We start from the raw sequence: 57671 nt of genomic DNA, 5'->3' as shown, positions 1-57671 counted from the left end.
TTCTCGAAGTCGCTTGCCAGCGTCAGCCCGAGGTTCCGCACGCCTTCCGTCGCCATCTGGACGGCCGCGATTCTTGCGGTCCTGTTCGTCTGGGGCGCTTCGCTCGTCACGATCGCCGGCTCTTCGGCCTACACCATCGTCGTGTCGTGCACCGTCATCTTCCTGTTCCTCTCCTTCACCGTGCCGATCGTCCTCGGCATCAAGGCGATCGGAACCGCGAAATGGCCGAAGATGGGGCCGTGGAACATGGGTATCGGCACCTATAAGCTGGTCTCGGTTCTGGTGATCATTGCTATGGCGATCATTTTCATCATCGGCGTGCAGCCGCCGAATGAATGGGCGCTCTACATCACAATCGGCTTCCTGGTACTGACCGCAATCATCTGGTTTGCCTTTGAAAAGCGCCGTTTCCAGGGGCCACCGATCGGGGACATGATTGCCAAGCGTCAGGCCGATATCGCCGCCGCCGAACGAGCTGTCGGCGAGGTGTGATCCTCATCCATCATCAATCCGGCAGGGGCCGCGGCCGCGGCCCCATCCAACTTGACGAGCGGCTCCGGTGATACATCCGGCCGTGCCGCTGGCCGACCCACTTCTATCTTTCAGGCGGACCAAATTATGAGCAGCAGCTATACGTTCGACGACCTCAAGCGAGATGTGGCCGAAGGGCGCATCGATACGGTTCTGGCATGTCAGGTCGACATGCAGGGCCGGTTGATGGGCAAGCGCTTCCAGGCGGAATTCTTCATCGAAAGCGCCTGGAAGGAAACGCATAGCTGCAACTACCTGCAGGCGACGGATATCGAGATGGAAACCGTCTCCGGCTACAAGTCGACGAGCTGGGAGAAGGGCTACGGCGACTATACGATGAAGCCGGATCTCGCCACGCTGCGCCGCATCCCCTGGCTGGAAGGCACGGCGCTCGTCCTCTGCGACGTGCTTGACCACCATACTCATGAGGAAGTCGCGCATTCGCCGCGCGCCATCCTCAAGAAGCAGGTGAAGCGGCTGGAAGCCATGGGGATGAAAGCCTACATGGCTTCGGAGCTCGAATTCTTCCTGTTCGACCAGAGCTACGACAGCGCCCGTGAATCCGGCTATCGCAATCTCAATCTCGTCAGCGGCTACAACGAGGATTACCACATCTTCCAGACCACGAAGGAAGAAGATGTGATGCGGGCGATCCGCAAGGGACTGCAGGGTGCCGAGATCCCCGTCGAAAACTCCAAGGGCGAGGCTTCGGCCGGCCAGGAGGAAATCAACGTCCGCTATGCCGATGCGCTGACCATGGCGGACCGTCACGCCATCATCAAGAACGGCTGCAAGGAGATTGCCTGGTCGAAGGGCAAGGCCATTACCTTCCTGGCCAAGTGGAATTACAGCGCTGCCGGCAGTTCATCCCATATCCATCAGTCGCTCTGGAGCGCGGACGGCAAGACGCCGCTGTTCTTCGACAAGGAAAAAGAACACGGCATGACGCCGATGATGAGGCATTACGTTGCCGGCCTTCTGACGCATGCCAGCGAGATCACCTATTTCCTGGCGCCCTATATCAACTCCTACAAACGCTTCGTTGCCGGCACCTTCGCCCCCACCAAGGCGATCTGGAGCACGGATAATCGCACGGCCGGCTATCGCCTGTGCGGTGCCGAGACCAAGAGCATCCGTATCGAGTGCCGTGTCGGCGGCTCCGACCTCAATCCTTATCTCGCATTTGCGGCCCTGATCGCTGCCGGCATCGACGGGATCGAGAACAAGCTTGAGCTGGAGGCGCCCTTCGTCGGCGACGCCTATGGCGCACGCGAAGTTCGCGAGATTCCGCGCACCCTGCGTGGCGCGACCGAGGCCCTGACCAATTCGAAGATGCTGCGTGCCGCCTTTGGCGACGATGTCATCGATCACTATACCCGCGCTGCCGAATGGGAGCAGGAGGAGTACGATCGTCGCATCACCGATTGGGAAGTGGCGCGCGGATTCGAAAGAGCGTAAGGCTTTTGCGATCTGCCTCTTGCCCGATTTTCGTTCTAGGGTCAGGCAGAGGCGCCGAGATGCCAGCACACCTGCCGTTTCCTTTTGAAGGCGGCCAAAGGTTGTGCAACATCCGGCAATCAATTGGATGACCAGGAAAACAGGAATTCGATCATGACCATGATCACATGCGTCTCCCCGGTGAACGGAGAGGTTTATGCCGAACGTCCGGCCTTGCCGCTGGATGCCGCCAAGGAAGTTGTGGCTCGCGCTCGCAAGGCACAGAAGGATTGGGCACGCCGCCCGCTGGAAGATCGTGTCCAGCTCGTGCTGAAGGGTGTCGCCCGGCTTAATGAGATGGCCGATGTGGTCGTGCCGGAGCTTGCCTGGCAGATGGGCCGCCCGATCAAATATGGCGGCGAGTATCGCGGCTTCAACGAGCGCTCCAACTACGTCGCATCGATCGCCGCTGATGCGCTGGCACCCTTGGTCGTCGAGGACAGCGCCAATTTTGCCCGCCGCATCGAGCGCGAGCCGCATGGCGTCGTCTTCGTCATCGCGCCCTGGAATTATCCTTATATGACGGCGATCAATACGGTCGCCCCGGCGCTGATGGCCGGCAATGCCGTCATTCTCAAACATGCAAGCCAGACGTTGCTCGTCGGCGAGCGGCTCGTGCAGGCCTTTGTCGAGGCCGGCGTTCCCGCCGATGTCTTCCAGAATGTCTTCCTCGATCACGAAACGACATCGGCGCTGATCGCAGCCGGCAGTTTCAACTTCGTCAATTTCACCGGCTCCGTCGAAGGCGGCCGGTCGATCGAGCGGGCGGCTGCGGGTACGTTCACCAGCCTCGGGCTCGAGCTTGGCGGCAAGGACCCGGGCTATGTCATGGAAGATGCGGATCTCGACGCTGCCGTCGATACGCTGATGGATGGCGCCACCTTCAATTCCGGCCAGTGCTGCTGCGGCATCGAGCGCATTTACGTGCATGAATCGCTCTACGACAGCTTCGTCGAAAAGTCCGTCGCCTGGGTTTCGAACTACAAGCTCGGCAATCCGCTTGACCCCGAGACGTCGCTCGGGCCGATGGCGCACAAGCGCTTTGCCAAGGTGGTGCGTGAGCAGATCGCCGATGTGGTTGCCAAGGGTGCGAAGGCGCTGGTCGACCCGAAGCTGTTCCCGGCCGACGACGGTGGCGCCTATCTCGCGCCGCAGATCCTCGTCAACGTCGATCATTCGATGGCTTTCATGCGCGAGGAGACTTTCGGTCCGGCCGTCGGTATCATGAAGGTGAAGAGCGATGCGCAAGCGCTGGAGCTGATGAATGACAGCCCCTACGGCCTGACGGCTTCGCTCTGGACGAAGGATGTCGAGCGCGCCTCGCGGATCGGCCGCGAGATCGAAACCGGCACCGTCTTCATGAACCGCGCCGACTATCTCGATCCGGCACTGTGCTGGACCGGCGTCAAGGAAACCGGCCGCGGCGGCTCGCTGTCGATCATCGGTTTCCACAATCTGACGCGCCCGAAATCCTATCACCTGAAGAAAGTAACAGCATGAGCAACATCTCAGCCAATTGGAGCTATCCGAACGCCTTCAAGCTCGGCCGCGGCCGGATCAAGGAACTGGCGGACGCCTGCAAGAGCCTGGGCATGAAGAAGCCGCTCCTGGTCACCGACCGCGGCCTTGCCTCGATGGCGATCACCAAGACGGCCCTGGATATCCTGGAAGATGCGGGTCTGGGCCGGGCGCTTTTTGCCGATGTCGATCCGAACCCGAACGAGAAGAACCTCGAAGCCGGCGTGAAGGCCTTCAAGGATGGCGGTCACGATGGCGTCGTCGCCTTCGGCGGCGGTTCAGGCCTGGATCTTGGCAAGTGCGTCGCCTTCATGGCTGGCCAGACACGGCCGGTTTGGGATTTCGAAGATATTGGTGACTGGTGGACCCGCGCCAACGTCGAAGGCATCGCGCCGATCGTCGCCGTGCCGACGACGGCAGGCACCGGTTCGGAAGTCGGCCGTGCCAGCGTCATCACCAATTCCGCGACGCATGTGAAGAAGATCATTTTCCATCCGAAATTCCTGCCCGGCGTCGTCATCGCCGATCCGGAACTGACCGTTGGCATGCCGAAGATCATTACGGCGGGTACGGGCATGGATGCGTTTGCCCATTGCCTGGAAGCCTATTCCTCGCCCTTCTATCATCCGATGTCGGCCGGTATCGCGCTGGAAGGCATGCGGCTCGTCAAGGAATTCCTGCCGCGCGCCTATCGCGAAGGAACCGATCTCGAAGCTCGCGCCAACATGATGAGTGCTGCCGCCATGGGCGCCGTCGCTTTCCAGAAGGGCCTTGGCGCCATCCACGCGCTCTCCCATCCGATTGGCGCCGTCTACAACACGCATCACGGCATGACCAATGCCGTCGTCATGCCGGCCGTCCTGCGTTTCAACCGCAAGGCCATCGAAGACAAGATCGCACGTGCCGCAGCCTATCTCGGCATTTCGGGCGGTTTTGACGGCTTCTATGACTATGTGCTGCAGTTGCGTGCGGAACTCGGCGTACCGGAAAGCCTCTCGGCCATGGGGATCGCCCCTGACCGGATTGACGAGCTCTCCGCCATGGCAATCGAAGATCCAAGCGCCGGCGGCAATCCGGTGGCGATGACCTTGGAAAACACCAAGGCTCTGTTCCGCGACTGCTTCTGAGATTCAGTTCTCGGTTGAATATTGATTATGCCACGCGATCCCGCGTGGCATTTTTCGTTTGAGGGCTACTCGCCTTGGTTTTGTTTTTGGTCTGCGGAACCCAGCGATGCGAGCAGCTTCAAGATGATCTGGCGCGGCGTGGGGAGAGGGCGATGGAAACGGCTGGTGTCTCGGATAGTCTACCGATAGCAATCATTATTGCCGGTGCGATCGGTGCGGCTTGCGGTGGCATGCTTGGAGCCCGATTGGCGCGTGCCAGTTTCTGGAAAGGACCCATCGGCCTGGATCATCAGCAGCATCATCGTTTCCCTGCTGGCAGCAGGACTATCTATATCGGATATCGTTGCCAGCATTATCGGGACGCTGAGCTTCATCATCGTCGCAGGAATATGCGGCCGGCTGTTGAAGATTGGCGCTCGTGTGACGGCCAACATCATTCTCGGCGGTTTTTTGGGCGCGATGCTGTTTTCGGTCGTTCTGGTCTATGCGATCCGTTGGGTCTGAGGCACGACAATCCGCCTCTCTTCAACCCTCATGAAATGAAAGCGCCGCCGGACAGTTCATCCGGCGGCGCTTCTTGTCGTTCAAAGTCGGTTTAGTCGACGAACTCAACGACGACGCCCGGCTTGACCATCTTGGCAAGTTCGGTCGCATCCCAATTGGTGAGGCGAACGCATCCATGGCTCTGGGTCTTGCCGATACGCGAGGGATCGGGTGTCCCGTGAATACCGTAGGTTGGCTTCGACAGGGCCATCCACACAGTTCCAACCGGGCCGTTCGGGCCTGGCGGAATGTTGAGAACCTTGTCGTTTCCGGCTTGTTGGAAGTTGATCTTCGGATTGTAGGTATAGCCCGGATTGAAGGCGACGCGCTCGACAGTCACTGTGCCGGACGGCGAAGGCGTGTCGGCGGAGCCGATGCTGGCCGGGTAGGCCGCAATCAGGGTACCGTTGGCGTCATAGGCGAAAACCTGCTTGCGGCCCTTGTCCGCCAGGATCTTGGCAACCGTGCCCGTCTTGCCGGGGCCGGTATTGACGACCTTGATCGTACTGCCCGGAACAGTGAAATCGACGCCGGGGTTGAGCGCCTTCAGGTAGCTCTCATCCATATGAAAGCGTTCCGCCAGCATTTCCGTCGTCGAGGTATAGCCGAGCGAAGGCATTTGTGACTTTGCCGCATAGTCCTCGGGGATCGAGGCGACATAAGGGCCGGCCGCATCGGCTGCCGTGATCGTATAGTTGACGATCGGCATGCCGCCGGACATGCGCAGCTGTTCGAGAATCGCGTCGGTATTGTTCGGATCGAGCGTCTGGCCAGTCATCTGCTGATAGGCATAGATCGCCTTGGTGACGTTTGCCCCCATGCGTCCGTCGATCGCACCAGGCGAAATACCCTGCCGCGCGAGGAAGACCTCCAGCGCGGTGATCTCCATCTTCGACTTGCCCTTGAGCGTGATGACGGGTTCGTCCGCCGGCTTGTTGACGATATCAGGCGTGCTCTGCTGCGGATCGATCGATGCGTAATCGCTGCCGTTCTGGTTCGTCTGGCCTTGGTTCTTGCCTGGCAATGGCTGATTGTCGAGCGGCTGGCGCTGGATATCGCCGTCACGCGGAATGCCGCCGGTGACTACGCCGCGATCCTGCTGATCGTAACCATTGTTAGGTGCACCGTCGTAGTTTCCGTAGCTGTCGGTACGATACTGACGATAATCCTGATAGTCGCCGTTGTTGGAAAGCTGCGTGTCGCCATAGCGGCCGCCATTATTGCCATAGGTATCGCGGGCAGGGGCGCGGGGATAATAGGTGCTTGCCTTCATCTCCGTGGCGACGACATTGCCATAGGCATCGACCAGAACCCGGCGCCCGCGTCCGTCGCGCGCCATGGAGTATCCACCGCCATAGGGATACTGATCGAGGATCCGGCCGTCAGGAGTGACGAGAACCGTGTTGCCATTGCCGCTACGGTAGTATTGTGCCTGCGCGTCCGTGAGCGCAAGCATGGACACGGTGGCAGTCATTGCCAGGGCAAAACTCAATTTTACGAACCGGTTCACGTCTGTCGAATCCTCGGGATAGTCGTTCGGCTGACACACACATGGCAATTTTGACGCCAGTATGGAGATTTAGATTATCATGCTGAATAAAATATAAAAATTTATGTGATCAAGGCTTCAAGTTAAGATTTGGTAAGCCAAATAACCGTTTATTTCAGCCGCGCGCCACCTTGGGACAATGTTCGCGCGCAGAGCTGATCAGGGAGGACTTTAGGGATGATGGATTTTTCTGCGGCCAAGGGGCCGAAATTGACGCTGGACGAGGGCTCTGTTCTGGATATCGGCGCCTGCATCATCGAGGGCAACAATCTTGCGCCCGGAAGTGCCGTTCCCGATGATGGTGATCCGCGTATCAGTCATTCCGTGGAAGGCTTCCTCTTCACCTGCGGGCCGGATCATATCCGCCATCCAGAGCCGATGTCCGGCGCATATGAGGGCAAGCGCTATCCGCTGCATGGCTCCTTCTCGTCTCATCCAGCCAAAATTCTCTGGACCAAATTCGAGAATGGCAATGCGGAATGCCGCGCCGATATCGATGTCATCACCGCCGAACGCCGCACCGCAAGGCTGGAACGTCTTTGGCAGATCGATGGCGCGACCGGCGAGGTCTCGCTTGCCGACCGTATCGTCAATACGAGTACGGAGGCGATGCCGGTCTTCCTGATGTACCACATGAACATCGGCGGCAAATGGTTCGACAACGGCACGCGCCTCGCCGGACAGATGCTGGAGAATGGTGGCTTTCCCTGGACCTTCGGCGAGGAGGGGGGCGATATCTTCTGCGTGCCGACGCAAGGCAAGGGGGAGGATTGGGCGGAGATCAGCCTTGGTCCCATCGCGGCCATCGGCGGCAAGACTTTGAGGGTGCGCTTCGGCACCGATACGCTGCCTTTCCTGCAGGTCTGGCGCAATCAGCGCGCGCCGGCGCATGTGCTGGGCATCGAGCCGGTTTCGCACCGTTGGGTCTCGCGCGCCGAGCTGGAAGAGGCGGGCGAATTCAATATTCTCCAGCCCGGCGAAGCCCGCAATTTCATGCTCAACTTTGCCTTCGTTTGAGGGTGTGCCGCGGTTGACGCTCGCCCTGTCGCGGCGTAGATCAAGGCCACGGTTTTAGAGAGGACATGAACCATGGATATCCGCCCGATCGACGATGAATACTCGGTCTCCGGCCAGATTGCCGTAGACGATCTCGATGAGATCAAGGCCCTGGGTTTCAAGTCCATCGTCTGCCATCGCCCCGATGGCGAGAGCCCGGATCAGACGCCGTTTGGTGTCATCGAAGCCCGTGCCAAGGAACTCGGCCTGGAGATCACCCATGTGCCCGTCGGCCCGATGGGCGTGACCGAAGAGGCTGTGCAGGGCATGGTCGATGCGCTGGACGAATTCCCGCGGCCGATGCTCGGCTATTGCCGTTCCGGCGCACGCTCGACGGCGATTTATCAGAAGACGCATCACATTCGCGGCTGAACGGCTGTTTCCTCGGCCCTTTAGATTGCAGGGCAGGCTATGGGCCTTGCCCTGTCTACTCGTCGAAAACAACATCAGGAGAAGACCATGAGCATCAAGCGTATCGACGTCGGCGCCCGCATGAGCGGCGCAGTTATCCACGGCAACACCGTTTATCTCGCCGGCCAGGTTGGCGAAGGCGAAAGCGTCACCGATCAGTGCAAGTCGGCGCTGGCTGAAGTCGATCGCCTGCTCGCTGCAGCCGGCTCCAACAAGTCGAAGATCCTGCAGACGCTCATCTACCTCTCCGACATTTCCTACTTCGCCGAAATGAACGCTGCCTGGGAAGCCTGGGTCGATCCGGCCAATACGCCGGCCCGCGCCACCAGCGAAGCCAAGCTCGCTGCGCCGAAGTACAAGGTTGAGTTCATCGTGACGGCGGCGCTCTAAGTCGCCCGATCAGTGTTTTGGAAAGGCCGGTGGGCTCGCGCTCACCGGCTTTTTGTTTGGGCAATTTCCGTCAGCGTGCGGGAGGGTGTGATCGCTTCCGGATCGAGCGCAATCTCGATGATTGTCGGCTTGCCGCTGGCGCGCGCCCGCTCGAAGGCCGGGCCAAACTCTTCCGTTGCCTTCACGGTCTCGCCATGGCCCCCATAGGCACGGGCAAGAGCCGCAAAATCCGGATTGTCGAGCGCCGTAGCGCTGACACGGCCGGGGTATTCCCGCTCCTGATGCATGCGGATGGTGCCGTACATACCATTATTGATAACCAAGGCTATGAGTGGCAGTTCATGCTGGACGGCGGTCGCAAATTCCTGCCCATGCATCATGAAACAACCGTCGCCGGCAAAGCAGATAACCTCGCGCTCAGGGAAGAGCTGTTTCGCGGCGACCGCTGCCGGCAGGCCGTAACCCATTGAGCCAGATGTCGGTGCGGACTGCGTGTTGAAGCGGCGGAAGCGATGGAAGCGGTGCAGCCAGGTCGCATAGTTGCCGGCGCCGTTGGTGAAGATCGTATCGTCAGCGGTGTTGGCTTCGATCCAATCCATGATGCGGCCCATGTGTACCGCGCCGGGGCTCTTTTCCGGTGTCGTCGACCAGGCAAGGTAGACCGCGTGCATGCGTTCCGTGCGCTCCGCCCAGGGCGCTTCGTGCGGTGGGGCCAAATCTGCGAGGGCAGCAACGAAGTCAGTCGGGCTCGCGCAAATGGCCAGATCTGGCCGGTAGACGCGACCAAGTTCGGAGGGATCGGGATGAATGTGGACGAGTTGCTGGCGCGGGTAGGGGATATCGACCAGCGTATAGCCGGAGGACGGCATTTCGGAGAGGCGGCCACCGAGAAGGATCAGCAGATCCGCTTCCTTGATCTCCTTTGCCAGCGCCGGGTTGATGCCGATGCCGACATCGCCGGCATAGTTTGGATGCAGGTGGTCGAACAGCATCTGCCGGCGGAAGGAGCAGCCGACCGGTAGCTTGAAACGCTCTGCGAACTGCCTGATGCCGGCAACCGCGTCTTCGTTCCAGCGCGTGCCGCCGAGAATGACCATCGGCCGTTCCGCAGTCGCGAGGCGCTTCCGGAGATCTGCAAGCTGGTTGCGGCCCGGATGAGCGGCAACGGGGACATAAGGCAGCGCTTCCGGCGCTTCGACCTCATCGCGCAGCATATCCTCAGGCAGGGTCAGCACGACGGGGCCGGGACGCCCAGACGTCGCGACCGCGAAGGCGCGGGTGACGAATTCCGGAATGCGGGCGGCATCATCGATCTCGCCGACCCATTTGGCGAATTCGGTAAAGGCGCGCCGGAATTCCACTTCCTGAAAGGCTTCGCGTTCGCGGGCATCACGCTGGACGTGGCCGATGAACAGGATCATCGGGATCGAATCCTGCCGCGCGATGTGGAGACCGGCAGACGCGTTGGTGGCGCCGGGACCACGGGTAACCATGCAGATGCCCGGCTCGCCGGTCAATCGGCCCCAGGTGTCCGCCATCATGGCCGCGCCGCCTTCCTGGCGACAGACGAGCACCTTGATATCGCTGTCATGCAGGGCATCGAGCACAGCGAGAAAGCTCTCGCCCGGCACGCAGGAAATGCGCTGCACGCCATTGGCCTTTAATGCCTCGACGATGAGTTGCCCGCCCGTTCGTTTCATGTGCTTGCCTTTCCCTCCAGTTCGGCCAATTCGGCCAGAACTTCCTCCTGATGTTCGCCGAGACGCGGGCTCGGCCGCGTATAGGTGAGCGGCGTTTCCGAGAGCACGATTGGCGTGCGCACGCTCGGAATGACGGTGCCGGCATTATCCTCGAGATCGATCCTCAAGCCACGCGCCACAATCTGCGGATCGGCGAACATATCCTCGATCGTGTTGATAGCGCCGGCCGGGACGGCATTGGCTTCGCAGGCTCGAAGCAGATCCGCCTTGTTCCATTTCAGCGTCTCAGTGGAGACAAAAGCGCGCACCTCGTTGCGATGGGCGACGCGGGCCTTGTTGGTGGCATAGCGTTCGTCGTCGGCATTGGCTTCCATGCCGAGAATGGCGCACAGGCGCCGGAACTGTCCGTCGTTGCCGACGGCAAGAATGAGATAACCGTCGGCCGTCGGCACGACTTCATAGGGCGAGATGTTGGGATGGGCGTTGCCGAGCCGCACCGGCGACTTGCCGGAGATCAGATAGTTCATGTTCTGATTGGCAAGCACGGCGGATTGAACGTCGAGCAGCGCCATGTCGATGAGCTGCCCTTCGCCCGTCTTCAGGGCATGGATCAGGGCCGCCTCGATCGCCGAAACCGCATAGATGCCGGTGAAGATGTCAGCGATCGCCACACCAGCTTTCATTGGCTGGCCACCCGGCTCACCTGTTATCGACATGAAGCCGGACATGCCCTGGACGATATAGTCGTAGCCCGCGAGGTTGGCATAGGGGCCGGTCTGCCCGAAGCCGGTAATCGAGCAATAGACGATACGTGGGTTGATCGTTTTCAGGCTTTCGTAATCCAGCCCGTATTTGACCAGACCGCCGAGCTTGAAATTCTCGATCACCACATCGGCCGTCTTCACCAGCCGGCGCACCAGTTCCTGACCTTCCTCTGTTCTGAGGTCGGCGGTGATGGAGCGCTTGCCGCGATTGGCGGAATGGTAATAGGCGGCGGAGAGATTTTCGCCATCCTTGCCTTCGACGAAGGGCGGTCCCCATTGACGCGTGTCGTCGCCGCCATCGGGATTTTCCACCTTGATGACATCGGCGCCGAGATCGGCGAGCATCTGCCCGGCCCAGGGACCGGCGAGCACGCGGGCAAGCTCGATGACACGAATACCGGAAAGCGGAGGTTTCTTGGTCTTTTGTTCTGTCATGTCTGTCCGCTCTGCCGCTTAGAGCAATTCCAGGAAAAGTGCGAAGCGGTTTTCCGTCCGGAATTGCGTCGAAACAAAATGATAGAGCGTTTTTGCGATTCGAAGAAAAGCGGAAAGGCTCTAGGGCGTGAATGCTGTTTCAGATGTATCGGATACGGGTCTGGAAGCAAAGCGCCGCTCACGCCAGAGGATGTAGAGCCCCGAGCCCATGATGATGAGGATGCCGAGCCATTTGATCGCGTCGGGGAAGTTGTCGAAGACGAGCCAGCCGAAGATCGTTGCCGAGACGATCTCGAAATATTGCAGCGGCGCGAGCGTCGAGGCAGGCACGGCGCGGTAGGCGTAGACCGTCAGGATACCGGCGGCCGCTGCAGTGGCTCCGACACCGAAGAGATAGAGCATGGCCGTCAGATCCGGCATGACCGGATCGAGGACTACAGCCCCGGTCGCCCGGCCGATGGCAAGTAGGATCAGGCTGAAGCCGGTGCCCCACACGGCGGTCTGGAACTGCATCGACCAGGCATCCTCGCTATGAGATACGATGCGCGTGATCATCACATAGACGGCGATGCAAAGCGCGGTGACGACGGGGAGCAGGGCGACGAAACCGACCTCCTGAAAGCTTGGCTGGATAATCAGCATCGCGCCAAAAAGCCGACGGCGCAGGCCGTGTAGCGGCGCCAGCCGATGGTTTCCTTCAGGAAGATGCTGCTCAGGATGGTGAGCATCATCGGCTCGACGAAGAAGATGGCGATAGCATCGGCCACTTCCATCACCTGCAGCGTGGTCACGAACGACACCATGGACAACGTCAGCACGGCGGCACGGATGGCATGAACGCCACTGCGCCGCCATGTCCACGCGCCCCATTGCCAGCGCATCGCCATCATCGGCAGCGCGAAGAGAGCCTGGAAGATAAAGCGGGCGGCGGTAACTTCGCCTGGCGGGATCGTGGCTGCCGCGAGCTTGGAGAAGATGTCGATGATCGGCGAGAGGACGACGGAGAGAAACATCATCAACAGGCCGAAGGTCAGCTCCGATTGCGGCAATCGGACCGAGGAGCCACCGGAGGTGTTCATTGCGGAATTTCCTTGAGAATCAGTTGTTTGCCGTCACCTTCTTGCACCAATCGGCAAAGTCGGAAATGGCTTGCTCGGCGCCGATGTCGTTGAGCGTCTCGTGCCGCGTGTGCGGATAGATCTCGATGGTGATATGAGAGAGGCCAGCACTTTTCAAATGATTTTCCAGCCAGGAAATCGCTTTCGCATTGTCGGTTGCCGGGTCCTTGCCGCCTCCGACGAGATGGATGGGCATGTTGCGCCGGAGACGGTCAAGATACGTCTTTTGCGGTGCGCGGAAGGTCAACTCGAATAGATCAAGCCAGAGCGAGACGGAGGCATCGAAGCCGCAAAGGGGATCGGCGATATACTTGTCGACCTGTTCCGGGACGCGGGAGAGCCAGTCGAAGTCCGTACGGCGATCTGCGATCGATTTGCCCCAGGTGCCGAATGTCAATTTCGGCAATGGTCCGCTCGGTACATCCGATCCCTTGAACATGCGCTCGGTCTTGAGAATGAGTTGAGCGGCGCGGCCGGCAAGACCCGGATTGAAATTGGAGTTCCACACGGTGACGGCATCGAACTTGTCCGGATGGGTGACGACGGTGTTCAGGCTGATCAGTCCGCCCATGGAGTGACCGAACAGGATGATCGGCAGGCCGGGATGGGTGCTTGCGGCAAGCTCACGCATGGCAAGCACGTCGGCGATGACCTGTTCGACACCATCTCTTCTGGCAAAGCGCCCGATCGGCGCATCGGGGGCAATGGTCTCGCCATGGCCGCGATGGTCATGGACATAGACATGAAAGCCTTGGGCGGCCATCGCGCCCGCGAAGGCTTCATAGCGGCGGGAATGCTCGGCGAGACCATGTGATATCAGCAGGATACCGCGAGCATCGGTCGCAGCCGGCAAATGATGATAGGCAAGGGTCGCGCCCGTCGGACTGTTCAGGCGCTGTGTCTCGGCGAACATGTATTCGGTCCTCCCCGGTAGGACGAAAGGTTATCATCCGCCCGATTGCAATGGATAGGTGGTAAAGCTCACAGAAATAAATCTTTCCGAGCGCTGCGATTGAGGATTGCATCCGCTCGATCAAACTGCTTATTTGTTCCTATAATGTTCTAGTTGGAGGCAGGGAATGAAGCATTGGCTTCGGGTATTTGCGGTTGCAATCCTTTCGATCGGCACCGTGACGGGCGCCATGGCGCAGGAACATAGCCGCGGGCGGACACGCTTTATCCTGGCGGCAAGCTGGGAGCCGGCATTTTGTGCGACGAACCAGAAGAAGGCGGAATGCCGGAACCAGTCGTCGGATAGTCATGATGCCACGAACTTCTCGCTGCATGGCCTCTGGCCGATGCGGCAGGAATATTGCGATGTTTCCGAGGATCTGAAGCAGGCGGATCGCAGCAGTGACTGGAAGGATCTGCCGGCGGTGCAGCTGTCGCAGGACGTGAAGACGAAGCTCGACAAGGTGATGCCGGGCACCCAATCCGGCCTCGAGCGGCACGAATGGATCAAGCACGGCACCTGCACGAAGCTCAGCGCCGACCAGTATTTCGCCATCGCCGCCGGCCTGATCACCGAGCTCAATGCATCGGCCGTGCGCGAGCTCTTCGCGCAGAATATCGGCAAGGAGCTGGATGCCGAAAGCATCAAGGCAGCCTTCGACCAGAGCTTCGGCGAAGGCGCCAATGCGCGCATCAAGATGAGCTGCCGCCGGGTCGGCAACGTCAGGATGATTTCGGAGCTGACCATCGGTCTCTCGGAAGATGCGATCGATCCACAGCAGGGTAATGAGCCGCGGCTCGCCAAGTTGATCCAAAGTGCGGGCAGCACCTCGTTCGGCTGCGACCGCGGCGTGGTGGACGCGGCCGGTTTCTAGCCTAATCCGGGCTTTGCGACGCGGATAAATGCCCTCGGACAAGGTTTCGCCGTTGCCCGAGGGCCGGGTTTCGCCTACATAGCGGCACAATTCGCAATGTTATCCGTCCGTGGAGTAACCCAAGCTATGGCACGTCAGTTTATTTATCATATGGCCGGACTGAATAAGTCCTATGGCGCCAAGAAGATCCTTGAGAATATCCATCTCTCCTTCTACCCCGATGCCAAGATTGGTATTCTCGGTCCGAACGGCGCGGGTAAGTCGACGGTGCTGCGCATCATGGCCGGCCTCGACAAGGAATATACCGGCGAGGCCTGGCTGGCCGAAGGCGCGACCATCGGGTACCTGGCGCAGGAGCCTCAGCTCGATCCCAACAAGACGGTTTTCGAAAACGTCATGGAAGGCGTTGCCAAGAAAACCGAAATCCTCAATCGCTACAACGAATTGATGATGAACTATTCCGACGAGACGGCGGACGAGGGCGCCAAGCTCCAGGACATCATCGACAGCCAGAATCTCTGGGATCTGGAAAGTCAGGTCGAGATGGCGATGGAAGCATTGTGCTGCCCGCCGCGCGATGCCGAAGTCACCAGCCTTTCCGGTGGTGAGCGCCGCCGTATCGCGCTCTGCCGCCTGCTTCTCTCGCAGCCGGACCTGCTGCTGCTCGACGAACCGACCAACCATCTCGACGCCGAGACCATTGCCTGGCTGGAAAAGCACCTGCGCGACTATCCGGGCGCTGTGATGATGATCACCCACGATCGCTACTTCCTCGACAATGTTACCGGCTGGATTCTCGAACTCGACCGCGGCCGTGGCATTCCCTACGAAGGCAACTATTCCGCCTATCTGCGGGCCAAGGCTAAGCGCATGCAGCAGGAAGCCCGCGAAGAAGCTGGCCGTCAAAAGGCAATCAGCCGCGAACAGGAATGGATCGCCTCCAGCCCCAAGGCTCGTCAGGCCAAGTCCAAGGCGCGTATCAACGCTTACGAACAGCTGGTCGACGCTGCCGAAAATCAGCGTCCCGGTGATGCGCAGATCATCATTCCGGTCAGCGAGCGTCTCGGCCAGGTGGTAATCGAGATGGAGGGCATCACCAAGGGCTTCGAAGGCCGCACGCTGGTCAACGATCTGTCGATCAAGCTGCCGCCGGGCGGCATCGTCGGCATCATCGGCCCGAACGGCGCCGGCAAGACGACGCTGTTCAAGATGATCACGGGGCAGGAAAAGCCGGATTCCGGCTCGGTCCGTATCGGCGAGACGGTGCATCTCAGCTATGTCGACCAGAGCCGCGATGCGCTTGACGGCAATAAAACCGTATGGGAGGAAATCTCCGGCGGCGCCGAAATCATCAAGCTCGGCAAGTTCGACATGAACTCGCGCGCCTATTGCGGCGCCTTTAACTTCAAGGGTGGCGACCAGCAGCAGAAGGTCGGCAATCTCTCCGGCGGTCAGCGCAACCGTGTTCATCTGGCCAAGATGCTGAAGGCTGGCGGCAACGTGCTTCTGCTCGACGAACCCACAAACGACCTCGATACGGAAACGCTGGGGGCTCTGGAAAGCGCGCTCGAAAACTTCGCCGGCTGCGCCATCATCATCAGCCACGATCGCATGTTCCTCGACCGTCTGGCCACGCATATCCTAGCCTTTGAAGGCGAAGGCCATGTCGAATGGTTCGAAGGCAATTTCGAAGATTACGAGCAGGACAAGATCCGCCGCCTCGGTCCCGATGCCCTCAATCCGGGCAGCCAGGCGCACAAGCGACTGACGCGCTAAGCTCTCGATTTCGCTCTTCGAAGACCCCGGCTTGTCCGGGGTTTTTGTTTGCCCATCGGCGTAATCGGATATTCCGTTTTCGTCAGAAACTAACAGATTTCCGACGTCGAATTAGCGTCGCGAGCGATTGGCTCTTGCAGATCGAACCCAAATCACATAAAGATATCTTTATATCTTGATTGGGTGTGGAATGACGGATCTGGTTAAACTCGGCTTGGATGATGTGGTGGATGTGCTGAAGGCGGTCGGCGAGCCGACGCGGCTGCGTCTCCTGGCACTCCTCGCGGCCGGCGATCTCACTGTCACCGATCTTACTGAAATTCTCGGCCAGTCGCAGCCGCGTATTTCCCGACATTTGAAACTGCTCGGCGAAGCCGGCCTGATCGATCGTTATCAGGAGGGTGCCTGGGCTTATTTCCGTTTGAAGCAAGAGGGCAAGGCCGTCACGCTGGCGCGCGCTCTGCTGCGCCACACCGCCGAGAAAGATACAGTGCTGCTGCGCGATGGCGAGCGGCTTACCTCGGTGAAGCGTGTTCGTGCCGAACGTGCGCAGGCCTATTTCAGCCGCAATGCCGCCGAATGGGACGAGCTGCGACGCCTCCATGTCGCCGATGAGGATGTCGACAAGGCGTTGATCGATCTGATCGGTCCGCAGCCGATCGACTCCTTTCTCGATCTCGGCACGGGCACGGGCCGGATGCTGCAGCTTCTGACCGGCCATTACCGCCGCGCCATCGGCATCGATGCCAGCCGTGACATGCTGGCGGTTGCGCGCGCCAATCTCGACCGGGCCAACATCACAAGCGCTTCGGTGCGCCATGGCGATATTTTCAACCTGCCGCTCGAACAGCAGGATTTCGACCTCATCACCATCCATCAGGTGCTGCATTTCCTCGATCAGCCGGAGATCGCCATCAACGAGGCTGCGCGAATGCTGCGGCCCGGCGGTCGGCTCGTCATCATCGATCTCGCACCGCACGGGCTTGAATATCTGCGTGACGAGCATGCGCATCTGCGTCTCGGCTTCTCGCATCAGACCATGTCGGATTGGTTGAAGCTGGCGGGGCTGGATGTGGAGCGCGTGCAGGACCTTCATTCGGGGAGGGAAGGCGGTCAGGCGCTGACCGTCACCATCTGGCTGGCGCGCGACCCGCGATTGCTGATTGCGTCCGACCAGGGCCACCAGTCATCCCCCATTCTTGCCGGGAGAGTTTGACATGTCTTCGAGATCAGAAAGCCGTAACGACGGTATCCGCATCTCCTTCGAGTTCTTTCCGCCGAAGTCGGAAGAGGCCGAGCAGCAGCTGTGGAACACCGTTGAGGAGCTCAGCGATTGGGACGCTGAGTTCGTTTCAGTCACGTATGGAGCAGGCGGCTCGACCAAGGCGCCAACGCTTTCCGCCGTGCGCAAGATGATCCATGAGACGCCGTTCACGACCGCATCGCATCTGACCTGCGTCGGGGCAACGCGTGAGGACACCCATCGGGTGATCGACGAGTTCCTGGCTGCGGGCGTTCGCCGTTTCGTCGCCCTGCGCGGCGATCCGCCGGGCGGCGTTGGCTCGGCCTATCAGCCGCATCCGGGCGGCTATGCCAATGCTGCTGAACTGGTGGGAGCTTTGCGTGAGCGCGGCGATTTCGATATCTCCGTGTCGGCCTATCCGGAAAAGCATCCGGAAAGCCGTGATACGGCAGCCGATATCGATATGCTGAAGCGTAAAGCGGAAAACGGTGCCGATCGGGCGCTGACCCAGTTCTTCTTCGATAATGATGCGTTTGAGCGCTATCATGATCGCGTTCGCGCGGCTGGCATCAAGATTCCGGTCGTGCCGGGCATCATGCCGATCCAGAACCTGACCCAGCTGAAACGCTTTGCCGGTGCTTGTGGCACGACTATTCCGTCCTGGCTCGACGAGCGTTTCGACGGTCTGGAGGAGAATACCGAAGAGCGTGCCAGGGTCGCCGCTGAAGTTGCTGCCGAGCAGATCCAGGATCTGATGCGCCGTGGCATCCATGAGTTTCATCTCTACACGATGAACCGTTCGGCGCTCGTCTCGGCCGTCCTCGAACGGCTGGGTCTTGAGCGCAAGGTGGATGCGCGCGCCGGCGCCGCTGCCTAAAACTTTCGCCCAATTTACTCATAAAAAGCGCATGTCCTGCTGGGACATGCGCTTTTCTAATGAAACAGGGGTTTTGTTAGCTTTTCGGAGTTTGGTCGTCTGCGAATTTCGCCGAAGCCGTTAGATGAAAAGCATCGTCACGACGAAAGCGAAGGCCGCACCGACCACTAGGACGTTGATGGATCGCGTTAATCCCATGTCTTCCTCCTCAGTCAGCCGTTAAATTTTATGTCGAAAATGTGTTGCTTGCAAAGAACATTCGATGCTGCGGCGCGGTATCGAGCTCGCGACGTGATTCATGGCTTTGTGGCAATGATTTGAATTTGCTTTATAAAAGGCGATTGTGAGCTCAATGACGGGCTGTGAATAAATATTAATATGTTGTGACTGCGGGCCATCTGAGTGGAGCGTGAGATCATATTTCCCGCGTTCTGACGCTGCGTTTCATCCACATGAAAAGTCGCCCATCGAGAACGAGCAGACCTGCGGCGATGAGCAGCATGCCGGCGATTTCGGCAGGCCCTATCCGCTCGCCGAGAAAGAGGAAGCCAAGTAATAGCGCGCTTGGCGGCACCAGCAGTGTGACGAGGGAGGTGTTGGTGGCGCCGGCAAGCTCGATGATGCGAAAATAGAGGATGTAAGCAAACGCGGTCGACAAGAGCGCCAAGCCGAGAATGGCGGCAATCGCCGTCACCGGCGGGACGGCAAGCGTCCAAGGCTGGTCGATCAGCAGCGCAAGCGGCAGCATGATGAGCGAGGAGCCGGTCAGCTGGCCCGCCGCCACGACCGGCGGCGCGATGCCCTTGAAGCGCTTGGCATAGATCGCGGCAAAGCCATAGGAGATCGCGGCGAGGATCGGCAATGACAGCGCCCAAAAGGGAACCGAGCCGCTGCTGGTGATGCTCGGCCCGAGCAACACCGCCGTTCCGAGCAGGCCGGTGAGACAGCCGATCAGCTTGGCCGATGTCAGACGTTCGTCGGTGGTAAGCTGATTGCCGATCAATACGGTCCACATCGGCGTCGTCGCGTTCAGGATCGATGCAAGCCCGGCGCCCATCTGCGTCTGGCCGCAGAAGATCAGCGCATGCGGAATCGCATTGTTGATCAAGCCCAGCAGCAGAAATTGCCGCCAATGCTGCCGCAGCGACTGATAGATGCCAAGGCGACCGGCAAGGTAGATGTGCAGCGCCACCGCCGCCAAGGACAGACGCAGCAGGACGAGCGTGAAAGGTGGCACATGGTGAACTGCGATGCGCGCGAAAAAGAAGGAGCCACCCCAGATCAGCCCCAGCAACAGCAGCAGGCCCCAGGTTGAAGCGCTCATTCGATGTTCGCCATTCATGGCATCTCTCCTCTTTCGATGCATCTAAACCGGAAGAGTGCGGGCTCTCCACCCGTTTCTTGCTGCTTTGGGGTTGTGGGTGCTCACGGCTATAAGGGGAGCAGGTACAAAAAAGGCGGCCCGGAGCCGCCTTTTCGATCGATGTATAGGAGAAATCAGAGCGCGTTGAGCAGCGCCGCCGTCGCCCAGCCATCTGCCGGCAACCCCAGACGGAACTGTTCCTTCTGGATGGCGACACGCGTGCCGGAACCCAAAATGCCATCGATCTTGCCGACATCGTAGCCGCGGGCCACGAGCTTGGTCTGAAGCGCCTTCATGTCGACATCGTTGAGACCCGCCTCGGGGTTGCCCTTGTTATAGGGCGGAGCGCCGGCAAAGCGGGTGGCGAAATAGGCGGCCGAGGTCGTGTAGATGAACGACTGGTTCCAGCCGAGATAGGTATTGTAGTTCGGATAGGTGAGGAAGGCAGGTCCCTTGCGGCCCTGCGGCAGAATGAGTGCTGCCGGCAGGGAGCCGAAGTTGGTATTTCCGTCGCGCGGTGTGACGCCAAGCTTGAACCAGTCAGCAGCCGTCAGCGTGCCGCCGATGCCGGATTTTTCCCAGGGAAGGTTATCCGGAACCGTGACTTCCTGCAGCCAGGGCTGGCCGCGCTGGAAGCCGAGATGCTGGAGGAAGCGCGCTGTCGTCAGGATGACGTCGGGTGCGCTGGTCTTGAGATTGACATGCCCGTCGCCGTCGCCGTCCGTGCCGTAAGCGATGATATCGGGCGGCAACATCTGCGTCTGGCCGATCTCGCCAGCCCATGCACCCGTCGTCGTTGCCGGGTCGACGTCGCCGCGCTGGACGAGTTCGATCAGTGCAATCAGGCGCGGGCGGAAGAAGTCCGGCCGGCGGCAATCATGCGAGAGGGTGACCAGCGCATTGCGGGTGTTGAAATTGCCCTGAACGGCGCCAAAATCCGTTTCCATCGCCCAGAAGGCGGTGATGACACCGGGAGGCACGCCATAGTCCTGTTCAGCCTTGGCGAAGACGTCGGCATATTGCTTCATCTTCTGGCGGCCGATGTCGAGGCGGCCCTGGCTGACGGTGCGCTGCGAGAATTCGAGGAAGGTCTGGCGGAAGACACCCTGGCTGCGGTCCATTGCTAGAACCTTGGGGTCGATCTGCGCACCGGCGAACGTCTTGTCGGCGGCCGCGGCATCCGCACCATCGGCAATCGCCTCAGCCTTTACGCCAGCCAGAAAAGCCGCGAGATCGCCGCCGCAGGCTACTTTTGGCGTTGCGTCGCTGCTTGCGGGCGGCACTGCGGCCGGAGCCGCGCTCTGTGCCATTGCCGTACCGGTCATGGCGGAAGCGAGGAGCAACGCAAGAGCGCCGCGTCGAATGGTGTGACGATCCATGAGCGATCCTTCCTAGTGATAGAATAGGGTCGCTTTCACAGAAGATTGTGACATAAGCAAGAGTGAAATGGGCTCAGTATTAAGAATTTCCCTGCTTCTCTACTGCAGCCACCCAGTTTTGCCAGTTCTGCTCGGAGCCGGCAAAAACATTGATGTCCGTCGGGCCTTTGATGCCGGGGATTACGCCCGTCGAGGTATATTGCCAGAAGGCCCAGCTGCGGTCTGCGTAGGTCTCTTTCGGATGCTTGGCGACCGAGCGAACCCAGAAGTGATAGTCCTTGAAATAGCCGACAAGATTTTCGCGGTGGAAGTCGACCGAAGTATAGATAATCGGGCGCTTGCCGTAATAGGCCTCCAGGCGATCCATGAACCGCTTGATTTCCGTTCGCACCGTTTCAGGAGCCGGTCTGGTCTTGCAGGTCGGGGAGCCAGGGTTCCATTCGACGTCGACGACGGGCGGAAGCGCCATGGCATCCTTCGGCACGTTGCGGATGAACCAATCGGCCTGTTCGTCGGCGGTGGAGCAGAAATAGAAGAAATGATAGGGCGCGTGCAGAAGTCCTGCGGCGCTGGCCTCGTTCCAATACTCGGTGAAACGAGGATCGATCCGATCCTTGCCCTCCGTCGCCTTGATGAAGACAAAGGCAACGCCGGAGTTCTTGACGGCTTTCCAATCGATATCGCCCTGCCATTTGGAAATATCGATGCCATGGATGGGGTGGCGCTCGGGATGATCGCGGCCGAAGTCCTGGGGTTTCGTATCGGCGAACCTGGTCTTGGGAAGGGCCGCTGTCGACAGGGCATCGTAGCCTGTCGTGCAGCCATTCAAAAAGAGAGCGAGCGGCAGTAGGCATGCCAGAAGCCGGCGCATAGGTTTCCTGTAATGGCGCGAGTGATCTTGCTGCCCCAAGATTTGGCTTCCGTAATATGGTCCCCGAGAATCCGAAGGAGCGGCAGACCATACCGTTGCCAGCTGGTCTTGCCACTTTATTCACCATATCAACGTAAAAAATGCGTTATCTTCAAGCAAATTCTTATGCTTGGCGGCTTCCAGGGCCGGATTTTACGCTGGAATCCATCGCTACTCAGGCGGCGTGCCGGGTCGCCACGGCTCGCCAGGCATAACCGCGGCCGATCTTTTCGGTTTTCACCGACATCCCTCGCGCTGCAGCCTTCTCTTCCAGCACCGTCAGAAGATCGGCACGGGGAGTGACGTGGAATTTCTTCAGCCAGCCCTTGAGCATGGCGCGGAACCAGCCCGGCAACCCTTCCTGCTGGCCGAAATCGACGATGTGAAGCTCGCCACCCGGCGCGACTGCGTCGAGCGATGCGTCGATGGCATTTTTCCAGTCCGGGATCATCGAGAGCGCGTAGGAGATCATGACGCGGTCGAAGCCGTCGACGCTGAAATCGGCCGGCGAAAAGGCCGTGGCATCGGCGACGCGAAAATCCGGCATCTCCTTCAAGCCGCGAAAATTGCCGCGCGCCGAGATCAACATTTCCTGCGAGATGTCGAGGCCATAGAGCCGGGCTGAAGGGAAGCGCCGATAGGCGAGCAGCATATTGCGGCCCGTGCCGCAGCCCACTTCCAAGAGCGAGCCGCCGGTGGGTACATTCAGCTGCTCGATCGTTCGATCGCGGCCGAACAGGTAATACTTGCGGGTCAGGTCATAGATGTGACGCTGATAGCGGTACATGCCGTCCATCAGCTTGGCGTGGTTATTCGCGCTGGTTTCTACGCCCGTATCCGCCTGGCTCACGCTTTTTTCCCGTAGATGTGGAAGCCGCCGTAGATGGCCGAACGGTCACGGGCGTTGAGTTCCTGTGAACGCTCTTCGAAATAGACCCACTGGTCGCGGATCGCTGGAGAGAGGCGGCCTTCGATGATGCTCTTTTCCGCGGCCGTGCGGAAGATGACGCGGGCGCCTTCGCGCGCCGTGCGAGTGATCTCCGCCCAGAGGCCATTGAGCTGCTCGTCGGTCATCCAGTCCTGCGCATCGAGCAGGATGTAGCGATCGCGCGAGGCTGCCGGCTTGGAAGCGAGAAGCTCGGTGAAATTGGCGTGATGCACGTCGACGCGGTCGGCATTGGCGCGGATCGCGGCATAGTGCTCAGGCTTCAGATAGGTTGGCAGAGGACCCTGATGCTGAGCCGCGTAGCGGCGCGAGAATGCCTGCCAGGCAAAGTAATTGTCGCGCATCGGGAAATGACAGGCGAGCTTTTCCAGACGGTGCTTCAGCACGGAGGAAATGGAATCGTCGCCGGCGAGGCTCGCAAGCTCGTCATATTGCTGCGGCGGGATGCCAAGGCCGAAGAGCGAGCTTTTGCGGCCGAGCAGCCAGCGAACGGCGCGCTTGTCGAAGATCGGAGCGATTTCCTCTTCGAAGAACTGCCGTTGCTCGCGCATGGTGCGGGCTTCCGTCATCTTGTCGAGGCGAACGCCGTGCAAGCGTGCCAATATATGGGCGGCGCCGATAAACCGGCCGAGAAGGCCGGTCTTGTAGATATTGCGGTTGAAGACCGTGATGCGGCGGCGGCCGTAGAGATCGCGACCGTCCCAGTACGCCGCCGTTGCCGTGTCGAGGCGCGGCGCGATGAACTGGTCGTAGGCCTGGCTATTGGCCGTAATGTCTGGCGTTCCGAAGAAGCGCACCAGATCCGCGTGGCCGGGAAGCAGGCGGAAGGCCGCGAGCTTCAGCTTGTTCAGCGCGATATGGTGGCGATTGAGGTCGACGACGTCGATGGATGCAGGATTTTGCGAGAGATAGGCGAGCATGTTGCAGCCGCCCGAACCGATGGTGACGATGCGATGATGCGCCTGCAGCTCCATCGCCTCCATATCGATATCCGGATCTTCCCAAATTTGCGGATAGACGAGGCCGGAAAACAACATCCCGAACAGGCGCTCGGAGAGGCCAGCTTTAGACAGTGCCTTGTGCTGTAGCAGAGCGTCCTTGAGTTTCCGGTTCTTTTGGAGACCGGCATCCGGGGCGAATTCCGTCATCTGAGTCTTGTCACCGATTTGTGAAGTTCAGGGCGTGTAACCCGGCAATGCTACAGTCTGATGACGCGGGCTGTTGGCAGATTTCGCGGAAATGGACCGTTACGCAGATTTAACGAGCTGCCATGACGATAGGCCTTTCATCTTGTTACGTTTCCTGATTGTCTCCGCCTACCTTTCTGGAGGGTATGTAACATGCGTTTGATATCGAGAGTGATCGGGGCTCTGGTTGTTCTGCTGCTGATCATTGTCGCCGGCGGGGCCGTATGGCTGTCTGTTTATCCGCCGGAATTGCTCAGGGTTGGCGACGGCTATGCGGCAAAGATCGTCTGCTCCAATACGTTCGTGGCCAAACGAGACCCGGACAAGGTAATGGAGGAGGATGTGCAGGCTCCCGGCAATCCGGCGCTTAAGCTCATTCGGGTCTTCGTCGACCGCGACGAAGGGGTTGTCACGGCCCGCTTCCTCGGATTGTTCGCGCCGAACCGTGCGCTCTATCGCGGCGCGCTCGGCTGTGCGCTGGTGCCGGACGGAGATCTGCAGGCGGCTCGCAGCGCCGTCTTCCTCAATAAGGTCAAGGCGCCGAAGAGCGATGCTGTGTGGCCGGATGGGGATACGGTAAACCTCGGTCAGGGCGACGAGGGGACGAAGCTTGCCAACATCGTATCGAATTCGGATCTCGCCGGGCCTGCCATGCGCGCGATCGTCGTCGTCAAGGATGGGCGCATCGTCGCGGAGACCTATGGCGATGGCTTCAGCAAGGGGACACCCCTGATCGGCTGGTCGATGACCAAGACGGTCAATGCCGCCATCATCGGCCGCCTCATGCTGGCCGGGCGCATGTCCTTCGACGATCGGAATCTTCTGCCGCAATGGAGTGCGGACTCACGCAAGGACATCAAGCTCAGCGATCTTCTCGCCATGGAGAGCGGCCTTGCCTTCAACGAGTCATATGGCACCGTATCGGACGTGACGCGTATGCTCTATCTCGATCCGGATGTGACCAGCATCGCAGCCAACGCGCATCAATTGGCTGCGCCCGGCGAGCGTTTCAGCTATTCCAGCGGTACGGCAGCACTGCTTTCGCGCCTCTGGATGAACCGGCTGCCTAATCTCAGCGCTGCCATCTCCTATCCGCGCGAGGCACTTTTCGGGCCGCTCGGCATGTACAGCGCCGTTTTCGAGGCCGATGAGCGCGGCACCTTCGTCGGCAGCTCCTATCTCTACGCCAACGCCCGGGACTGGGCACGCTTCGGCCTCTTTCTGCTGCAGGACGGGGTCTGGAATGGGCATCGCCTGCTGCCGGAAGGTTTTGTCGGCGCCATGCGCACGCCGACGAAGGCTTCCGAGAGCGTTTACTCGCAGGTTCAGGCCTGGCTTGCAGGCCCCGGCGGCTCCAATGCACAATTTGGCCTGCCTGCAGATACCTTCTGGATGACCGGTCACGACGGCCAAACGATCGCAATCGTTCCGTCTGCCAATCTCGTTGTCGTGCGGATGGGGTTGACGCCGACCTGGGCGGACTATCGGCCACAAATCCTGGTGAAGCGGATCATGGATGTAATAAAGCCGGCCACGAACTAGGCCGGCTTTTCAGACTATCTCGATAAGATCAGTAATTGCCGTTGGCAACGTCCGTCAGGCCTTTGCGCTTGGCATCGTAGTAGTAGCCACGAGCGTAGAGCTGGACCGCATTGACTTCCTTGTTTTCTGCCTTGCTGTCTGCCGTCATCCAGGCGCCGCGCAGATATTTGGCGGCGTATTTGATGTTGGTTTCGGCATCGAGAAGGCCGGACGCCGGGCCTTCGTAGCCCATGGACTTCGCCGTATTGTACTTGATCTGCATCAGGCCGAAATATCCAGCGCGGTTATAGGCCTTTGGATTGTAGCGGCTTTCGCGGTGAACGACGCGATGGATCAGGGATTCCGGAATTTCGTAGAGCTTGGCGTATTTCTGGATGAGCTTCGAAACGTAGCTCTTCTCTGCCGCCGGAACATCGGAATCATAATTCGGAGTGTTGGTGGTGGTCATGACAGCCGGGACGACCGTCGGGCCGCTGCTGTCGAAATTGAAGTCATAATGCATGCGGTTGTCCGCATAGCGCTGTACGCCGATCTGAGCGGGTGTGGCGAAGGCGACTTCTGCCTGTGCCATCGAATCGGGACGCGGCGTCGGCACCGCAACCTGGATGGCCGCGACATCCGATGTCATCGGAATGGTCGGCTCTCTCTGAGCCACGGAGGCGGAAACCGGCGTGAGCGCGGCATCGCCGGGGCGTGCCGGATTGGGCATCGGGATCGCGACCACGGAAGGCACCAGAGGCACGTCTGATGCTGCATAGGCCGCAGCCGTTGATGTGCCGCCAGCGGATGCGCCCGTTGCCGCAGCGATTGCGGCGGTGCCCTGATTGGTCGCGTTTGCCGCCGGCGCGCCGAAGCGGCCCGCGTCCATCTGCTGCTGAGCTACAGCCGCGGCCGCAACGTTTGTCGTGCCCGGAACAACGCGACCGGACTTTAAGATTGCTGTCTGTTGCGGCTGGCGCGGGCCGATGAAGCCCGGAGCGACCGCGGCGATTGTCGCGCTACCTGCAGGCGCGACTGCGCCGGTTGCGGTCAGGGTCGTATTCGGATGCGGCACGTTGGTGTGTGCCGACGGGAGTTCTGCCTGAGACGTCTGCTGCTGAGTGCTTGCGCACCCGGCGAGCGCGCCGCACATCACTGCCGATAAGGCAACGCTGCGCTTCAGGCTGGGAAATCCGATCGTTACCATTCTGTCACTTTCGAAAAAAACCAAACCTAATTTCGATGCAATTCGGCCACAGGACCGCCAAATTCGGTCACAGGATCGATAAAATTATGAATCCCCATTAACCTATCCGTGATCACCCCGCAACCCTGCACCGCTTCAGGCGGCCATCCGGCGGTATCCGGCTGTCACTGCACCGGCTGCGATCAGCAAGGTTCCGCTCGTTCTGTTAACGGCGCGTTGCACGCTTGCCTTGCGGATGAAGCCGCGTGCCATGTCCGCGACGAACACGTAAATGAGCGAGTTCAGCGCGGCTAAAGTGAGGAAAGTTGCCTCTAGAATAAGCGTTTGCTCAAGAAATGGCTTCGACATGTCGAGAAATTGCGGGACGAACGCAATGAAGAAAACGATGCTTTTTGGGTTGAGGGCAGTTACAACATATGCGTGTAAGAGAATTTTTAACGGTTTTTCCTCTGGGAGATTGTCATTATCGCCGAGCGGACCTGTTACGATGGGTGCTCTCCACAGCTTGATTCCGAGGAAAACGAGGTAGGCTGCGCCGATCAATTTAAGAATCGTGAATAATGTCGCTGATGTGGCGAGGAGGGCGCCGAGACCAGCGAGCGAGGCGGTCATCGCCGTGAAATCGCCAAGCGTGACGCCCGTCACCGTTGCCAGGGCCGTTTTGCGGCCGTGGCCAAGCGCATAGGATATGACAAGGAGAATGGTAGGACCCGGTATGGCCAACATGATGCAGGACGCGGCGGCGAAAGCGAGCCAGGTTTCGATGGACATGGAATCCTCCCCTAATTCCTATTTCGCCGCCAGCAAAGACATCGGATTGGCCATCCGTCAATCCACCTGATTATCAATCAGGCCGATTGATCGCAGATCAGTCCGGTTGATCACCGATGACTCAGATCTGTGTGTATTTCTGCCCGATATGGTCCATGACTTCGGCGAACCAGGGAGCGGAGATATCGAAGGCCTTGCCGCCCTTGATGCGCGGGAATTCGATAACGCGCAGCTTGCCGCCCTGACCTTCGTCATGTCCGGTGACGCCCGATACCTTATTCAGCGCACTTTCCACTGCGAGATCGACCATGCCCTGGATCAGGCGCAGGTCTTCGCCGTTTGCAGGCGCGGAGCGTGCGAAATAGCCCGACTTCTGCACCATGGAGCGTTCGGCGCCGATGATTGCTGCGAACTGCTTCTGGAACCAGCCGCCGACATTGATGGTGTCGATCTTCACATGGCCGAAGGCATCGCGCTTGACGGTTTCGCCCGAGGCTTCCCGTTCGGTGACGATGGAGTCGAGGCCGGCGCCTTCCGACACGAAGAGCGTTACCTGGCCGGTCTTCTCCATGATGTTGCGCAGCCGTTCGCCTTCCGCCTCGATATCGAACACCATCTCCGGCAGGTAAAGGCCGTCGATGCGCTTCAGGTCGGCATTCATCATGAAGCCTTCGACATATTCGTTGGCGCTGGTCTTCTGGATGTAGGCGCGCGCGGTCGCTGCCGTCAGCCAACCACAGTGACGGCCCATCACTTCGTGGATGACGAGTGTTTTCGGTGCGGCGGTCTGTTCGTTGCTGACATTGTCAAAGAAGTCAGCGCCGACTTCGGCGGCCGTCCAGGCGCCAAGGGACTGACGGATCGGCACGACGTCGTTGTCGACGGTCTTCGGCAGGCCGACGACGGTCAGATCATAGCCGTTGGCGCCGAGATAAGCAGCGAGATCGGCGGCGGTCGTATTGGTGTCGTCGCCGCCGATCGTGTGAAGGATGGTGACGCCGTCGGAAGCCAGCCGCTCGGCTGCGACGCGCAGCGGGTTTTCGCCTTCCTTGACCAGGCCGCGCTTGACGCAGTCTGCGATGTTCGTGAGCTTGACGCGGCTGTTGCCGATCGGCGAACCGCCATAGCGGTGCAGCAGATAGGCCTTTTCTCGCATGGCCTGCGTCACCTCGATGCTGTCACCCAGCAGAACCCCCTGGTAGCCGGAACGATAGGCTATCATGTCGAGATCGGGCGCCACATCGCTATAGCGCTGGATCAGCCCGCCAACGGCAGACGAAAGGCAGGGCGCCAATCCACCGGCAGTGAGCATTGCGACTTTCTGTTTGGCCATGGGGATCCTCCTTGCAGGCAAGCTGCGTCATTTCAATGGTTGCGGTGGAATGGATGCGACAGGCAGGCAAGGGTGTAAAGTAAAGAATTTAAGAAAGCGGCGGTTTGTTTCGTCTTCAAAAGCCGGGCGAGGGCAATTGGACGACAGTTCGCAATGCAGCATCATTACCAAATTGTGAAAAGTGTTTTCGGGCTTGCGACGAATGGACTGCTTGCAATGGCAACCATTATTTGATCAAGGTGTTCTACTATTTGAGTAGGATATAGAGACCGGCATGTCGTTCTGGGAAAAATTGCTGAATGCTATCGGTAGCACCGCCGGCAATGCCCTGTCGGCGGTGGTCGAGGCTATTCGCACCGTCTTTGAAGGCGATCCAGAAACGCGCCGCAAAGTGGCATTTTCCGTCGCCATAATCGCTCTTTCCGCCAAAATGGCGAAAGCGGACGGCGTGGTGACGGAAAACGAGGTCAACGCGTTTCGCGAGATCTTCGAATTTCCGCCCGATCAGGCGAAAAATGTCGCTCGTCTTTATAATCTGGCACGTCAGGACGTGGCCGGCTACGAAGCCTATGCGGAGCGGCTTTCCTCTCTTTGCGAAACCTGCACGAAGAATTGCCCTGTGCTGGAAGACGTGCTGGACGGCCTCTTCCATATCGCCAAGGCCGACGGTCTGATCCATGAGAAGGAAATGGCGTTCCTTCAGCATGTGGCCGAAATCTTCCATATGAGCGAGGAGCGGTTCGAGCAGATCATGGCGCGACATGTCAATGTCGGCGGTCGCGATCCCTACAAGGTGCTCGGTGTCTCGCGCCAGGACGATTTCCCGACGATCCGCCGCCGCTACCATGGCCTCGTCTACGAGAACCATCCGGATCGCCTCGTGTCGCGAGGGGTTCCCGAGGAGTTCCACGTCATCGCCAATGAGCGCATGGCAGCTCTGAATGCGGCTTATGCCGAGATCGAGAAAGAACGCCGCGCAGCATGAGTGCATTCAAGGCCGATTTCGCTCGCGCCCAGGTGCAGCCTTCGCCGAACCATGGCGAGAGGCGAGATGGACGTCGGCCTGATATCATCCTTCTGCATTATACCGGCATGGGGACCGCCGAAGGAGCTTTGGACTGGCTCTGTCGTCCGGAGAGTCAGGTGTCGAGCCACTATTTCGTCTTCGAGGACGGTCGCGTCATGCAGCTTGTTCCAGAGGAGCGCCGAGCCTGGCATGCGGGCAAGAGCTCCTGGCATGGCGAAACAGACATCAACTCATCGTCGATCGGCATAGAGATCGCCAATGCCGGCCACCCCGGCGGACTGCCTGAATTCCCCGATGCGCAGATCGAAGCGGTGATCGAACTGTGTCGCGATTGCGGCCAACGCTGGGCAATCGCACCCGAACATGTGCTTGGACACTCCGATGTCGCGCCTGTGCGCAAGGTCGATCCAGGCGAGAAATTCCCTTGGGCACGGCTGGCTGCGGCAGGTGTCGGACACTGGGTTGAGCCGGCTTCGATCACCGGCGGTCGCTTCTTCCAGAAGGGCGATGTGGGTCAGCCGATCGAGGCTCTGCAGTCGATGCTTTCGCTCTATGGCTACAGCACTGAAATAAATGGCGAATTCTCGGAAAAGCTCAAAGGGGACGTTGAGGCCTTCCAACGTCATTTCCGGCAGGAGCGAGTGGACGGCATTGCTGATTTCTCCACGATCGATACGCTGCATCGCCTACTTTCGACTTTGCCCCGTTATTCGTAACTCGTTCGATCCCGTGGTCTGCATCTATAGCCGGCTATAGATGCAAAAAAGCGTAACTCCCTGCTACGCCACAGCTTTTCCCTATTATCTCCGCATTGCATTGGTCTAACGACGCTCGCTGAACGGCGGTCGCGCCGTCTGGGTTTGTGTGTCGCGCGGCCGTAGACGACCAATGGGGACTGTGCATTCCGGCGGCTCTTTTTGCCTCCAGCCGGACGTGATGGCTTGTGCTGTCCGCGGTCCCGCCCCTGGAGACAAAAGACTACATGAAAAATTTGATTGTTGCGGCTGTGGCATGCGTGGGCGTGCTGCTGGTGGGATATGATTGCGCCTTTGCGGGCCAGCGTCACGCAAAACAGAAAACTGTTCCTCTCAAGATCGTCAGCCGCACCACCGGCTTTCCGGTTCCCAATGTTCCCGCCGAATTGCGCGACGCCGAGACCTCCTTCGCACGGCAAAATCGCTATTCCGCACTGATTGCCAAATATGCCAAGCAAAACGGCGTTGCAGTTGAACTGGCGACCGCCGTCATCAAGATCGAAAGCAATTTTAATCCGCAAACCCGGGGTAGCGCGGGCGAGATCGGCCTGATGCAGATCAAGCCGGCAACGGCCCGGCTGATGGGATATTCCGGACGAGCCAAGGGGCTGTACGATCCCGAGACGAACATCAAGTTCGGCATGAAATATCTTGCCATGGCACAGGATCTCGGCGGCGGTCCGACCTGCAACACCATCCTCAAATACAATGCCGGGCATGGTGCCACGCGCATGAACCCGATCTCGAAGCGCTATTGCGGCAAGGTGCTTGCACTTCTGGATTGACATTCATGCTAGGATTTCGAGTAGGGCGGAATCGCTTTCCGTGCTATCGAAATCGCGACTATGGATGAGGGTTACAGCATGGCAGCGGATTTCAGGTTCATCGTCGTTGGCCGGGGCATGATGGGAGCAGCGGCTGCCCGTCACCTGGCAAACCAAACGGACGGCGTTGCCGTCATCGGGCCGGATGAACCTGAAGATCACGCCAGCCATCAGGGCGTCTTCGGCAGTCATTACGATGAGGGCCGCATCACCCGCACGATCGATCCGGACACGGATTGGGCTCGCCTCGCAAACCGTTCGATCAGTCGCTATGCGGATATCGAACGGGATAGCGGCATCCAATTCTATGCGCCGGTCGGCTGCCTTGTCGTCGGTCCGAAGCGGGGCGGCGAAACGAGTTATGTCGGTGATGTCGTAGAAGCGGCCGGACGTCTCGGCGTACAGACGGACATTCTCGACGATGCCGAGCTCAAGGCGAGGTTTCCCTTCTTCTCCTTCGCATCGGGAAGCGAAGGGGTGTTCGAACCGCACGGGGCCGGCCATATCAGCCCGCGCCGGCTGGTCAAGGCGCAGTCTCTGCTGGCAGAGAAAGCCGGCGCGCGCGTCATCAAGCAGACGGCGCTGTCGATCCGCGACGAGGGCGGATTTGCAGCCGTGACAACCGCCGAGGGCGAGACATTCAGCGCCGAAAGAATATTGCTCGCCGCCGGCGGTTTCTCCATTGCCGAGAATCTCTTGCAGCAGCCGGTTGAGATGAAGGTTTATGGCCGCACGGTCACTTTCTTCGAGGTCAGTGAGACCGAGGCTGAGGCGCTTTCCGGCATGCCTTCGCTGATATCGAAAGCAGCTGACGATGTGGACAGCATCTACATGTTGCCGCCGATCCGCTATCCGGATGGCAAATACTACATGAAGATCGGTGGCGATCCCGACGATCTGCAATTCAAGACCGAGGCGGAACTGCGCGCATGGTTCCGTACCGCCGGCCGCGAGAAGGCGCGCGAGCATCTGGTGCGGATATTCCACGGGCTCGTTCCTGGCGTAAAACGGCCACCGGCTTTCACCAATTCCTGCGCTGTCTCCTATTCGCCGACCGGCTACCCCATGATCGGCTACACCTCTTCGCCGCGCGTTGCGGTTCTGACGGGCGGCTGCGGCACGGCTGCCAAGAGTTCAGATGAAATCGGCAGGCTCGGGGCGGAGATGCTGCTCGCAGGTCGAATCAAGGACGAAGGCTACAGCACGGATTTCTCAGCGCATTTCCGCAACTGACATCCGCTCTTCACAAATCAGCATATTTCGATGGCAATTGCGAGCGGTCTCGGTTAATGAGCCTGTGCCAGTTGGCCGGGCAGCCGCGCTTCATCAATGCCGAAAGGCGATGAGGTGAGGAAAGTCCGGGCTCCACGGAAACACGGTGCCGGATAACGTCCGGCGGGGGCAACCTCAGGGAAAGTGCCACAGAAAGCAAACCGCCCGATCTCAGGATCGGGTAAGGGTGAAAGGGTGGGGTAAGAGCCCACCGCGTCTCTGGAAACAGCGACGGCACGGAAAACCCCACCGGGAGCAAAACCGAATAGGGATGACACGGAGCGCGCAAGCGCTCCAGCCTGTTTCCGGGCCGGTCATCCGGGTGGGTTGCAAGAGGCGTCGCGCAAGCGCCGTCCCAGATGAATGGCTGCCACGTTCCGGCCTCGGTCGGAGCCATACAGAACCCGGCTTACAGGCCAACTGGCAAATCATCGCGTCACTTCGAAAGGCGCGTCCGACGCTCCCGCGAAATAATTTTGGACGCTGCCGAATGCCCTGAGTTTCTGGGGTTCCCGGCCTCGGTGGGCGAGGGTTTTCGCTTGTGAAAACAATCCGTTTCGGGACGTCTCCTGAAGCCGATCCTAACCTTTCGTTAAACTTAACGTCTTATGAATATTCAGGCTGCGGCCGCGTCTGACGTGGCTTCATCCCATTGACGCCCATATGGTCCCATGGTATCCCAAAACAACACTGCACAAGGGCAAATCAGAGCCCAATCATCGCAAAGCCATGATTGCTCCCGTTCTGGGGGTGTCGAGAGGGTGTCGGCTCTTTCGGCTTGCGAAGCTGTGTCCGATTTTGGCTGTGCCTGTAAGCGAGTAGCGGCTTGCGGGTCATGGGGGACGGGTGTTTCGCGTCATGAACCGCTTCCTGTCAAATGCGACCAACCGGATCGATTCCAAGGGGCGGGTTTCCGTGCCTGCGGCCTTTCGTTCCGTACTGGCGGAGCGCAATATCCAGGAGCTGTACTGCTTTCAGGATTTTGTGTTTCCGGCGATCAGCGTCGGCGGTCTCGATCTGCTCGATCGCTTCGAGCGGCAGATTGCGGCGGACGATCCGTTTTCGCCGGCGGCGAACCAGATGTCGCTCCTCATTCACGGGGGCGGGGTCTTCATGAAGCTCGACGCCGAAGGGCGGTTGATGGTCACGGATTTCATCCGCGACTTTACCGGAATTGCAGGCGAAGTGACCTTTGTCGGTCGGGCGGATCATTTTCAATTGTGGCGACCGGAGGCCTTCCTGGCCTTGCAGTCGCAGGCACGAGAGGAGCGCAGGCTGGCGGGCAGGCGCTCGGAATAGAGCGGAGAAGCGGAATGGCGGCGAATTCAGGCGGAGGTTCTTCTGATGCCGGTGGCGGACCAGTTCGTCACATTCCGGTTCTTCTTCCAGAAGTGATCGAGGCGCTGGCTCCGGCGCCCGGCAAGATCATCCTCGATGGAACGTTCGGGGCTGGCGGTTATACGTCGGCCGTCCTCAAGACCGGTGCCAATGTGATCGCGCTCGATCGCGATCCGACGGCGATTGCTGCAGGGCAGGCGCTCGTTTCTGCCCATGCCGGCCACCTCAATCTTATTCAATCGCAGTTTTCCGAGCTGGCCGATCACGCGCCCGATGGCGGCCTTGATGGCGTCGTGCTCGATATCGGCGTCTCGTCCATGCAGATCGACGAAGCCGAGCGCGGCTTTTCCTTCAGCAAGAACGGCCCGCTCGATATGCGCATGTCGGCAAGCGGCGTGTCGGCCGCAGATGTCGTCAATCGCGCAAAGCTCGCCGATCTCATTCGCATCTTCGTGTTTCTGGGCGAGGAAAAGCAGGCGCCGCGCATCGCGCATGCGATCGAGAAGCGTCGTGCAGAAGCTCCTTTCGTGACCACCCGCGATCTGGCCGGGCTGATCGAGATCGTGACGCCGCGAAAGGCCAAGGACAAGATTCATCCGGCGACGCGGGTCTTCCAGGCCTTGCGGATTTTCGTCAATGACGAGCTCGGCGAGCTGGCCCAGGCATTGTTTGCGGCAGAGCGCGCCCTCAAGCCGGGCGGCCGCCTCGTTGTTGTCACCTTCCATTCGCTGGAAGACCGGATCGTCAAGAAGTTCTTCGCCGATCGCTCGGGCCGTGCTGCCGGATCGCGTCACATGCCGATCGTAAATGAGCGGCCTGCCACCTTCGAGCCGGTCGGCAAGTCGATGATTTCTGCGAGTGACGCTGAGGCGGAAGTCAATCCGCGCGCTCGTTCGGCCAAATTGCGTGCGGGGGTTCGCACTTTGGCTCCGGCGGAGGCTGCAGATCTTTCGATTTTCGATCTGCCCAATCTCGCCAGTCTCGGAAAGCTTGGGGGCTAAAATGCTGAAGACTTTTGACATCGTGCTGATCGGCGTCATGACGGCCATGGCCAGCGTGACCTATACGATCAAGCATCGTGCCGAGCTGAAGCTGGAAGAGGTTCATCGCCTCGAATCCGAAATCAAGCTTGAGAGGGATACGATCGATCTCCTCAAGGCGGACTGGGCGCTGGTTTCTCAGCCGAACCGGCTCGAGCGCCTCGTCAATAACTATAATAGCGAACTTCAGCTGCAGCCGACGCTCTCGACGGCGATCGTTCAGCCGAGCGAATTGCCGATGCTGCGTTCGCAGCTTCCGCCGCCAACGGTAACGGCCTCCAACGATCCGAAGAGCGGCAAGGCGGGCGGCGCCAAGAGCGGCGCGTCGGTCGCCTCGAGCAATGGCGATACGACGGATGCGCAGATCAGGAAGGCCATTGCCGATGTGGCTGCCGCTCCGGCGCCGAGGCCGAAACCACCCGCCCTTGCCAAGCGCAAGAAGCCGGATGTCGACAACATGGCAACGGGATCGGTGAGGGAATAATGTCTTTTCTTTCTCGCATCATGGTCCTGAAGAGCAAGGCCCACTTCTCCACCGACGGCAACAACCGCCCGGGCGACGGATCCTCTCGTTCGAGCTTCGAGGGCGTGCGCAAGCGCAAGTCCAATCAGGCAAAAAGCCGCGTCGTCCTGTTGGTCGCGAGCTTCGTTGCAGTCTACTGCGTGATCGGCGGCCGGCTTGCCCAGTTCGCCATGACCTTGCCGGATATGACGTCGAGCATTCTGCCGCCGGATCGTCTGATGGCCTCGCGTCCTGATATCGTCGACCGCAACGGCGCCCTGCTTGCAACCGACATCCGCACCGTCTCGCTGTTTGCCGAGCCGAACAAGATCATCGATGTGGACGAAGCTGTTGAGGAATTGCGCAAGGTCCTGCCGGATCTCGACGCCAAGTCGACCTATAAGAAGCTTTCGGCGAAGTCCTCGCACTTTGCCTGGCTGCGTCGGCAGCTGACGCCGAAGCAGCAGAGCCAGATTCTGGCGCTCGGCATTCCCGGCATCGGCTTCCGCCCCGAGAAGCGCCGCTTCTATCCAGGCGGTACGACCGCCCCTCACATTCTCGGCTACGTCAATATCGACAATCGCGGCGTTGCCGGAATGGAGAGATATATCGACGACCAGGGGCTTGCCGATCTCGCTGCTGCCGGCATGACCAACGATCAGCCGCTGCAGCCGGTGAAGCTTTCGATCGATCTGCGCGTGCAGGGTATTGTCCGCGATGCGGTCGTCAACGCAGTGAAGAATTTTCAAGCCAAGGGCGCGGGCGCCGCGGTGCTCGACGTGCATACGGGTGAGGTGCTGGGCTTGGCCTCGGCTCCCGACTTCGATCCGAATTATCCGAACGAGGGCGCCACCGAAGGCTGGCTCAACCGCATGACGAACGGAACGTTCGAAATGGGATCGACCTTCAAGACCTTCACCATGGCGATGGCGCTGGATGATGGCAAGATAACGTTACGTAATGCCTTCGATGCCACTAATCCGATCCGTATCGGTGGCTTTACCATCAAGGATTTCCACGGCCAGCGTCGCGTTTTGACCGTTCCTGAAATTTTCCAGTATTCCTCGAACATCGGCACGGCCAAGATCGCCGATCTCGTCGGTATCGATGGCCATAAGGAATTCCTCACCCGTATCGGCCTACTCACGAAGATGCAGACCGAATTGCCCGAGGTGAAAATGCCGTCGCAGCCACGCGTCTGGAAAAAGATCAATTCTATCACGATCTCCTTCGGTCATGGTGTCTCGACGACGCCGCTGCAGACAGCTGTCGCGGGAGCCGCACTCGTCAATGGCGGTAAGCTGATCGAGCCGACCTTCCTGCCGCGCACGCGCGACCAGGCGGATGCCATTGCCAAGATGGTCGTGAAGAAGAGCACCAGCGACGACGTCCGCTTTCTTCTCGAGTTCAACGGCACGAGAGGCTCGGGTCGCAATGCACGCGTTCCCGGCTACAATGTCGGCAGCAAGACCGGCACGGCCGATAAGGTCGTCAACGGCCGGTATTCCAATACGCTGAACTTCAATACCTTTATGGCTGTGTTTCCGATCGACAATCCGCAATACATCGTCATGACCTTCATCGACGAGCCGAAGAGCGGCGAGCGCGGCGGCGGAACGATTTCGGCCTTTACGGCCTTGCCGATCGCCCGTGATATCGTCGCCCGCTCGGCGCCGATTCTCGGGGTACAGCCCAGTTTTGGAAAAGATGACTCGGCCTTGCTGGCGTCTTATTAAGCGTGAAAGAATACACACGTCGATTCGCGAGGGGCGGACTGATCGAGAAGGCGAAAAGTACATTCGATGAACTTGCGGGATATTGCCGGGAATGCGTTTCCGGAACTCAACACACATATTGGCGGGGCGCTTGGCGATCTTGAGATAAGCGGGATCTCTGCCGACAGCCGCAAGGTGGCGCCAGGCATGGCATTTGTCGCCGTTGCCGGCACGAAGGCCGATGGCGCAAGTTTCATCGCCGACGCTGTTTCGCGCGGTGCCTCCGTCATCGTTGCGGGTCATGAGGCCAACGCCGGTAATGTGCCCGTCTTGCAGGTCTCCGAGCCACGCCGGTTCCTCGCTGTCGCCGCTGCACGTTTCTACGGACGGCAGCCGGAAACGATGGTGGCTGTGACGGGAACTGCGGGCAAGACCTCGGTTGCTTCCTTCACACGGCAAATCTGGGCCTATGCCGGCCACCCCGCCGCCATGATCGGCACGACCGGCGTCGTTTCGCCGACCCGCAACGAATATGGTGCGTTGACGACGCCCGATCCGGTGTCGCTGCACAAGCTGCTGGCCGAGCTTGCCGACGAGGGTGTCACGCATGCGGCCATGGAAGCATCCAGCCATGGCCTCGACCAGTTTCGGCTTGATGGCGTGAAGCTTGCCGCCGCCGGCTTCACCAATCTTGGCCGCGATCACATGGATTATCATCCGACGGTCGAGGATTATATGGCCGCCAAGATGCGGCTATTCCGCGACTTGCTGCCGAAGGGCTCGCCGACCGTTATCTTTGCCGATGACGCGTGGTCCCCTCAGGCAATTGCTGCTGCCCGCGATGCGGGGCAGGATGTCCGCACAGTCGGGCGCAAGGGCGATTTCCTTGCGTTGAAGCGCGTCGAGCACTTCCGGCACAAGCAGATCGCCGAAGTGCATGTCGGTGACGACATCTTCGAAGTTCATATCCCGCTTGCCGGAGATTTCCAGATCGCCAATGCGCTTGTCGCTGCCGGTCTCGCAATCTCGACCGGCGTTGCCGCATCGGTCGCCATGGCGGCACTGGAGAAGCTTGTCGGTGCATCCGGTCGCCTGGAGCTCGTCGGTCATACGCATGACGGCGCGCTTGCCTATGTTGACTATGCCCACAAGCCGGATGCGCTTGAAAACGTCCTGAATTCGGTGCGGCCGTTCACGACGGGGCGCGTCATCGTCGTTTTCGGCTGCGGTGGGGATCGCGATCGTGGCAAACGTCCGATCATGGGCGAAATAGCCTGCCGTCTTGCCGATGTCGTCGTTGTCACCGACGACAATCCGCGCTCCGAGGATCCGGCAACGATCCGCGCGGAGATCATGGCGGCTGCCGCCTGCGCGACGGAGATCGGCGATCGCGCCGAAGCGATCCGCAAGGCAGTCGGACTGCTGAAATCCGGCGATACGCTGATCGTCGCCGGCAAGGGGCATGAGGAAGGTCAGACGATCGGCGGCGTGACGCTGCCGTTCTCCGACCATGCCGAATTGCGCAAAGCATTGGAGGAACTGAAGTCTTGAACTGGCTATGGACAACTGAGGATCTGATCGCTGCAATTTCGGGCCGCTTCGTCGGATCGCTGCCCGCTGGCATCACGGGCATTTCCATCGACAGTCGTTCCATCCAGCCCGGCGAGGCTTTCTTTGCGATCAAGGGTGATCGCGTCGACGGTCACGACTATGCCAATATCGCCATGGCGAACGGTGCAGCCTTCATCGTCATCAGTGAGGCACGCCTGCCGGCAATGGGCAGTCTGACCGTGCCGAAGGTGGTCGTGGACGATGTCTTGGCGGCGCTTGCACGGCTCGGTGTCGCCGCCCGCAAGCGTACGCAGGCAAAGATCATCGCCGTCACGGGTTCCGTCGGCAAGACGACGACCAAGGAGATGCTGCGCCGGGCGCTGACGCCTTCGGGCAAGGTGCACGCCTCCGTTGCTTCCTTCAACAATCATTGGGGCGTTCCGCTGACATTGGCGCGCATGCCCGAGGATACCGATTTCGGCGTTTTCGAGATCGGCATGAACCATCCCGAAGAGATCAGGCCGCTCGTCAAGATGGTGCAGCCGCACGTGGCAATCATCACCACGATCGCGCCGGCCCATCTCGGCAATTTCAATAGCATCAGCGAAATCGCTGCCGCGAAGGCGGAAATTTTCGACGGCGTCGTGCCGGGCGGTCATGCCATTCTCAATCACGACAACGATCAGTTCGAGATGCTGGAGAAGGCCGCCGTGGCGGCCGGCATCGAGCACGTGCACAGCTTCGGCCAGCATGCCAAGGCCGATGTGCGCCTCGCGGAGTTCAATGCTTCGGAAGAGAATTCAACGCTTTGGCTGACCATCGGCGGCGAGACCATGGAAGTGGCGCTTGGTGCGCCTGGCCGCCATATCGCGGAAAATGCGCTTGCCGTGCTCGGTGCGGTCATGCTCGTCGAGGCCGATCTCGATCAGGCGGTCGATGCGCTAGCGGACCTGCAGCCGGAAAAGGGCAGGGGACAACGCCACAAGCGCGCGATCGGCAACGGCTATTTCACGCTGATCGACGAAAGCTACAACGCCAACCCTGCATCCATGCGCGCGGCCATCGCGCTGCTGGCGACGACATCGCCGCATGCAGGGCCGGGCGGACGGTCGGGCAGGCGGATCGCCATGCTCGGCGACATGTTGGAAATGGGGGATTATGCCCAGCGGGTCCATGCCAACCTTGCCGGGCCGCTCTTGGCGGCTGGCATCGAGCATGTCTGGCTGGCGGGTCCGGAGATGGCGGCTTTGAGGGATGAGCTGCCGGAAAGTGTTCATGTCGAATATCACGAGACGACTGAGGAACTCTCGGAATTCGCGCTCAATTCTGTCGCCGCCGGCGACGTCTTGATGGTGAAATCGTCGCTGGGAATGGGGTTTGGAAAGATCGTAGCGGGCTTGCTTGACAAGTTTCCCGCATTTTCCGACACGGGCCCTCAAACCCATCAGGGGCTTTAGAAAGGGCTCTTATGCTGATCTGGCTTGCCGAACTGTCGGACCATATTCATTTTTTCAGTACCCACTTCAGATTCTTCAATCTGTTCAGATACATCACATTTCGTACCGGCGGTGCCCTGTTCACATCAGCGTTGATCGTCTTCCTGTTCGGACCGCGAATCATCTCCTCTCTGCGCGTGCGTCAGGGTAAAGGGCAGCCGATCCGCGCCGATGGTCCGCAGACGCATTTCAAGAAGGCCGGTACCCCGACCATGGGCGGCCTGATGATTCTGGCCGGTATCGTCGTCTCGTCGCTGCTTTGGGCCGATCTTGCCAATGTCTATGTCGTTGCCACGCTGCTCGTCACACTCGGCTTCGGGGCGATCGGCTTCTATGATGACTATCTCAAGGTGACCAAGCAGAGCGACAAGGGCTTTTCCGGTCGCGCGCGCCTCGGCATCGAATTCGTCATTGCCGCCATCGCTGTCTACTTTATGATGACGACGGCATTGTCCTCCGGCCCTGCCGGCTCGACCTTCGGCTCCTCGGTCGCCTTCCCCTTCTTCAAGAGCTTGCTGCTTAATCTCGGCATGTTCTTCGTGCTGTTCGGCGCCTTCGTCATTGTGGCTGCCGGCAATGCCGTCAACCTCACGGACGGCCTGGACGGGCTTGCCATCGTGCCCGTCATGATCGCCGCTGCATCCTTCGGCATCATCTCCTATCTCGCCGGCAACTTCGTCTTTGCCGACTATCTGGCGATCAATTTCGTGCCCGGCACGGGCGAGCTCGCGGTGGTGCTCGGCGCCGTCATCGGCGCGGGTCTCGGCTTCCTGTGGTTCAATGCGCCGCCGGCCGCAATCTTCATGGGCGACACGGGCTCGCTGGCACTCGGCGGCATGATCGGTTCGGTTGCCGTCGCCACCAAGCACGAGATCGTCATGGCGATCATCGGCGGCCTGTTCGTGCTTGAGGCGCTTTCCGTCATCATCCAGGTCGGTTTCTTCAAGATGACCAAGCGCCGCGTCTTCCTGATGGCGCCGATCCACCACCACTTCGAAAAGAAGGGCTGGACGGAAAGCCAGGTCGTCGTGCGGTTCTGGATCGTTGCCGTCATTCTGGCGATGGTCGGCCTCTCCACCCTGAAGCTGCGGTGAGGCGTCGATGATCCCTGTCACCACGCTGAACGGAAAGAAGGTCGCTCTCTTCGGCCTCGGCGGCTCGGGCTTTGCCACGGCGCGTGCGCTCGTCGCCGGCGGCGCCGATGTCACGGCCTGGGACGACAATCCGGACAGCGTGGCGAAGGCGGCTGCCGAGGGAATAGCGGTCGCCGATTTGCGCACCATCGACTGGAACAGCCTGTCGGTCTTCGTGCTGTCGCCCGGCGTGCCGCTGACGCATCCCAAGCCCCACTGGACCGTCGATCTTGCTCATGCAGCTGGCGTCGAAATCATCGGCGATGTCGAGCTTTTCGTTAGGGAACGGCGAGCGCATGCACCGGATTGCCCTTTCATCGCCATTACCGGAACGAACGGCAAGTCGACGACGACGGCGCTGATCGCCCATATCCTGCAATCGAGCGGTCGCGACACGCAGCTCGGCGGCAATATCGGCACCGCCGTACTGACGCTCGACCCGCCGAAGGCCGGTCGGTTCTATGTGGTCGAATGCTCTTCCTATCAGATCGATCTGGCGCCGACGCTCAACCCTTCGGCCGGCATCCTGCTGAACCTGACGCCCGATCATCTCGATCGCCATGGCACGATGCAGCACTATGCTGACATCAAGGAACGGCTCGTCGCCGGGAGCGACGTTGCCGTCGTCGGCGTCGACGACAGCTATGCCTCCCTGATCGCCGACCGCGTCGAGCGGGCGGGTATCAAGGTGATGCGGATTTCGCGCCGACATGCCTTGGCGGATGGCCTTTATGCAGAGGGCAGCCGCATCCTGGAGGCATCGAACGGTGCGGCAAGCGAGATCGCCGATCTCGACGGCATCCAGACCTTGCGCGGCGGCCACAACGCACAGAATGCAGCAGCAGCGATCGCTGCCTGCCTTGCTGTCGGCATTTCCGCCGAGGAGATCCGGGCCGGGCTGAAATCCTTCCCTGGTCTCAAGCATCGCATGCAGCCGGTCGGACGGCGCGGCCGAGTGGTCTTCGTCAACGATTCCAAGGCGACCAATGCGGATGCGGCAGCCCCCGCGCTTTCGAGCTACGAGAATATCTACTGGATCGCCGGCGGTCTGCCGAAAGAGGGTGGGATCACCAGCCTGGCGCCGCTCTTTCCGCGTATCGCCAAGGCCTATTTGATCGGTGAGGCGGCGCCCGCCTTTGCGGCGACGCTCGGCGAGCAGGTGCCTTATGAAATTTCCGGCACGCTGGAACGCGCCGTCGCGCACGCTGCTGTTGATGCGGATAGGGATGAACACGAGTCCGCAGCGGTGATGTTGTCGCCGGCTTGCGCAAGCTTCGATCAGTACAAGAATTTCGAGGTCAGAGGCGACGCCTTCGTCAGCCATGTCGCTGCGATCGATGGCGTCACCATGCTGATCGGTTCAGCAGCTGGAGGCAAATGATATGGTAAGCCGCGTTGAACGTGGGGCCTTGGCCGAGTGGTTCTGGACCATCGACCGCGTATTTCTCGCCCTTTTCATCCTCTTGATCGGCATCGGCTTCATGCTGTCCTTCGCGGCGTCGCCCGCGGTGGCGGAGCGTATCGGTCTTGAGCCGTTCCACTTCGTCAAGCGCCATGCCCTATTCCTCGTCCCGGCGATTGCAGCGATGATCGGTATTTCCTTCATGACGCCCAGGCAGGTGCGAAGGACCGCGGTCATTCTGCTCATCGTATCGCTGGCGATGATGCTTTTCGCGCTTTTCTTCGGCATTGAAGTGAAGGGTTCTCGCCGTTGGGTCAATATCGCGGCCTTGTCGATCCAGCCTTCTGAATTCATGAAGCCGGCTTTCGTCGTCGTCTGCGCCTGGCTGTTTTCCGAACATGCGCGCCAGCCCGAGATTCCTGGCAATCTCTTTGCTATCATCCTCTTCGGCATTGTCGTCGCCTTGCTCGTCGCGCAGCCTGACCTTGGCCAGACGATCCTGACGACCGCCGTCTGGGGTGGCATGTTCTTCATGGCCGGCATGCCCTGGCTGTGGATCATCGTACTCGGCGGTCTCGGCGCAGGCGGTTTCGTCACGGCTTACTACGTCTTCGATCACGTCGCGCAACGTGTGAACAAGTTCCTGACGGGCGAGGGCGATACGTTCCAGGTCGACACCGCCAAGGAAGCGATCGTTCATGGCACCTGGTTCGGCGTCGGTCCGGGTGAGGGTACCGTCAAACGCATCATTCCGGACGCCCACACCGACTTCATCTTCTCGGTCGCGGCCGAGGAGTTCGGCGCCATCTTCTGTATGGTGCTCGTGCTGATCTTCGCCTTCCTCGTGCTGCGCGGCCTCTCGCATGCCTATAAGGAGAAGAACGATTTCAACCGCTTCGCCGTGGCCGGTCTGGTGCTGCAGATCGGCATCCAGTCGATCATCAACATAGGCGTGAACCTGCAGCTGCTGCCGGCCAAGGGCATGACGCTGCCGCTCATTTCCTATGGCGGCTCGTCGATGACCGCGATCTGCGTGACGGCTGGCTTCATTCTGGCGCTGACGCGTCATAGGCCGGAAAAGCGTGCACAGGACCGTACCATGTTCCGCGTGACGCACGGTTTGCCGGCGGAGTGATCGTCTTGGAACTGCTGTTTATTTGCTCTTCATATCTCCAGCCTTCCTCTCATTCTCCGGTCGCTTTTCACGAGGTGCCGGGCTATGAGGGGAGCTTGGCCCGCGCCGATGACGCGGTCGGGGCGGCTTCCTATATTAGGGAGATGCCCCGAGTAGTGGGGTATTCGCGGGAGCGAAAATTATGAGTAAAGGCATTGTCCTTCTTGCCGCCGGCGGAACCGGCGGTCACGTATTTCCGGCCGAAGCACTGGCCTACAAGCTGAAGGAGCGCGGCTATTCCGTGCATCTCGTCACCGACAGCCGTGCCGAACGCTATGCCGGCAAGTTTCCGGCAGACGAGATTCATGTCGTGCCCTCGGCTACGATCGGTTCGAAGAACCCGGTAAAGGTTGCGCAAGCTCTTTGGACGCTGTGGACCGGTATGCGCGCTGCGCGCAAGCTGATCCAGCGCATCAAGCCCGTCTGTGTCGTCGGCTTCGGTGGTTATCCGACGGTTCCGCCGCTTCTGGCGGCGACGCGCATGGGCGTACCGTCCATGCTGCATGAGCAGAATGCCGTCATGGGCCGCGCCAACAAGATGCTGGCGACGCGCGTGCGCGCGATTGCCGGTGGCTTCCTTACGGACAACGGCGCATTTGGCGAGAAGACGGTGACCACGGGCAATCCCGTGCGCCCGGCTGTCATCGAGGCTGCGAAGCGTCCCTATGTGCCGTCTGGTCCGGAAGATCCGTTCAACCTTGTCGTCTTTGGCGGCAGCCAGGGCGCTCAGTATTTCTCGAAGGCCGTTCCTACGGCAATCAGCCTGCTTGAGGAGCCGCTGCGCAAGCGCCTGCGGATCACCCAGCAAGTGCGCCCCGAGGATATGGAGACGGTCAACAGCTGCACAAGAAAGCTTGACATGGGCGCCGATGTTGCGCCGTTCTTCAACGACATGGCGGAGCGCATTGGCGCTGCGCATCTGGTTCTCTGCCGCTCTGGTGCTTCCACGGTTTCCGAGCTTGCAGTTATCGGACGCCCGGCGATCCTGGTTCCCTATCCGCATGCGCTCGATCACGATCAGGCCGCCAATGCCGCGGCATTGGCGGCAACCGGCGGCGTGAAAGTTATCGCGCAGTCGGAACTGACGTCAGAGAAACTTTCCACCATTCTGCGCGGCGCCATGACCATGCCGGAAAAGCTCGCAAAGATGGCGGCATCAGCCAAGCAGGCAGGCAGGCCGGATGCGGCAAACTTGCTTGCCGACATGGTTGAGGCTATTGCCGCGGGACGTTCAATTCAGCAATTCAAGGGGGCAGGCGCATGAAGCTGCCGAAGGCAATCGGCCTTGTGCATTTTATCGGTATCGGTGGCATCGGAATGAGCGGCATTGCCGAGGTTTTGCATAACCTCGGTCATCGCGTACAGGGTTCCGATCAATCGGAAAGCGCCAACGTGCAGCGGCTGCGCGACAAGGGCATCCCGGTCCATATCGGTCACAAGGCTGAGAACCTTGGCGATGCAGAAGTCGTCGTCGTGTCCACGGCCATCAAGAAGACCAATCCGGAGCTGGTAGCCGCGCGCGAAAAGCTGCTGCCGGTCGTGCGCCGTGCCGAAATGCTGGCCGAGTTGATGCGTTTCCGCAACGCCATCGCCATTGGCGGCACGCATGGCAAGACCACGACGACGTCGCTCGTGGCAACGCTGCTCGAAGCCGGCGGACTTGATCCCACGGTCATCAATGGCGGCATCATCAATGCCTATGGCACGAATGCGCGCATGGGCGCCGGCGAGTGGATGGTGGTCGAAGCCGATGAATCGGACGGCACCTTCCTGAAGCTGCCGGCGGATGTCGCCGTCGTGACCAATATCGATCCGGAGCATCTGGATCATTACGGCAATTTCGATGCCGTGCGTGCCGCCTTCCGGCAGTTCGTCGAGAACGTGCCGTTCTACGGCTTCGGCGTCATGTGCATCGACCATCCGGAAGTTCAGTCGCTGGTCGGGCGCATCGAGGATCGAAAAGTCATCACCTATGGCGAAAATCCGCAGGCGGACGTGCGTTTCTCGAATGTACGCATCGATGGCACGCGTTCGCTGTTCGATATCGAAATTCGCAGACGCCGTACGGGCAAAGTGATCCAGATCAAGGATCTGGTCATGCCGATGCCGGGCCGCCACAATATTTCCAATGCGACGGCTGCTGTTGCTGTTGCCAATCGGCTCGGGATTTCCAGCGAGGCGATCGCCAAGGGGCTTGCATCCTTCGGCGGCGTCAAGCGCCGCTTCACGCTGACCGGTGAATGGAACGGGGTCAAAGTCTTCGACGACTACGGTCATCACCCTGTCGAAATCAAGGCGGTGCTGAAGGCTGCGCGCGAAGCCTGCGCGGGCCGCATCATTGCCGTTCATCAACCACACCGCTATACGCGCCTGTCGAGCCTCTTCGAGGAATTCGCCGCCTGCTTCAACGATGCCGACAGCATCTTTCTGGCGCCGGTCTATGCTGCCGGCGAAGATCCGATTGAGGGTGTCGATTCGCAGACACTGGTTTCGCGCATCAAGGCCGGCGGTCATCGCGATGCGCGCTATCTGCCATCACAGGAAGATCTTGCCGCCATGGTTGCAGAGATTGCGCGACCGGGTGATTTTGTGGTTCTGTTGGGGGCTGGTAGCATCACATATTGGGCAGCATCATTGCCAAAGGAATTGGAAGGCCTCTCGGGTAAGTCCGCATGAAACAGGTAGATGGGGAAAAGCTTCTGGCGTCGCTCGGCGACGGTGTAAAGGACATCAGGGGCCGGCTGACGCCGGATGCTCCGATGGATCGTGTGACGTGGTTCCGCGCTGGCGGGCTGGCGGAATTGATGTTCCAGCCTCACGACACGGATGATCTGATCGCATTTCTGAAGATCCTGCCGGAAGAAGTGCCGCTGACGGTCGTCGGCGTGGGTTCGAACATATTGGTGCGTGATGGCGGCATTCCGGGCGTCGTCCTCAGGCTTTCGGCCAAGGGCTTCGGCTCGGTCGAGCTTGCCGGCGAGAACCGCATCCTGGCCGGCGCGATCTGCCCGGACAAGCATGTCGCCGCCATGGCGATGGACAACAGCATCGGCGGTTTCCATTTCTATTACGGCATTCCTGGCAGCATCGGTGGTGCTGCGCGGATGAATGCAGGTGCCAATGGTGCCGAAACCCGTGAGCGCGTCATCGAAGTGCATGCGGTCGACCGCAAGGGTGACAAGCACGTCCTAACCAACGCGGAGATGGGTTACAGCTATCGCCATTCCGATGCGTCTGAGGATCTGATCTTCACGCACGTCCTTTTCGAGGGTTATCCGGAAGATAGAGCCAAGATTCGCGCCGAGATGGATGCGGTACGCGCTCATCGCGAAACGGTGCAGCCGGTACGGGAAAAGACAGGCGGCTCAACCTTCAAGAATCCGGATGGTCTTTCCGCCTGGAAGCTGATCGACGAGGCGGGTTGCCGCGGTCTGGTTATCGGCGGTGCGCAGATGTCGTCGCTGCATTGCAACTTCATGATCAACATGGAGCAGGCGACCGGCTATGATCTGGAATATCTCGGCGAGCAGGTGCGTCGCGAGGTTTTCGAAAAATCCGGCGTCAAGCTGGAGTGGGAAATCAAGCGCCTCGGCCACTTCATGCCAGGCCGGGAAGTCCGCCCGTTCCAGGGTGTGACGACGGAGTAGGCCCGGGCCGCAATCGGCGCCAACTTCACGAAATGATTCAAGAAAAAGGCCGGGTTTTCACCCGGCCTTTTCAATTGGTTATGCTTGTTCTCTCAGACTTCGTCATTGCCTGAAAGCAGAATGCCGATCAGCGAGAGAACCGCGGCCGCCGCCAGATAGTAACCGACATAGACGAGGCCGTAGTTGGTTGCGAGCCACGTGGCGATGTAGGGCGCCAGGGATGCACCGACGATGCCGCCGAGATTGAAGGTCATCGAAGCACCGGTATAGCGCACGGTGGTCGGGAAGGGCGCAGCCAGAGCCGCGCCGATCGGGCCATAGGTAAAGCCCATCAGGGCCAGACCGATGATCGAGCAGGCGAAGGCACCGGCAAGACCAGCCGTCAGCAGCGACGAATAGAACAGACCGAAGATCAGGATGCCGATCGTCGTCAGGATGAGGACCAGACGGCGCGAATACCGATCTGACAACAGGCCCGAGATCGGGATCATCAGGCCGAAGAAGACGACGCCGACAAGCTGAACGACGAGGAATTGGCCCTGGGAATAGCCGAGACCGGCCGGAAGCGCACCGTTGCCTGGAGGGCGAGTGCCCCAGCTCAGCGTGAATGCCGTCATCAGATAGAACAGCACGAAGGTCGCGACCGCGATGATGGTGCCGAGGATCAGGCTGCGGAAGTGCGAGCGGAAGATGACCGCGATCGGAACAGAAACGCGCTCTTCCTTCTCGATGGCGCGCTGGAACTCCGGGGTTTCGGTGATCTTCAGGCGGACATAAAGACCGACGGCCACCAGCACGATGCTGATCAGGAAGGGAACGCGCCAGCCATAGTTGAGGAAATCCGCATCTGCCATGGTTTCGCGCAGAATCAGGAAGAGACCTGCCGAAAGGATGAAGCCGATGGGTGCGCCGAGCTGCGGGAACATGGCATACCAGCTGCGCTTGCCTTCCGGTGCGTTTTCCGTCGCAAGCAATACAGCGCCACCCCACTCGCCGCCGAGACCAAGGCCTTGGCCGAGGCGGCAAAGCGCCAAAAGAATCGGTGCGAGAACGCCGATCGACTCATAGGTCGGCAGCATGCCGATCACGACCGTCGAGAGGCCCATGGTCATCAGCGCAGCAACCAGCGTCGCCTTGCGGCCGATCCGGTCCCCGAAATGGCCGAAGATCATCGCGCCGATCGGGCGCGCGAAGAAGGCGATGGAGAAGGTCGCGAAGGACTGCAAGGTTGCAGATGTCGGATCGCTTGCCGGGAAGAACAGCTTCGGGAAGACGATAACCGCCGCCGTTGCATAAACATAGAAATCGAAAAATTCGATCGTTGTGCCGATGAGGCTCGCGATCAGAACACGTGCCGGGGAATTCGCAACAGCATTGTTCGATGACGAGGGAGTCGGCGATAAGGGAGATATCGCGTCAGTCATGTTCCCACCAATTCAGATGATGCTAAGGCGCGCTTAGCGGATAAAAATTGTCCTTAGCGTAATTTTTGTTCAACGCAAACGTTAACTGCGCAAGAAATCAGCGGTTGCGTGCTATTATTTTGCCGTAATTGTTGATTCGTGAGCAATCAGGCGGGCGTTTGTTGTTGGAGAGGCGTGCTCCGGCGAGTCCTTACCGGAATCTTTTTCACCAATGACCGATTCTCGCTTGGATTGCGGGCTGAGGAGAAGGGTTTCATGCAGAAAAAACTCATCGCTGAGTTTCTTGGGACGTTTTGGCTCGTATTCGGCGGCTGCGGCAGTGCGATCTTCGCAGCGGCATTTCCGAGCCTCGGTATTGGTTTTCTAGGTGTTGCCTTTGCGTTCGGTCTGACCGTGCTGACCATGGCTTTTGCCGTGGGCGGCATATCGGGAGGGCACTTCAATCCGGCCGTTTCGGTCGGCCTGACGGTGGCTGGCCGCTTTCCCGGCGGGCAGCTCGTTCCCTATATCGTCGCGCAGGTGATCGGCGCGATCGCCGCGGCGGCGGTGCTCTATCTGATCGCAAGCGGCAAGGCTGATTTCCAGCTCGGCGGCTTTGCGGCGAACGGTTACGGGGAACATTCCCCTGGCGGCTATTCCATGGTGTCGGCATTGGTAGCCGAAATCGTGCTGACCCTGTTCTTCCTGGTCGTGATTCTGGGGTCAACGAGCAGCAAGGTGCCGGCCGGCTTCGCGCCGATCGCCATCGGCCTGGCGTTGACACTGATCCATCTGATCTCGATTCCGATCACCAACACGTCGGTCAATCCGGCCCGCTCGACAGGGCAGGCCCTGTTTGTCGGCGGCTGGGCTCTGCAGCAGCTTTGGCTGTTCTGGGTCGCGCCCATCATCGGCGGAGCGCTGGGCGGATTGGTCTGGAAACTGGTCGACGACAGCGAGTGATATCGGTGTCATTTTAAAGCCTTGAGCCCCGCATCGACCCCTCGATGCGGGGCTTATTGTTTAAAAAAATCTAAATGTAGCGATTTCAAAAGTAGCAACTCCATGATTCTAATGGCAGAATTCTTTAAGTCGGTTTGATTCGAACCAATCGACCATCGCCAGGACGGCGGAAAGTTAACGAAAGTAAACGCTTCATTAACCTTAATGTCGTTCTAATCGACCTATTGAAAGCGGGGCGAGAATCGCGGTTAGGCGTGGCCCTGCAAGAAGCAGAGTAGAGACCGTGAAGTCGGGGGTATTGATGGGTGGCAAGCATGTGGCTGTCCTTTTGGGCGGATTTTCCTCGGAGAGGCCCGTCAGCCTTTCTTCGGGAAAGGCATGTGCCGATGCCCTCGAAGCGGAAGGCTTCCAGGTTACCCGTGTCGATGTCGATCATGATGTCGCCAGCCACCTGGCCGAGCTGAAGCCCGACGTCGTCTTCAATGCATTGCATGGTCCTTTCGGCGAAGACGGCACCATTCAGGGCATTCTGGAGTACCTGCAGATTCCCTATACGCATTCCGGCGTGCTTGCCTCGGCTCTTGCCATGGACAAGTCCCGCGCGAAAACGGTTGCCGCGGCAGCCGGTATTCCGGTTGCCAACTCGATCGTCATGGATCGCTTCGCTATTGTCGGCGAGCACCCGATGAAGCCGCCTTATGTCGTCAAGCCGGTGCGTGAAGGTTCGAGCTTCGGTGTCGTCATCGTCAAGGAAGATCAGGCGCATCCGCCGCAGATCGTCACGTCCGCCGAGTGGCGCTACGGCGACGAGGTGCTTGTGGAGCGCTATGTTTACGGGCGCGAGCTGACCTGCGGCGTCATGGATGGCAAGGTTCTCGGCGTGACGGAGATCGTGCCGCTCGGCCACAGCTTCTATGATTACGATGCCAAGTACGCCAAGGGGGGGTCAAAACATGTCTTGCCGGCGGAAATTTCACCGAATCTTTACCAAAACATACAAACATTATCGTTAAGGGCGCATGAAGCTATCGGCTGCCGCGGTGTTAGTCGATCTGACTTCCGTTTTGACGATCGCTTTTCCGAAGAGGGCGAACTTGTCTGGTTGGAGATCAATACTCAGCCCGGCATGACTCCTACCTCCCTGGTGCCTGAAATGGCCGCTTATGCCGGCTACTCTTTTGGTGAATTTCTCCGGTGGATGGTGGAGGACGCGTCTTGTTTGCGCTGACGGTCAAAAATATGAGGCGGTCCCGTCATCGCGTCCCGCTCGCCATCGACGACGTCGAGGACGCATTCGTCCTGCCGCGTCCGCTGCGTCGCGCCGTTCGCTTCCTGGTCAGTCTTGGTTCTGGTCGCATCAATATTCCGGCTCACACGGGTACGGTTTCGACCCTCGTTCTCCTTGCTGCGACCGGCCTTTACGGCATGTCCGTCGGCGGTCATACCCAGGCTGTGGCAGAGGCGACGACCTCTGCTGCCGGTTTTGCGATCGAAGATGTGAAGGTCTCCGGTAACGACGAGACTTCCGAAATCGAAATCCTGCAGCTGCTCGGCCTCGACGGCACGACCTCGCTCGTTGCCCTTAATGCCGATGCGGCTCGCCAGAAGATCGCGAACCTGCCCTGGGTTCAGAATGTCGAGGTTCGCAAGGTCTATCCGCGGACCGTCGAGGTGAAGCTCAAGGAGCGCAAGGCTTATGCGATCTGGCAGCACGGTTCCGAGCTTTCTCTGATCCAGAAGGATGGCAGCGTGATTGCGCCGCTGCGCGACAACAAGTTTGCGAACCTGCCGCTCTTTGTCGGTCGTGATGCCGAAACCGCAGCTGCCTCCATCGACGACCAGTTTGCAAAGTGGCCCGATGTTCGCGGTCATGTGAAGGCTTTCGTGCGCGTCGCCGGCCGTCGCTGGGATCTCTATCTGGATAACGGCGTGATCATCAAATTGCCGGAAGACAATATCGATGGCGCGCTCGCGCGGCTGACCAAGCTCGATAAGGACGAGAACCTTCTGCAGCGCGATATCGCTGCCGTCGATCTCCGTATCGATGATCGTACCGCCATTGAGTTAACCCCGGATGCCGCAGTTCGTCGCCAGGCCGCAGTCGATGCAAGAAACAAGGCTTTGAAGAAAGCAGGTCAGGATACATGAGCTTATTCGGTTCGTCCCATTTCGGCCTGCCTCGGTTGAAGCCGCTCTCTTCGAAGCGGTCGCATATCGTCTCGGTCCTCGACATCGGCTCGACGAAGGTCGTCTGCATGATCGGCCGGCTGACGCCGCGCGAGGAGAGCCAGGTTCTCCCGAACCGCACGCACAATATCGAGATCATCGGTATCGGCCATCAGCGCTCCCGCGGCATCAAGACCGGTGTGATTGCCGATCTCGACGCCCTGGAAGGTGTCATTCGGCTCGCGGTCGATGCCGCCGAGCGCATGGCGGGCCTCACCGTAGACAGCCTGATCGTCAATGTCTCGGCTGGTCGCCTTGGCAGCGACATCTACACCGCGACCATCGATCTCGGTGGTCAGGAAGTGGAAGCCAACGATCTCAAGAAGGTTCTGGCCGCGGCTTGCCAGCAGTCGGTTCGCCAGGAGCGAGCCGTATTGCACTCACTGGCAACCGGTTATTCCCTCGACGGCGAGCGCGGCATCCGCGATCCGCTGGCGATGTTCGGTGACGCCCTTGGTGTCGATATGCATGTGGTGACGGCAGAGCGCGCAGCGCTTCGCAATCTCGAGCTCTGCATCAATCGTGCACATCTCTCGGTCGAGGGCATGGTCGCGACGCCTTATGCCAGTGGTCTTGCCGCCCTCGTCGACGATGAAGTCGAACTCGGCTGCGCTGCGATCGATATGGGTGGCGGCACGACAACGATTTCGGTCTTTGCCGAGGGCAAGCTCGTGCATACCGATGCAGTCAGCCTTGGCGGCCATCATGTCACCACCGACCTTGCCCGCGGCCTTTCCACCCGCATCGAGGATGCTGAGCGCCTGAAGGTCGTCCATGCCTCGGCGCTCGCAAATTCTTCGGAAGAGCGTGAACTGATTTCCATCCCGCCGATCGGCGAAGATGAGCGTGACCAGCCGACGCAGGTGCCGAAGGCCCTGGTGTCGCGGATCGTCAAGGCTCGTATCGAGGAAACCCTCGAGCTCATTCGCGATCGCATCCAGCGTTCGGGCTTCAGCCCGATCGTCGGCAAGCGCGTCGTCCTCACCGGCGGCGCCAGCCAGCTGACCGGTCTGCCCGATGTGGCGCGCCGGGTACTTGCCCGCAATGTCCGTATCGGTCGTCCGATGGGCGTGTCTGGTCTGCCGACGGCAGCCAAGGGTCCGGCTTTTTCGACGGCTGTGGGACTGATGATCTATCCGCAGGTTGCAGACATGGAAACACATGCGCCGAGCAGCGGTCTGCTCTCGTCGTTTGGAGGTAACAACAGCCGGATCGGTCGTGTCGGCCAATGGCTGAAAGAGAGTTTCTGAGTGCGTGATCCCGGAAATTTATTCCGGGGCAAGCATCAGGCAAGTGAAATCGAGTGAATTGGCCGGCGTGGCGATGCGGCCATAAAGAGAAGGAACGGGTACAATGACTATCAAGCTGCATAAGCCAGATATCACCGAGCTTAAGCCGCGAATCACCGTGTTCGGTGTTGGTGGCGGTGGCGGCAATGCCGTCAACAACATGATCACGGCAGGCTTGCAGGGCGTCGATTTCGTCGTCGCCAACACCGACGCGCAGGCACTGACCATGACGAAAGCAGAGCGGATCATCCAGCTCGGCGTCAACGTCACGGAAGGTCTCGGCGCCGGCTCGCAGCCGGAAGTCGGCCGTGCAGCTGCCGAAGAGTGCATCGATGAAATCATCGATCACCTGAACGGCACGCATATGTGCTTCGTCACCGCCGGCATGGGCGGCGGTACGGGTACGGGTGCTGCACCGGTCGTCGCACAGGCCGCTCGTAACAAGGGCATCCTGACTGTTGGCGTCGTGACCAAGCCGTTCCACTTCGAAGGCGGTCGCCGCATGCGTCTCGCCGAGATGGGCATCCAGGAACTGCAGAAGTCGGTCGATACGCTGATCGTCATTCCGAACCAGAACCTCTTTCGCATCGCTAACGACAAGACGACTTTCGCCGACGCGTTCTCGATGGCCGACCAGGTTCTCTATTCGGGCGTTGCCTGCATCACCGACCTGATGGTGAAGGAAGGTCTCATCAACCTCGACTTCGCCGACGTCCGTTCTGTCATGCGCGAAATGGGCCGCGCCATGATGGGTACCGGTGAGGCTTCCGGCCAGGGCCGTGCAATGCAGGCTGCCGAAGCTGCCATTGCCAACCCGCTGCTCGACGAAACCTCGATGAAGGGTGCACAGGGCCTGCTGATCTCGATCACTGGTGGTCGCGATCTGACCCTCTTCGAAGTCGACGAAGCCGCAACCCGCATCCGCGAAGAAGTCGATCCGGACGCCAACATCATCCTCGGCGCCACCTTCGACGAATCGCTTGAGGGCATCATCCGCGTTTCCGTCGTCGCAACGGGCATCGACCGTGCAATGAACGAAGCTGCCGACCGGGGTATGGAATTCCGCCCGGCCGCAAAGCCCGCTATGCGTCCTTCCGCGGCCGCCGCTTCGGTAGCGGCCGCAGCTCAGCCTGCCCATGTCGCGCAGGCCCAAACCGCACAGGCTGCCGCTCCGGCTCCTCGTACCGTGGATCCGGTTGCTCAGACCATTCGTGCGGCAGAGGCCGATCTGGAGCGCGAACTGGAATTCCAGATGGGCCGCCAGGCACATGCCCAGCAGCAGCCGGTCATGCCTCAGGCCGCAGCGCCGGAAGATAATTTCCGTCCGCAGAGCCGCATCTTCGCAGCCGCTCCCGAAGCCCAGCCGGTCCGTCAGGCCCCGGTTCAGCCGCAGCAGCAGGCGCCGGTCATGCATCAGCAGCCGGTCATTCGCCAGGCTCCTGAGCAGGTCCGCATGCCGAAGGTCGAGGATTTCCCGCCGGTCGTTAAGGCCGAAATGGAACACCGCGCCCAGCCGGCAGCCGCACAGGCGACCGAAGAGCGTGGCCCGATGGGTCTGCTGAAGCGAATCACCAATTCGCTCGGCCGCCGCGAAGAAGATCCGGCTTTCGACGACATGATGGCCTCGACGAACAACGCGGCTCCGCAGCAGCGTCGTGCACCGTCGCCGGAAGCAAGCCTCTACGCTCCGCGTCGCGGCAATCTCGACGATCACGGTCGCCAGGCTCCGCAGGCACGCATGGCAAGCCATGAGGACGATCAGCTCGAGATTCCGGCCTTCCTGCGCCGCCAGTCGAACTGACCCGCAATGGGCAGCCTTTTAATAGGTTGCTAACCATCCTGATGAAATCCGGGGCCGAAAGACCCCGGATTTCCTTATTTTATACCTGTTATCATATTTAAAATTACCCAATGAATTCAATCGGCTGCTTTCGTAACAAAACGAAAGAAACAGTGATTTGGAATGCGATGCCCTGGCGCGTATGTAGATATCAAGCAAGCCCGCTGAATCACATTCGATGACGAATGTATGTGAGGTGCGTGGCATAGTTAACAGACTGAACCGGCGATAAGGGTAAGCGTCCGAAGATGACCGCCCGGCTTGGATCAGACAGACGAAGGCAGAACTTATATGGCAATTGGATTGCTTGGTTTTCAGACCACCATTGCAAACCCTGTGACACTTTCCGGTATTGGCGTTCATTCCGGTGCCAACGTGTCGATCACCTTCTATCCCGCCGAAGCCGGCAGCGGCGTCGTTTTCCAGCGCCTGCATGATAATGGCGATGTGACTGAACTTCGCGCCGTTTCCTCGCAGGTCGGCAATACGGATCTCTGCACGGTTCTCGGTTTTTCTCCGGCGCGCTCTGTCGCGACGGTCGAGCACGTCATGGCTGCGATCTATGCGATCGGCCTCGATAACGTCGTCGTCGAGGTGTCCGGTGCAGAAATGCCGATCATGGACGGCAGCTCCTATCCCTTCATTGAAGCAATCGAGCAGGTTGGCATCGTTTCGCTTGGCGTCAAGCGCCGCTACATCCGCGTCATCAAGCCGGTTCGCATCGAAGCCGGTGGTTCCTGGTGCGAGTTCCGCCCCTATGACGGCACGCGCTTCGAAGTCGAGATCGATTTCGAATGCCCGCTGATCGGCCGCCAGAAGTGGGAAGGCGACCTGACCGCTGAGACCTTCAAGACTGAACTGTCTCGCGCCCGTACCTTCGGCTTCATGCGCGATGTCGAGCCGCTGTGGGCTTCAGGCCATGCACTGGGCTCGTCGCTGGAAAACTCCGTCGTCATCTCCGACGACAACACCGTCATCAACGTCGAAGGCCTGCGTTATCCCAAGGACGAGTTCGTCCGCCACAAGACGCTGGATGCCGTCGGCGATCTGGCTCTGGCCGGCGCACAGTTCATTGGTTGCTACCGCTCCTATCGCGGCGGTCATCGCATGAATGCGAATGCCCTGAAGGCATTGCTCAGCGACGCCTCGGCTTACGAGGTTGTCGAAACATCGGCACCGCGTCAGCGTGGTCACGGTCGTGAGTACATCGCGGTCAACGCTCCCGAATTCGCTCCCTGGTCGGCGTGATCTTTTCGGGATTGGAATGAGAAAAAGCTGCCGCTCTGATGAAGGGCGGCTCTTTTTTTGACGGACGACTCATAGGGTTTGTCTTCGATCGCGAAGCGGCGGCAGGGCAGCGTGGGCCGATATGAGAAATCCCTGTCAAAACAGTGATTAAAGGCTGCGGATATGCGGTCTTTGCCACAAAAATGCGTTAATGCACCATCAATGCGTTGCCCTGATGGTGTTTTTGCGGCTAGAAACGCCAGCGAGAGAGAACGCCGTCTCCGCAACGACGGCTATGGGACAGTCATCCGATGGGTTTTGCAAGGTCTGAACGCATGAATATCACAGCACGGGCTTTGCTCGTATCGCTCCTTCTGGCCGGTACCGGTGCGGTGGTGACGGGGTGTAATACGAAAAAGGATATCGACATCACCAAGCTCGGTGTCGAGGCCGATCCGCCGGAGATGCTCTACAATCAGGGCCTAGCCAACATCAAGGCTGGCAACATGACGGAAGCTGGCAAGAAGTTCGATGCCATCAATCAGCAGCAGCCCTTCTCCGAGTGGGCCCGCAAAGCATTGGTGATGAGCACCTTCGTGAAGTATCGCACGGGTCGGTATGACGACGCGGTACAGACCGGCAATACCTATCTCAAGCAATATCCGGGCTCGGAAGACGCCGACTACGTGCAGTATCTCGTCGGTTCGTCCTACGCCAAGCAGATCGTCGACGTCACGCAGGATCAGCGTGCGGCACAGCAGACGATCGAGGCGATGACCAAGCTCGTCAATACCTATCCGAAGTCGCAGTATGTCAGCGACGCGCAGGAGAAGATCCGCTTCGCCCGCGACCAGCTCGCCGGCAAGGAA

The 57671-nt window shown here is 59.8% G+C and carries 49 protein-coding genes, 1 other RNA gene and 1 pseudogene (2 of these 51 running past the window's edge); 37 read left to right on the top strand and 14 right to left on the bottom strand.

What is annotated here, in order from left to right:
* From ABOK31_RS09695 to ABOK31_RS09675, 5 genes are all read left to right on the top strand, one after another.
* Window positions 1-492, top strand: partial view of an amino acid permease gene (locus ABOK31_RS09695; RefSeq protein ID WP_174180034.1) — the final stretch only. Its footprint begins 1080 nt before the window's first position; only the last 492 of its 1572 coding nucleotides appear in the window; its start codon lies off the left edge, out of view; its stop codon occupies window positions 490-492.
* Between the two features lie 126 nt (window positions 493-618).
* Complete coding sequence (locus ABOK31_RS09690) at window positions 619-1989, top strand: glutamine synthetase family protein (RefSeq protein WP_349958770.1); 1371 nt, start codon at window positions 619-621, stop codon at window positions 1987-1989.
* Window positions 1990-2142: 153 nt separating this feature from the next.
* Window positions 2143-3528 (top strand): aldehyde dehydrogenase family protein, encoded by a 1386-nt coding sequence (locus ABOK31_RS09685; protein WP_349958769.1) that lies wholly within the window; start codon window positions 2143-2145, stop codon window positions 3526-3528.
* Window positions 3525-4673 carry an iron-containing alcohol dehydrogenase gene (locus ABOK31_RS09680; protein ID WP_349958767.1) on the top strand — a complete coding sequence of 383 codons (1149 nt, stop codon included), beginning with the start codon at window positions 3525-3527 and terminating at the stop codon, window positions 4671-4673. The genes ABOK31_RS09685 and ABOK31_RS09680 overlap by 4 nt, the downstream gene beginning before the upstream one ends.
* Before the next feature lie 252 nt (window positions 4674-4925).
* Window positions 4926-5177 (top strand): hypothetical protein, encoded by a 252-nt coding sequence (locus tag ABOK31_RS09675; RefSeq protein ID WP_349958766.1) that lies wholly within the window; start codon window positions 4926-4928, stop codon window positions 5175-5177.
* Window positions 5178-5268: 91 nt separating this feature from the next.
* Here ABOK31_RS09675 and ABOK31_RS09670 read toward each other — a convergent pair whose 3' ends face one another.
* Window positions 5269-6726, bottom strand: a complete 1458-nt coding sequence (locus ABOK31_RS09670; RefSeq protein ID WP_349958765.1) for a L,D-transpeptidase — start codon at window positions 6724-6726, stop codon at window positions 5269-5271.
* 216 nt (window positions 6727-6942) lie between these two features.
* Here ABOK31_RS09670 and ABOK31_RS09665 point away from each other — a divergent pair, with 216 nt between their 5' ends.
* The 3 genes from ABOK31_RS09665 to ABOK31_RS09655 all read left to right on the top strand — a co-directional run bounded on the left by ABOK31_RS09665 (window position 6943) and on the right by ABOK31_RS09655 (window position 8622).
* Complete coding sequence (locus tag ABOK31_RS09665) at window positions 6943-7782, top strand: DUF4432 family protein (protein ID WP_349958764.1); 840 nt, start codon at window positions 6943-6945, stop codon at window positions 7780-7782.
* A gap of 72 nt (window positions 7783-7854) precedes the next feature.
* Window positions 7855-8193: a TIGR01244 family sulfur transferase gene (locus ABOK31_RS09660; protein ID WP_047633726.1), complete on the top strand. Its 339-nt coding sequence runs from the start codon at window positions 7855-7857 to the stop codon at window positions 8191-8193.
* 87 nt (window positions 8194-8280) lie between these two features.
* Window positions 8281-8622: a RidA family protein gene (locus tag ABOK31_RS09655; protein ID WP_015340385.1), complete on the top strand. Its 342-nt coding sequence runs from the start codon at window positions 8281-8283 to the stop codon at window positions 8620-8622.
* A 41-nt stretch (window positions 8623-8663) separates the two neighbouring features.
* On the opposite strand, the gene ABOK31_RS09650 is transcribed toward ABOK31_RS09655, so the two are convergent.
* The 4 genes and pseudogenes from ABOK31_RS09650 to ABOK31_RS09635 all read right to left on the bottom strand — a co-directional run bounded on the left by ABOK31_RS09650 (window position 8664) and on the right by ABOK31_RS09635 (window position 13552).
* Complete coding sequence (locus tag ABOK31_RS09650) at window positions 8664-10322, bottom strand: thiamine pyrophosphate-binding protein (RefSeq protein WP_349958762.1); 1659 nt, start codon at window positions 10320-10322, stop codon at window positions 8664-8666.
* A complete protein-coding gene (locus tag ABOK31_RS09645) occupies window positions 10319-11521 on the bottom strand; it encodes a CaiB/BaiF CoA-transferase family protein (protein WP_349958761.1) in 1203 nt (400 codons plus the stop codon). The genes ABOK31_RS09650 and ABOK31_RS09645 overlap by 4 nt, the downstream gene beginning before the upstream one ends.
* Before the next feature lie 120 nt (window positions 11522-11641).
* Window positions 11642-12600, bottom strand: a pseudogene (locus ABOK31_RS09640) (DMT family transporter).
* A gap of 19 nt (window positions 12601-12619) precedes the next feature.
* Window positions 12620-13552, bottom strand: coding sequence for an alpha/beta hydrolase (locus tag ABOK31_RS09635; RefSeq protein ID WP_349958760.1), 933 nt, complete (start codon window positions 13550-13552; stop codon window positions 12620-12622).
* Between the two features lie 229 nt (window positions 13553-13781).
* Here ABOK31_RS09635 and ABOK31_RS09630 point away from each other — a divergent pair, with 229 nt between their 5' ends.
* The 4 genes from ABOK31_RS09630 (at window position 13782) to metF (ending at window position 18361) form a co-directional block, all read left to right on the top strand.
* Window positions 13782-14465 (top strand): ribonuclease, encoded by a 684-nt coding sequence (locus tag ABOK31_RS09630; protein ID WP_349958907.1) that lies wholly within the window; start codon window positions 13782-13784, stop codon window positions 14463-14465.
* 126 nt (window positions 14466-14591) lie between these two features.
* Window positions 14592-16241, top strand: coding sequence for an energy-dependent translational throttle protein EttA (ettA, locus tag ABOK31_RS09625; RefSeq protein WP_174180009.1), 1650 nt, complete (start codon window positions 14592-14594; stop codon window positions 16239-16241).
* A 190-nt stretch (window positions 16242-16431) separates the two neighbouring features.
* The gene (locus ABOK31_RS09620; RefSeq protein WP_174180007.1) at window positions 16432-17457 is read left to right on the top strand and encodes a metalloregulator ArsR/SmtB family transcription factor; all 1026 of its coding nucleotides are present in this window, start codon (window positions 16432-16434) and stop codon (window positions 17455-17457) included.
* 1 nt (window position 17458) lies between these two features.
* The gene (gene metF, locus ABOK31_RS09615) at window positions 17459-18361 is read left to right on the top strand and encodes a methylenetetrahydrofolate reductase [NAD(P)H] (protein ID WP_174180005.1); all 903 of its coding nucleotides are present in this window, start codon (window positions 17459-17461) and stop codon (window positions 18359-18361) included.
* 415 nt (window positions 18362-18776) lie between these two features.
* Here metF and ABOK31_RS09610 read toward each other — a convergent pair whose 3' ends face one another.
* The 5 genes from ABOK31_RS09610 to ABOK31_RS09590 all read right to left on the bottom strand — a co-directional run bounded on the left by ABOK31_RS09610 (window position 18777) and on the right by ABOK31_RS09590 (window position 24107).
* Window positions 18777-19703 carry a DMT family transporter gene (locus tag ABOK31_RS09610; protein ID WP_349958759.1) on the bottom strand — a complete coding sequence of 309 codons (927 nt, stop codon included), beginning with the start codon at window positions 19701-19703 and terminating at the stop codon, window positions 18777-18779.
* Between the two features lie 155 nt (window positions 19704-19858).
* A complete protein-coding gene (locus ABOK31_RS09605; RefSeq protein ID WP_349958758.1) occupies window positions 19859-21103 on the bottom strand; it encodes a lytic murein transglycosylase in 1245 nt (414 codons plus the stop codon).
* Between the two features lie 79 nt (window positions 21104-21182).
* Window positions 21183-21974 (bottom strand): GH25 family lysozyme, encoded by a 792-nt coding sequence (locus ABOK31_RS09600; protein ID WP_349958757.1) that lies wholly within the window; start codon window positions 21972-21974, stop codon window positions 21183-21185.
* Window positions 21975-22188: 214 nt separating this feature from the next.
* Window positions 22189-22809, bottom strand: coding sequence for a class I SAM-dependent methyltransferase (locus ABOK31_RS09595; RefSeq protein WP_174180734.1), 621 nt, complete (start codon window positions 22807-22809; stop codon window positions 22189-22191).
* 50 nt (window positions 22810-22859) lie between these two features.
* Complete coding sequence (locus ABOK31_RS09590) at window positions 22860-24107, bottom strand: DUF3419 family protein (RefSeq protein ID WP_174179996.1); 1248 nt, start codon at window positions 24105-24107, stop codon at window positions 22860-22862.
* A 192-nt stretch (window positions 24108-24299) separates the two neighbouring features.
* On the opposite strand from ABOK31_RS09590, the gene ABOK31_RS09585 reads away from it, so the two are divergent.
* Window positions 24300-25688, top strand: a complete 1389-nt coding sequence (locus tag ABOK31_RS09585; protein ID WP_349958756.1) for a serine hydrolase — start codon at window positions 24300-24302, stop codon at window positions 25686-25688.
* Window positions 25689-25716: 28 nt separating this feature from the next.
* Here the strand turns inward: ABOK31_RS09585 and ABOK31_RS09580 are convergent, their stop codons facing one another.
* From ABOK31_RS09580 to ABOK31_RS09570, 3 genes are all read right to left on the bottom strand, one after another.
* Complete coding sequence (locus tag ABOK31_RS09580; RefSeq protein WP_349958754.1) at window positions 25717-26874, bottom strand: lytic transglycosylase domain-containing protein; 1158 nt, start codon at window positions 26872-26874, stop codon at window positions 25717-25719.
* 135 nt (window positions 26875-27009) lie between these two features.
* Window positions 27010-27645 (bottom strand): LysE family translocator, encoded by a 636-nt coding sequence (locus tag ABOK31_RS09575; protein WP_349958753.1) that lies wholly within the window; start codon window positions 27643-27645, stop codon window positions 27010-27012.
* Between the two features lie 121 nt (window positions 27646-27766).
* Window positions 27767-28978: a pyrophosphate--fructose-6-phosphate 1-phosphotransferase gene (locus ABOK31_RS09570; protein WP_174179988.1), complete on the bottom strand. Its 1212-nt coding sequence runs from the start codon at window positions 28976-28978 to the stop codon at window positions 27767-27769.
* A gap of 274 nt (window positions 28979-29252) precedes the next feature.
* Here ABOK31_RS09570 and ABOK31_RS09565 point away from each other — a divergent pair, with 274 nt between their 5' ends.
* The 17 genes from ABOK31_RS09565 to murB all read left to right on the top strand — a co-directional run bounded on the left by ABOK31_RS09565 (window position 29253) and on the right by murB (window position 47854).
* Window positions 29253-29963 (top strand): DnaJ family molecular chaperone, encoded by a 711-nt coding sequence (locus ABOK31_RS09565; protein WP_174179986.1) that lies wholly within the window; start codon window positions 29253-29255, stop codon window positions 29961-29963.
* Entirely contained in the window at window positions 29960-30721 is a 762-nt protein-coding gene (locus ABOK31_RS09560; protein WP_349958752.1) for an N-acetylmuramoyl-L-alanine amidase, read from the top strand. Before ABOK31_RS09565 ends, ABOK31_RS09560 begins: the two co-directional genes overlap by 4 nt.
* 266 nt (window positions 30722-30987) lie before the next feature.
* On the top strand, window positions 30988-31545 hold the full coding sequence (locus ABOK31_RS09555; protein ID WP_174179982.1) for a transglycosylase SLT domain-containing protein: 558 nt from the start codon (window positions 30988-30990) through the stop codon (window positions 31543-31545).
* A gap of 78 nt (window positions 31546-31623) precedes the next feature.
* Window positions 31624-32817, top strand: a complete 1194-nt coding sequence (locus ABOK31_RS09550; protein ID WP_349958749.1) for an FAD-dependent oxidoreductase — start codon at window positions 31624-31626, stop codon at window positions 32815-32817.
* A gap of 67 nt (window positions 32818-32884) precedes the next feature.
* Window positions 32885-33284: RNase P RNA component class A (rnpB, locus tag ABOK31_RS09545), an RNA gene on the top strand.
* Window positions 33285-33714: 430 nt separating this feature from the next.
* Window positions 33715-34155: a division/cell wall cluster transcriptional repressor MraZ gene (gene mraZ, locus ABOK31_RS09540; protein WP_075850928.1), complete on the top strand. Its 441-nt coding sequence runs from the start codon at window positions 33715-33717 to the stop codon at window positions 34153-34155.
* 14 nt (window positions 34156-34169) lie between these two features.
* A complete protein-coding gene (gene rsmH / locus ABOK31_RS09535) occupies window positions 34170-35195 on the top strand; it encodes a 16S rRNA (cytosine(1402)-N(4))-methyltransferase RsmH (RefSeq protein ID WP_349958748.1) in 1026 nt (341 codons plus the stop codon).
* Window position 35196: 1 nt separating this feature from the next.
* Window positions 35197-35718, top strand: coding sequence for a hypothetical protein (locus tag ABOK31_RS09530; RefSeq protein ID WP_174179976.1), 522 nt, complete (start codon window positions 35197-35199; stop codon window positions 35716-35718).
* Complete coding sequence (locus ABOK31_RS09525) at window positions 35718-37472, top strand: penicillin-binding protein 2 (protein WP_174179974.1); 1755 nt, start codon at window positions 35718-35720, stop codon at window positions 37470-37472. The genes ABOK31_RS09530 and ABOK31_RS09525 overlap by 1 nt, the downstream gene beginning before the upstream one ends.
* 66 nt (window positions 37473-37538) lie before the next feature.
* Window positions 37539-39002, top strand: coding sequence for a UDP-N-acetylmuramoyl-L-alanyl-D-glutamate--2,6-diaminopimelate ligase (locus tag ABOK31_RS09520; RefSeq protein WP_349958746.1), 1464 nt, complete (start codon window positions 37539-37541; stop codon window positions 39000-39002).
* Complete coding sequence (locus ABOK31_RS09515) at window positions 38999-40459, top strand: UDP-N-acetylmuramoylalanyl-D-glutamyl-2,6-diaminopimelate--D-alanyl-D-alanine ligase (RefSeq protein WP_174179970.1); 1461 nt, start codon at window positions 38999-39001, stop codon at window positions 40457-40459. Before ABOK31_RS09520 ends, ABOK31_RS09515 begins: the two co-directional genes overlap by 4 nt.
* An 11-nt stretch (window positions 40460-40470) precedes the next feature.
* The gene (gene mraY, locus ABOK31_RS09510; protein ID WP_174179968.1) at window positions 40471-41592 is read left to right on the top strand and encodes a phospho-N-acetylmuramoyl-pentapeptide-transferase; all 1122 of its coding nucleotides are present in this window, start codon (window positions 40471-40473) and stop codon (window positions 41590-41592) included.
* 7 nt (window positions 41593-41599) lie between these two features.
* Window positions 41600-43012, top strand: a complete 1413-nt coding sequence (gene murD / locus ABOK31_RS09505) for a UDP-N-acetylmuramoyl-L-alanine--D-glutamate ligase (RefSeq protein ID WP_174179966.1) — start codon at window positions 41600-41602, stop codon at window positions 43010-43012.
* 1 nt (window position 43013) lies between these two features.
* Complete coding sequence (ftsW, locus tag ABOK31_RS09500) at window positions 43014-44168, top strand: putative lipid II flippase FtsW (RefSeq protein WP_015340353.1); 1155 nt, start codon at window positions 43014-43016, stop codon at window positions 44166-44168.
* A gap of 181 nt (window positions 44169-44349) precedes the next feature.
* Window positions 44350-45471, top strand: a complete 1122-nt coding sequence (gene murG, locus ABOK31_RS09495) for an undecaprenyldiphospho-muramoylpentapeptide beta-N-acetylglucosaminyltransferase (RefSeq protein ID WP_349958742.1) — start codon at window positions 44350-44352, stop codon at window positions 45469-45471.
* Complete coding sequence (gene murC, locus ABOK31_RS09490; RefSeq protein WP_174179962.1) at window positions 45468-46883, top strand: UDP-N-acetylmuramate--L-alanine ligase; 1416 nt, start codon at window positions 45468-45470, stop codon at window positions 46881-46883. The genes murG and murC overlap by 4 nt, the downstream gene beginning before the upstream one ends.
* Entirely contained in the window at window positions 46880-47854 is a 975-nt protein-coding gene (gene murB / locus ABOK31_RS09485; protein WP_174179960.1) for a UDP-N-acetylmuramate dehydrogenase, read from the top strand. The genes murC and murB overlap by 4 nt, the downstream gene beginning before the upstream one ends.
* A 92-nt stretch (window positions 47855-47946) precedes the next feature.
* Here murB and ABOK31_RS09480 read toward each other — a convergent pair whose 3' ends face one another.
* Window positions 47947-49278, bottom strand: coding sequence for an MFS transporter (locus tag ABOK31_RS09480; RefSeq protein ID WP_174179958.1), 1332 nt, complete (start codon window positions 49276-49278; stop codon window positions 47947-47949).
* A gap of 255 nt (window positions 49279-49533) precedes the next feature.
* On the opposite strand from ABOK31_RS09480, the gene aqpZ reads away from it, so the two are divergent.
* The 7 genes from aqpZ to ABOK31_RS09445 form a co-directional block, all read left to right on the top strand.
* Window positions 49534-50220 (top strand): aquaporin Z, encoded by a 687-nt coding sequence (aqpZ, locus tag ABOK31_RS09475; RefSeq protein WP_349958739.1) that lies wholly within the window; start codon window positions 49534-49536, stop codon window positions 50218-50220.
* A 301-nt stretch (window positions 50221-50521) separates the two neighbouring features.
* Window positions 50522-51448 carry a D-alanine--D-alanine ligase gene (locus ABOK31_RS09470; protein ID WP_349958737.1) on the top strand — a complete coding sequence of 309 codons (927 nt, stop codon included), beginning with the start codon at window positions 50522-50524 and terminating at the stop codon, window positions 51446-51448.
* 11 nt (window positions 51449-51459) lie between these two features.
* Window positions 51460-52368, top strand: coding sequence for a cell division protein FtsQ/DivIB (locus ABOK31_RS09465; RefSeq protein WP_202034568.1), 909 nt, complete (start codon window positions 51460-51462; stop codon window positions 52366-52368).
* Window positions 52365-53696 carry a cell division protein FtsA gene (gene ftsA, locus ABOK31_RS09460; RefSeq protein ID WP_113345808.1) on the top strand — a complete coding sequence of 444 codons (1332 nt, stop codon included), beginning with the start codon at window positions 52365-52367 and terminating at the stop codon, window positions 53694-53696. The genes ABOK31_RS09465 and ftsA overlap by 4 nt, the downstream gene beginning before the upstream one ends.
* Window positions 53697-53799: 103 nt before the next feature.
* A complete protein-coding gene (gene ftsZ / locus ABOK31_RS09455; RefSeq protein ID WP_349958735.1) occupies window positions 53800-55536 on the top strand; it encodes a cell division protein FtsZ in 1737 nt (578 codons plus the stop codon).
* A gap of 330 nt (window positions 55537-55866) precedes the next feature.
* Window positions 55867-56823 (top strand): UDP-3-O-acyl-N-acetylglucosamine deacetylase, encoded by a 957-nt coding sequence (gene lpxC, locus ABOK31_RS09450; protein WP_174179948.1) that lies wholly within the window; start codon window positions 55867-55869, stop codon window positions 56821-56823.
* Between the two features lie 290 nt (window positions 56824-57113).
* Window positions 57114-57671, top strand: partial view of an outer membrane protein assembly factor BamD gene (locus ABOK31_RS09445; protein ID WP_174179946.1) — the 5' portion only. Its footprint extends 312 nt past the window's final position; the window shows 558 of its 870 coding nt (coding positions 1-558); its start codon is at window positions 57114-57116; its stop codon lies beyond the right edge, outside the window.

This window comes from Rhizobium sp. ZPR4 (assembly GCF_040215725.1).
In the GTDB taxonomy this organism is placed as follows: domain Bacteria; phylum Pseudomonadota; class Alphaproteobacteria; order Rhizobiales; family Rhizobiaceae; genus Rhizobium; species Rhizobium rhizogenes_D.
Note: the sequence above shows the minus strand (reverse complement) of the source record. Positions and strands in the feature narration are given on the sequence as shown.

Excerpts from the sequence above, each read along its gene's own strand:
- ABOK31_RS09690 (WP_349958770.1), top strand. The coding sequence starts at position 619 with ATGAGCAGCAGCTATACGTTCGACGACCTCAAGCGAGATGTGGCCGAA.
- ABOK31_RS09685 (WP_349958769.1), top strand. The coding sequence starts at position 2,143 with ATGACCATGATCACATGCGTCTCCCCGGTGAACGGAGAGGTTTATGCC.
- ABOK31_RS09680 (WP_349958767.1), top strand. The coding sequence starts at position 3,525 with ATGAGCAACATCTCAGCCAATTGGAGCTATCCGAACGCCTTCAAGCTC.
- ABOK31_RS09665 (WP_349958764.1), top strand. The coding sequence starts at position 6,943 with ATGATGGATTTTTCTGCGGCCAAGGGGCCGAAATTGACGCTGGACGAG.
- ABOK31_RS09660 (WP_047633726.1), top strand. The coding sequence starts at position 7,855 with ATGGATATCCGCCCGATCGACGATGAATACTCGGTCTCCGGCCAGATT.
- ABOK31_RS09655 (WP_015340385.1), top strand. The coding sequence starts at position 8,281 with ATGAGCATCAAGCGTATCGACGTCGGCGCCCGCATGAGCGGCGCAGTT.
- ABOK31_RS09650 (WP_349958762.1), bottom strand. The coding sequence starts at position 10,322 with ATGAAACGAACGGGCGGGCAACTCATCGTCGAGGCATTAAAGGCCAAT.
- ABOK31_RS09645 (WP_349958761.1), bottom strand. The coding sequence starts at position 11,521 with ATGACAGAACAAAAGACCAAGAAACCTCCGCTTTCCGGTATTCGTGTC.
- ABOK31_RS09635 (WP_349958760.1), bottom strand. The coding sequence starts at position 13,552 with ATGTTCGCCGAGACACAGCGCCTGAACAGTCCGACGGGCGCGACCCTT.
- ABOK31_RS09630 (WP_349958907.1), top strand. The coding sequence starts at position 13,782 with ATGGCGCAGGAACATAGCCGCGGGCGGACACGCTTTATCCTGGCGGCA.
- ettA (WP_174180009.1), top strand. The coding sequence starts at position 14,592 with ATGGCACGTCAGTTTATTTATCATATGGCCGGACTGAATAAGTCCTAT.
- ABOK31_RS09620 (WP_174180007.1), top strand. The coding sequence starts at position 16,432 with ATGACGGATCTGGTTAAACTCGGCTTGGATGATGTGGTGGATGTGCTG.
- metF (WP_174180005.1), top strand. The coding sequence starts at position 17,459 with ATGTCTTCGAGATCAGAAAGCCGTAACGACGGTATCCGCATCTCCTTC.
- ABOK31_RS09610 (WP_349958759.1), bottom strand. The coding sequence starts at position 19,703 with ATGAATGGCGAACATCGAATGAGCGCTTCAACCTGGGGCCTGCTGCTG.
- ABOK31_RS09605 (WP_349958758.1), bottom strand. The coding sequence starts at position 21,103 with ATGGATCGTCACACCATTCGACGCGGCGCTCTTGCGTTGCTCCTCGCT.
- ABOK31_RS09600 (WP_349958757.1), bottom strand. The coding sequence starts at position 21,974 with ATGCGCCGGCTTCTGGCATGCCTACTGCCGCTCGCTCTCTTTTTGAAT.
- ABOK31_RS09595 (WP_174180734.1), bottom strand. The coding sequence starts at position 22,809 with ATGGACGGCATGTACCGCTATCAGCGTCACATCTATGACCTGACCCGC.
- ABOK31_RS09590 (WP_174179996.1), bottom strand. The coding sequence starts at position 24,107 with ATGACGGAATTCGCCCCGGATGCCGGTCTCCAAAAGAACCGGAAACTC.
- ABOK31_RS09585 (WP_349958756.1), top strand. The coding sequence starts at position 24,300 with ATGCGTTTGATATCGAGAGTGATCGGGGCTCTGGTTGTTCTGCTGCTG.
- ABOK31_RS09580 (WP_349958754.1), bottom strand. The coding sequence starts at position 26,874 with ATGGTAACGATCGGATTTCCCAGCCTGAAGCGCAGCGTTGCCTTATCG.
- ABOK31_RS09575 (WP_349958753.1), bottom strand. The coding sequence starts at position 27,645 with ATGTCCATCGAAACCTGGCTCGCTTTCGCCGCCGCGTCCTGCATCATG.
- ABOK31_RS09570 (WP_174179988.1), bottom strand. The coding sequence starts at position 28,978 with ATGGCCAAACAGAAAGTCGCAATGCTCACTGCCGGTGGATTGGCGCCC.
- ABOK31_RS09565 (WP_174179986.1), top strand. The coding sequence starts at position 29,253 with ATGTCGTTCTGGGAAAAATTGCTGAATGCTATCGGTAGCACCGCCGGC.
- ABOK31_RS09560 (WP_349958752.1), top strand. The coding sequence starts at position 29,960 with ATGAGTGCATTCAAGGCCGATTTCGCTCGCGCCCAGGTGCAGCCTTCG.
- ABOK31_RS09555 (WP_174179982.1), top strand. The coding sequence starts at position 30,988 with ATGAAAAATTTGATTGTTGCGGCTGTGGCATGCGTGGGCGTGCTGCTG.
- ABOK31_RS09550 (WP_349958749.1), top strand. The coding sequence starts at position 31,624 with ATGGCAGCGGATTTCAGGTTCATCGTCGTTGGCCGGGGCATGATGGGA.
- mraZ (WP_075850928.1), top strand. The coding sequence starts at position 33,715 with ATGAACCGCTTCCTGTCAAATGCGACCAACCGGATCGATTCCAAGGGG.
- rsmH (WP_349958748.1), top strand. The coding sequence starts at position 34,170 with ATGGCGGCGAATTCAGGCGGAGGTTCTTCTGATGCCGGTGGCGGACCA.
- ABOK31_RS09530 (WP_174179976.1), top strand. The coding sequence starts at position 35,197 with ATGCTGAAGACTTTTGACATCGTGCTGATCGGCGTCATGACGGCCATG.
- ABOK31_RS09525 (WP_174179974.1), top strand. The coding sequence starts at position 35,718 with ATGTCTTTTCTTTCTCGCATCATGGTCCTGAAGAGCAAGGCCCACTTC.
- ABOK31_RS09520 (WP_349958746.1), top strand. The coding sequence starts at position 37,539 with ATGAACTTGCGGGATATTGCCGGGAATGCGTTTCCGGAACTCAACACA.
- mraY (WP_174179968.1), top strand. The coding sequence starts at position 40,471 with ATGCTGATCTGGCTTGCCGAACTGTCGGACCATATTCATTTTTTCAGT.
- murD (WP_174179966.1), top strand. The coding sequence starts at position 41,600 with ATGATCCCTGTCACCACGCTGAACGGAAAGAAGGTCGCTCTCTTCGGC.
- ftsW (WP_015340353.1), top strand. The coding sequence starts at position 43,014 with ATGGTAAGCCGCGTTGAACGTGGGGCCTTGGCCGAGTGGTTCTGGACC.
- murG (WP_349958742.1), top strand. The coding sequence starts at position 44,350 with ATGAGTAAAGGCATTGTCCTTCTTGCCGCCGGCGGAACCGGCGGTCAC.
- murC (WP_174179962.1), top strand. The coding sequence starts at position 45,468 with ATGAAGCTGCCGAAGGCAATCGGCCTTGTGCATTTTATCGGTATCGGT.
- murB (WP_174179960.1), top strand. The coding sequence starts at position 46,880 with ATGAAACAGGTAGATGGGGAAAAGCTTCTGGCGTCGCTCGGCGACGGT.
- ABOK31_RS09480 (WP_174179958.1), bottom strand. The coding sequence starts at position 49,278 with ATGACTGACGCGATATCTCCCTTATCGCCGACTCCCTCGTCATCGAAC.
- aqpZ (WP_349958739.1), top strand. The coding sequence starts at position 49,534 with ATGCAGAAAAAACTCATCGCTGAGTTTCTTGGGACGTTTTGGCTCGTA.
- ABOK31_RS09470 (WP_349958737.1), top strand. The coding sequence starts at position 50,522 with ATGGGTGGCAAGCATGTGGCTGTCCTTTTGGGCGGATTTTCCTCGGAG.
- ABOK31_RS09465 (WP_202034568.1), top strand. The coding sequence starts at position 51,460 with ATGAGGCGGTCCCGTCATCGCGTCCCGCTCGCCATCGACGACGTCGAG.
- ftsA (WP_113345808.1), top strand. The coding sequence starts at position 52,365 with ATGAGCTTATTCGGTTCGTCCCATTTCGGCCTGCCTCGGTTGAAGCCG.
- ftsZ (WP_349958735.1), top strand. The coding sequence starts at position 53,800 with ATGACTATCAAGCTGCATAAGCCAGATATCACCGAGCTTAAGCCGCGA.
- lpxC (WP_174179948.1), top strand. The coding sequence starts at position 55,867 with ATGGCAATTGGATTGCTTGGTTTTCAGACCACCATTGCAAACCCTGTG.